Here is a 55953-nt window from a genome sequence, read left to right as displayed (position 1 = left end):
AGCTGGGCGAGCCAGGTGAACGGCCACAACGACCGCTCCGGCGCCCCCGCCCAGTGCGCGAGTGCGACGGCGGATTCGCCGAGCAGCATGAGGACGACCCCGGCGACCCCGAGCAACGCCCACCGGCCGACCGGGGCGACCGGCCGCGGCTCGGCCGGGAGCGGGACGGCGGTCCGGCGGTTGCGGACCCAGCCGCGCAGCCGGAACACCAGCAGCGCGCCGATCACCAGGACTCCGGCGATCATCGGGCCGAGCGGGTCGCCGACCGGCGGTCCCCAGCGTTGATGCCAGGAGTTGAGCACGAGTCCGGCGGTGTAGAGGGAGGCGACGACGTCGCAGGTGCCCCGCGAGTCCACCGGGTTGAGGACGCAGGTGTTGTGCATGTCGGCCGAGAGCCGGTCGTCGAGCGCGGCCCTGGCCTCCTGGCCGAGCGGGTGCCCCTTGCGTTCGGCGTAACGGAGGATGTCGTAGCCGAGGTCGTGCGCCTTGCAGGGGACCGCGTAGTCCCACTTGGTGTTGTCGTCGCCCCAGGGCGCCGAGCATCCACCGTCGGAGTGGACGGCGCGCACGGTGCCGTCCCGTGCCGTCATCACCCCGGGGGTGATCCCGCTGACCGCGGTGAAGTCGGCGGGCAGTTCGGCGATCGCGTGCTCAGCCGGACCCGGCCGGACCAGCGCGTCGACCGCGTTCTGCGCGGCGAGGATGTCACCCGTCGGTGGCCCCTGGTCCGGCGGCGAGGCGGGCCGCGACGCGATCAGCCCGAAGCCGAACACCAGCACGGTGACCAGCAGCAACCAGCCCGAAGTCGACCACGGCCGCCGGATCCGGGCAGGACGAGCGGCGGCTTCGGCTGTCGCTGGCATGGCGTCCAGGGTGCCATCCGCCGATCGGGGCCGACATCCGGATAACCCCCGGGTTCACCCCCGGATGGGTGACCAGGGGCTGAAGGACGCTTTCCCCGCATGCGACGCGGTGAAGGGCGCTTTCGGCACGTGGGATGCGGTGAAGGACGCTTTCAGCCCGCGTCGGAGGGCGGCGGGGGAGCGGGCCGGTCCACGTCCTGGGCGAAGCGCACCTGGTTCCGCCCGTTCTCCTTGGCCACGTAGACGGCGGCGTCGGAGGCGTGCAGGAGTTCCTCCAGGGATTCACCGTGACGAGGGAACAAGGCCGCCCCGATCGAGGTGGTGCGGCCCGAGATGGTGACCCGGCTGCCCCTTTTGTCGGTAGTCACTATATGCAGTTCCGCGATGGCGCTGCGCACTCGCTCGGCGGCGAGTTTGGCCGCCGTTTCGTCGATATCCGGCAGGAGTACGAGGAATTCCTCGCCGCCGAACCGGCCGATGACGTCGGCGGGCCGGGTGACCTCGTCCAATTTCCGCGCCACATCACGGAGGACGTCGTCGCCCGCCGGATGTCCATATGTGTCGTTAATCCACTTGAAGTGGTCGAGATCAATCATCAGAAGAGCAAGGCTGTCGTCCGATCGGGCGGTCCTTCCGAGTGCCCGATCGGCCGACTCCGACCATCCGCGCATGTTCAGAACACCGGTTTTCGGGTCCGTCCGCGCGTCGTTTTGCAGTTGGTCGATCTCGGCGAGGCGATTGAACACCACCGTCACCACGGCCATCACGATCACCATCGGTGGCATGATCAACAGCAGCACCGCGGTGACCGCGCCGAGGCCGATCGTGATGGCCTCCAGCAGGTTGTCCGCCGCGTTGCCGAGCACGGTGGAGATCGACGGCCGCTTCGGCGAGCCGAGCGCGAGGATGCCACCGATGTAGGCGATCTGCACCGCTTCGAAGACCATTCCCGTGACGATCAGGACGCCGAACTCGCCGAGGGTGTCCCAGCCGGAGATCCGTCCCCATTCATGCGGCCCGAAAGCGGCGAAGGTGAGCGACGCCAGTGTCACCGAAACGCCGTGGGTGACCGACGAGAACACGAAGTTGTGCGCGGGACGGCGGGCGATGAACCAATGCTGGATACGCACGATCGCGATGATGGAAAGCGTGAGCGAAAGCGGCAGGATCACCGCGGCCGGAAATGTCCATACCGCGGTGAGGTCGATGAGGACGGTGCGGCTGCGGTCGCGCCGTCTTTCTTCCTGCCGCTGGGTGAGCTGAATATGCGCCGTCGCGCCGACCGCGAGAATGGCGAAACGAACCCAGTCTATTCTTCCCGGATTCGCCGAATTCATCGTCGCGAGGACCATGATCGCGATTCCGATGGCCTCCATCGCGAAAAGGAACGCGATGAACCGCTTCGGCCGCTGCCACAGTGCCCACGCTCTCGGGTCGTAGGGATGGCGTGGCGGGGCCTGGTCACCTTCCGGACTCGCCTGCCCGCGTTCGGTCACCGGTGCACCGCTCTGGGCGGCGGGCGCCGCCGTCGCGTCGTCAAGGTCGCCGGTGCCGTCACCGTGCTGGCGGCGGCCGCCGGTCTCGGCTGGCAATTGCTACCTCTTTTCCGCGCGGACGGCACGGCTGAGTAATCTCACCGGTACCGACTGATACACCGTTCGTATTCCACGGCCGGTATCATCCCATCGCATCGGTTGTCCGACACCGGCAAGGGTGCCCGCGAACACGGACCGGAGGTGCCAATCGTGTCCCGTGATTTCTGATCTTGGCGACTGAATGTTTTTCGAGACGTGCCGCGGAAGGGGTGACGGATAGTGTCCAGTCGTGACTTCTGAGCCCGGACAAGGTAATAGTTCGCAGCAACGAGGTGGCCGGGAGGTGGATGACCGTGTCGAGCCGTGACTTCTGATCCGAAGCCGTTTCTTTTCACTGAGGTGCCGAAGCAGTGTCGTGTCGAGATTTCCCAGTACGAACCCGCCGGGCGGCCGTGCCGCCCCAGGGGTCGTCCAGAGTGGATTCGTCATGACAGCAGCGGTTCCGGACTGGATCCGTTGAGGTGTCCCCAGCTGAGTGCGACCAGGACGGCCAGCAGAAGGCCGACCACGCCCGCCAGGGCGATGGCCGAGGTCGCCGCACCGAGCCGATCGGCGGCGAGCCCGCCGAGACCCGCCCCTACTCCTTGAGCCACCCGCAATCCCGTGCGGTACACCCCACCCGCACCGCCCCTGAGTTCGTTCGGGACCCACGTGATGAACGTGGCGCTCACCGTGATCAGGTACGCCCCCGCGGCACCCGCCGCCGCCAGCAGCAGCAACGCCGGGATCAGCCCCGGCTGGAGCGCGAAGGCGATCAGGGCGATCATCGGTAGTGCCGCCAGCACGCCGAGCAGCTTCCGTCGTTGTTCCGCCGAGACGAACCGGGACAGCAGGAACGCCCCGATGACGAAGCCCAGCGGATCGGCGGCCAGCAGCCAGCCGACGGCCTGTTTCCCCACGCCCATCTCCGCGGCGAGCGGCGCGGCGAGCCCTTCGGGGACGACGGCCAGGCCGACCAGCCACGAGAACCAGACCAGCACCCGCAGGTGACGGTTGCCGAAAACCTGTTTCACCGCGCCGAACCAGCTGCCGCTGCCGTCGGACGCCGCCGCCCGCCGGGAGACCGAGAACCGGACCACGGCCGCGCTCAGCAGGAACGTCGCGGCGTCCAGCGCCAGTGCCCAGCTCACCCCGACCTGCGACACCAGCAGGCCACCGCCCGCCAGGCCGAGCAGCATGGCGGTGTTGGTCGAGATTCCCCTGATGTCCTGGCTCTTGAGATAGAGGTCGTCGTCGGTGAACACCTCGCGGGTCAGCGCGTTCTGCGCCGCGTTGCCGGGAGCGTTCACGAGCCGTGCCAGCACCACCAGCCCGCACAGCAGGGGGAGCGGGGTGCCCGGGATCGCCATGAACGCGATCAGCACGCCTTGGATCAGGGACGAGAAGACGAGGACGGTGCGCCTCGGGTAGCGGTCGGCCAGCTGGGAGAGGCCGAGTCCGCCGGCCAGGGCGGGCAGGAAGGTCAGGGAGTAGACCACCGCGGAAAGCAGCGCGGAACCGGTCCGGTCGTAGACGAGGATCGCCAGCGCGACGATGGTGAGCTGGTCCCCGATGAGGGATTGCACCTCGGCGAGCCAGAGTGCGCGGAACTCGCGGTTCGCCAGGGCGGCGGTCATCCGCGGCGCCGCGTTCGTCTTCACTGCGTGACCACCTCCCCCCGATCGGGTGAACTTACGTCCCTCGCATTCTTGCCTGCCTTGGTACGCGGTCGACGAGGGAGTCACGGTTGTCGTCCCGCCGGACAACGTTCAGTATGCCTCTGGCTACAGGGAGACGAACAGAAGACCGCCGAATCCTTCGCCTGTTGAGCTGATCGGGCTACGCCGTCTGACCGGTGGGTGACGTCGGCCTGACTCGCCCGCGGGTATCTGCGCGCCGATCGCCCCGCCCTCGCTCGGCGCAGCCGGGCCGCCGTTCGCCGCCGCCGGCGTTCCGGTTGGGCCGAATGGGCCAACACTGAGTGGAGACCGGTCTGGAGGTGGAGGCCGGCTGGGTCAAAGGGGTGAAGGCGATGAACGGTTTGCTCGACGACAAGGCCGTCGTCGTGACCGGGGCGGGGCGGGGCCTCGGCGAGGCGTTCGCGGTGCACGTCGCGAGGGCGGGCGGGGCCGTCGTGGTCAACGACATCGACGCCGAACTGGCCGAACGGACGACGGAGAACATCCGCCGGTTCGGCGGCAGGGCGGTCGCCAGCGGGCACAGCGTCGCCGATCCGAAGCAGGCACAGGAGATCGTCGACCTGTGCCTCGCCGAGTTCGGCGCGATCGACGGGCTGGTCAACAACGCGGGCCTGAACTACGAGGCGCTGCCGTGGGAGGACGACGTCGAGCAGGCACGCGAGCTGATCGAGGTGAACGTCCTCGGCGTCATGTACACCGGGCTCGCCGCGATCAAGGCGATGGTGGCGCGGGGCAAACCGGGCTCGATCGTCAACATCTCGTCGGGGGCGTCGCTCGGGCAGCGCAAGCTCGGCGTGTACGCCGCCAGCAAGGGAGCCGTCGCCTCGCTGACCTACTCGTGGGCGCTCGACCTGGAGGAGAGCGGGATCCGGGTGAACGCCGTTTGCCCGCTCGCGCACACCCGGATGGTGTGGAAGTCCGAACGGTCGCTGCGAGCCTGCCCGCCGGACCGGACGCCGTCGCGGATCGCCCCCGTCGTGCTCTTCCTGCTCGGCGCCGGATCCGACGGGATCACCGGGCAGATGATCCGCTGCAACGGGCCGCAGCTGCACGTCATGGGGCAGCCGTTCCTCAAGCAGCCGATTCTCGAGCGGCCGGTGTGGGACACCGAGACCGTGCAGCGCGCCTTCGACGAGGTCTTCAGCGCGCACTTGGAGAACTACGGCCTCGAAAAGCTTGTCCCGCCGCGGCTGCGCAAATGGACGGAGTCGACGCGGACCGCCTGACTCGCGTGATCAGACGGACGACACGCGTGCCGTCCGGATCAGCCCACGACGAAGGGCAGCTTCGCGGCCAGGTCGCCGAGTTCAGCCTTCTCGGCGTCCGTCGGCTGACGGCGTCCGGTGCCGACCAGCAGCGCGTCCGTGTCGGAGAACGACGCCGGGAACGTTTCGCCGGTCCGCTGCTCCAGGATCTGCCTGGTCCGGGCGAGGCTGTCGGCGGCGGGGCCGTCGAGGTGCGGGAGATACGCGACCAGGTCGAGGTGGTGCAGCGTCCACTCCAGGACGTACGCGGCGAGGAAGTCGCCCGCGGTCAGGACGATGTCGCGGGTGGCGACCCGCAGGGCCGGGTCGGCGAGGCCGGCGGCCCGGCCCGCGGCTGAGCCGACGTCGTCGAGGTGGAACTTGAGCAGCCGCGGCTCCTGGTAGGCGGCGGCGAGCCGGACGATCAGCGCGTCGAGGTCGTCCTCGCCGGTGGGCGGCTTCTCGGCGATCTCCCAGTAGGTGACCGCGTCGCGCGTGGGTTCCGTCCCGGCGGGGGTGGCGAGGGTGATCAGGACGTCCTGAGCGTCGATCACCAGGTGACACACCAGGTCCCGCACCAGCCAGCCGGCGCAGCCGGACGGCTTGGCGAAGTCTTCGTCGGGGGTTTCGGCGACGGCGGCGAGCAGCGCTGCCCAAGATCGGGAAAAGAGATCCACGGCGGCAAGTTAGCAGCGGTCGCCGACCGGTCGCGACTCCTTTCGCCCTGTGCTGGAACGCGCAACTCGCGTGTTTGAAGGCGTAACTCACGTGTCTGGGGGCGTAACTCGCGAGTTACGCCCCCAGACACGCGAGTTACGCCTCCAATCACGAGTGTTGCGGCTCAGGAGCCGGCGGCGGGAGCGGGTTCCGGAGCGGAGGCCGCGTACAGATCCGCGATGGTCGGCGCGTACCGGTCGTTGATGATCCGCCGCTTCAGCTTCAACGTCGGGGTCACCTCGCCGCTTTCCGGCGTCCACGCCTTGGGGATCACGTGGTACCGCTTGATCTGCTCGATCCTGGCCAGCCGCGCGTTCGCCGCCTCTACGGCCTTCTCGATCTCCGCGCGGACCTCCGCGTTGTCGGCGAGCGATTCGCCTTCCGCGAGCTGGATGCCGTTCGCGGTCGCCCAGCCCGGTGCGATCTCGTCGTCGACGACGATCAGCGCCGTGACGTACGGCCGTTTCTCGCCGATCGCGACGGCCTGCCCGATCAGCGGGTGTTCCTTGAGGAGGCCTTCGATCTTCGTCGGCGCGATGTTCTTGCCGCTCGACGTGATGATCAGTTCCTTCTTGCGGTCGGTGATCGTGACGAAGCCGCGTTCGTCGATCGTCCCGATGTCGCCGGTGGCGAGCCAGCCGTCGGCGTCGACGTCCGGTTCGATCGTGCCGTCCGCCTGCAGGTAGCCGAGGAAGACGATCGCGCCGCGGACGAGGAGTTCGCCGTCTTCGGCGACCTTCACCTCGATGCCCTCCAGCGGGCGGCCGACCGAACCGGCCTTGAACGCCGACGGCGTGTTCGACGTGACCGCGCCGGTGGTCTCGGACAGCCCCCAGACCTCCTGGATCTCGACGCCGAGCCCGGCGATGAAGTACAGGATCTCCACCGGCAGCGCGGCGGCACCGCTGGAGGCGACCTCGATCTGGTCGAGGCCCAGCATCGCCCGCACGGGCGCCAGCGCGGCCGCGTCGGTCTGCGCGATCTTCTCGGCGAGTTCGGGTGGTACTTCCTTGCCGTCGCTGCGCAGTTTGTAGCCCTGTTGCAGTAACTCGTTCGCGCCGATCAGGCCGTTGCGCTTCTCTTCCGGAAGCGAGCCGAGCAGGTTCTTGAGGCCGGCCACCATCTTTTCCCACACGCGCGGGACACCGAAGAAGCTCTTCGGGTGCACCTGGCCGAGCGCGCCGACGACACCGGTCGGGTCGGCGACGGTGTGCACGTGCCCGGCCCACACGATCGGCATGTAGATCGACAGTTCGCGTTCGGCGATATGCGCGAGCGGCAGGTACGCGATGTTCGTGGCGTGCATCGGGGAGTCGTGCAGCTTCTGGACGGCGACGGCCTGGTAGATCGCGTTGCGGTGCGACAGCACCACACCCTTGGGGTCGCCGGTGGTGCCGGAGGTGTAGATCATCGACAGCGGATCGTCCGGGGTGATCGCGGACCACGCCGTCTCGAACGCCCGCGGGTCTGCGGCGTGCGCCTCGGCTCCGGCCGCGCGCAGGTCGGCGAACGACAGGAACCGCTTGTCGTCCTCGGGGACCACGGAAGCGTCGAGCAGGACGACGTGCCGCAGCGCGGGCAGGTCGTCGAGGACCTGCGACCAGCGGCCGAGTTCTTCGGCACCGGCGAGGACGACGACGCCGGCGGCGCTGTGCCGGGCGACGAACCCGATCTGCTCCGGGCTGAGCGTCGCGTACGCGGTGCAGGGGATGGCGCCGAGATGAGCCGCGGCGAGATCGGCGATCAGGTGGTCCGGACTGCTCGGCGCCATGATCAGCATCCGGTCGCGGACGCCAAGCCCCAGCCCGGCGAGCCCTCGGGAAACCTCCGCGATGGCGGTGCGGAACTCGGCCCAGTTCAGGGTCGGCTTGCCCTCGATGTCGAGTGACGTGACCGCCGGCAGCTCACCGAACTCCTGGGCGTTGCGGTGAAGCAGGGCGGGGATGGTCTGGCCTTCGATCTGCTCGGCGACGGTCGGCTGGGTGGTCAACGCTGGCCTCCTCGATGCTGCCTGATCAGGCACACTGTAAGGGCTGTCGGCAGTGCTGGATAGAGAATCGCGGCCACGGTCGTGAGCCGCGAAATGTCCACCTTTTCCGTTTTCACCGCGTCAGTCCCGCACCAAGGAGGAGCTCCGACGATGACCGGTCCGGCACGCGAGTTGATCGACGCGGTCCAGGCGGAACTCGCGCCCCGCGACGACGAGAACAGGCTCGTCCCGCTGGTGGAGGCGGGTGACGCGCCGCGGGAGGTGTTCGCGGCGATCGCCGCGGAGGAGTACCGGATCGTCCGGAGCGACTGGCGGAGTTTCCTGCACCTCGCCTCGCGTGCCAGGGAGCGGAACGCGAGGGAGTTCTTCGCGGCCTTGGCTTCGGGAGAGGGGCTGGCGCTCGGCAAGCTGGCCGCGCTCGCCGAAGAGCCGCCCGGCTTCGAGCCGCGCGCGGGATGCCAGGCGTACCCGGCGTTCGTCGCCTGGCTCGCGCTCAACGGCGAACCGGCGGACGTCATCGTGGCGATCGTCGCCAACTTCGCCGCTTTCGGCCGGTATTGCGCCGCGATCGCCGCCGCGATGCGCGAGCGCTATGGCTTCGACGACGAGGCGTGCGCCTTCTTCGACTTCTTCGGCACGCCGTCGCCGGAGCTCGAAGACCTGGCCGTCCGGGCCGTGCAGGCCGCGCTCGACTCCGGTGATCTGTCCGAAAAGGACGCTCGGACCCACGCGCGGCTGTTCCAGGAGTACGAGCTGGACTTCTGGAACACACTCGCCGACGATGGTCGCCGTGACTGACCTCGTAGCCGAGGCCGCGGCGCTGGACGCGGCCGATCCCTTGGCGCACAAGCGAAACGAATTCGACCTCGACGCGGGCGTCGCCTATTTCGACGGCAACTCACTGGGTGCCCCGCCGAAGCACGTGGCCGAGCGTGTCGCCGCGGTCGTCCGTGAGCAGTGGGGCGGGCGGCTCATCCGGTCCTGGTCGGAGGGCTGGTGGGAGGCTCCGGTGCGGGTCGGCGAGCGGATCGCGCCGCTGGTGGGAGCGGCGCCGGGGCAGCTCGTCGTGGCGGATTCGACCAGCGTGAACCTGTTCAAGGCGCTGGTCGCCGCGACCCGCCTGCGGCCAGGCCGCGACGAGATCCTCGTCGACGCGGACACCTTCCCGACCGACGGCTACATCGCCGACGAGGCCGCCCGGCTGACCGGGCGCACGGTGCGCCGGGTCGTCGCCGAGGACATGCCCGCCCAGGTGAGCGAGCGGACGGCCGTCGCGCTGATCAACCACGTCGACTACGTCACCGGGCGCGCGCACGACATGGCCGGGCTGACCGCGGCACTGCGCAGTGCCGGGGCGCTGGCGCTCTGGGACCTCTGCCACAGCGTCGGCGCGCTGCCGGTCGAGCTGGACGCGGCAGGCGTGGACCTCGCCGTCGGCTGCACCTACAAATTCCTCAACGGTGGCCCCGGTGCGCCCGCTTTCCTTTACGTGGCAACGAAGTGGCTGGACGGCTTCGACCAGCCGCTGGCGGGCTGGGCCGGCGACCGTGACCCGTTCGCGATGCGGGGCGCGTACGAGGCGGACGCCGGGATCGCGCGAGGCCGCGCGGGCACCCCCGACATCCTGTCGCTGCTGGCACTGGACGCGGCCCTCGACGTCTGGGACGGCGTGGACCGCGGAGTGCTCAGGGCGAAGGGGCTCGCGCTGGGGGAGTTCTTCTTCCGGTGCGCGGACGAGCTCCTCGACGGCGCGACGATCCGGACCCCGCGCGGTGAAGACCGCGGCCACCAGATCTCGGTGATCGACGACGACGCGGCCAAGACGATGGCGGCCTTGATCGACCGCGGCGTGATCGGGGACTTCCGCCCGCCCAACGTGCTGCGATTCGGGCTGGCGCCGCTCTACACCACCTTCGGCGAGGTGCTTCGCGCCGTGACGACGCTCGCGGACCCCCGAAGCCTTCGATGATTTTCGAAGGTCGCTCACCTCGGCACACTAAGCGTGGAGAAAAGGATGAAACTCATTCGGGAATCCGTGGCAAATAGGTGATCACCTCGCCCCGGCGGGGGAGAACGCGCGATCTTTCGCGTATCCGCTGTTAATCTCGACCTTCGCTCGCCGCGTGTGTGACGTAGATCCTTTCCCTGTGGCGTAAGGAAAACCCGCGTCGCCCGTCTTACCGGCGAGGCGCGGGCCCTGGCGCCGGGAGTGGGAGGGAATCATGTCGTTCACCTATGTCGCCATCGCCGTGACCGGTGCCGCCTCCGGATTTCTGCTCAACGAATTCGGTGCCCGGTATCCGGTCGAGACCGCCCTCGTCGTGGTCCTGATCTGCGGGGTGGCCACCTTGTGCTGGGCGGGCGCCCGCCTCCTCCGTGACGCCTCCGGGAGGGTCGAGGCGCTCCTCGACGACGAGCTCGGCAGGTCTGACGAAGATCATTTCGCCGAATCGCCCGCAATTGGCGGCGGGAATTCTCGATTTCGTGGCGCGAGGGGCGTTACGGCGGCGTTGCTCCGCGGTGATGTCGTTCGCAAACCGAACGGTATGTGGAGCTCTGGTCCGAAAGCGTGAGCGACGTCACGGCGAGTAGTTTTCGCCGGTTTTTTCGCTGGGCCGCGGAGCCCGCGACGGGGCACTTGATCGAATCCGAAGAGTGACGATCAAGCCGCTGCCTGCGGTAAACCGGCAGGTGATCTACTGGTGGGTCACTTAGCCGGGTGTCCCGTCCCACGTGGTGGACTTTCCTGGTCCGACCGCCTCTAGTCAGCAGGTCACGGCCATACGTGACTACCCTTCGCGTCCGGACTTGACTCACCCGTTTGGGTCTCCTAGCGTCTTCGCGGGCGGAGCGGACCACGCTGTGTTGATCCGGCTATCGGATCCCGCGGGTAGGAATCCCCGGCGACCCGACACCAAAAACTGCCGGAAGGAAAACGGACCACGGTGAAGCAGATTTCCCTTCGACGAGGCCGCGGCTCTTCGATTCGTTCGCGCGTTCTGACGATCGCGCTCATTCCGAGCATCGCGCTGATGCTGGTCGGTCTGGCGATCGGCGGGTACCTGATCTTCGACGCGGTCGACGGCCGTGACTACGCGCAGCGAATCCGTGACTCGGAAGCCCCCTCTCTCCCCTTCTTCGTCCAGGTGCAGGAAGAGCGTCGCCTGACGCTGCGCGAGCTCGCCGGCGACCGGTCGCAGCACGCCACGCTCGTCGAGCAGCGCGCCAAGACCGACGCCGCCGCCCAGGGTGTCGCCGCGCATCTGCAGAAGTTCGTCGGTGACTCGCCGGAAAGCGTGCAGCGCAACATCGCCACGCTGAACGGCCTGCTCCAGAAGTCGCCGCAGATCCGGCAGTCGGCCGACTCCGGCCAGCTCCCGCTGCTGGACGCCTTCACCTTCTACAACCAGATCCTCGACCAGTTCGTCGAGGGCCTGACCGGGCTGGCCCAGGACGCGCCGAACGCCGAGAACGCCTACCAGCGGATCACCGCGGTCCCGCTGTTCACCGCCATCGACCAGATGCAGCGCGCGAACGCCCTCGCCGCCGCGGCCGTCGCGGGCGGCGGTTTCACCGACGAGACCTACCGCGCGTACGTGACCGAAGTCGGTTCCTACCGGTCGCAGCTGGAGTCTTCGGTCTCGCGGATGATCCCGGACGTCAAGGCGAAGTTCGACCAGCTCGTCGCGAGCGATCCGTGGAAGGCCGTCACCACGGTCGAGAACACCTTCCTGCAGAACAGCAAGGCCACGCTCCCCATCCCCGAGCAGACGTGGCTGCAGGCCGCGCGCGGCGTCAGCGACGCGATGATGCGCGGCTTCGTCGAGCAGAGTGGTACGGCCACGACGGAGGCGGTCGACGAGGCCGACCGGACGCTGATCACGTCGGCCATCGCCGCGGCCATCGCGCTGCTGGTGGCGATCGGCGTGTTCGTCATCGCCCTGCGGTTGTCCAACCGGCTCATCGGACGGCTGGCGCGGCTGCGCGAGGACACCCTCGACGTCGCCGAGATCCGGCTGCCCGAACTGGTGGACCGCGTGCGGGCCGGTGAACCCGTCGACCTCGACGACAAGGGTCACTTCCTCGACCACGGCGACGACGAGATCGGCCAGGTCGCCGAGGCCTTCAACAAGGCGCAGCAGACCGCCATCGCGGCCGCCGTCGAAGAGGCGAGGACCCGTGAGGGCACCAAGACGGTGTTCCTCAACATCGCGCACCGCAGCCAGGTCATCGTGCACCGCCAGCTCAAGGTGCTCGACCAGGCCGAGCGCAAGCAGGAGGACCCGGAGCAGCTGGACACGCTCTTCCAGCTGGACCACCTCTCCACCCGCGCCCGCCGCAACGCGGAGAACCTGATCATCCTCGGTGGCGGGCAGCCCGGCCGTCAGTGGCGCAAGCCGGTGACGCTGGCCGAGCTGACCCGCGGCGCCTCGGCCGAGACCGAGGACTTCGCCAGGGTGAAGACGGCGAAGATGCCCGCGATGGCGGTGCAGGGCCCGGTCGTCGGCGACCTCGTGCACCTGCTCGCCGAGCTGATCGACAACGCGACCTCCTTCTCGCCGCCGCAGTCGCGCGTGGAGCTGCGGGGCAACGTGGTCGGCAAGGGTGTCGTGATCGAGGTCGAGGACCAGGGTCTCGGTATCGAGCCCGAGCAGGCCGCCGAGCTGAACGCGATGTTGGCCGATCCGCCGGACTTCGGCATCATGGCCCTGTCAGCCGAGCCACGGCTGGGCCTGTTCGTGGTCGCGCGCCTCGCCGCACGGCACGGGATCTCCGTGCACCTGCGCGAATCCGCGTACGGCGGCACCAGGGCCATCGTGCTCGTCCGCACCGACCTGCTCGCGCCGGTCCCGTCTGATCAGCCGGAGGACGAGGTGGACCCCGAGAGCACCGAGGTGCCGGAAGCCGCGCCGCTGCTTCCGGGCCGTCGTGCCCGCCACCGCACCGAGCTCCCCGCGGAACGGCCCGAACTGCCCGTGCCGATGCCGGTCGCGCCGCAGCCCCCGCAGCAGCCCCAACAGGAGCAGCCCGGTGGCGCGTTGCCGCCGCTGCCCCCGCGCCCGCCGCGAGTGCCCCGGCCGGAGACGCCGCGCCCCGAACCGATCCGCCCCGAGCCCGTGCGTGCCGAGGGACGTCCGCAGCCGGTGCAGCCGCCGGCGTGGCCGCCCGCCGACACCCGGCCGCAGGACGGCCGCCCGCCGCAGACCCGGCGGCCCGGCCCCGAGGCGCCCGGCAGGCCACCGCTGCCGCAGCGCCGCCGTCAGGCGAACCTGGTCCCCCAGCTGATGGAGGACCGGCCCGCCGCCCAGCGCGAGGAGGTCCGCGAGGACACCCCCGAGCTGGCGAGGAACCGGCTCGCCGCGTTCCAGCAGGGCACGCGCCGCGCGCGGGACACCGAACCCACCGACGACTACACCGACCTCGACATGTACGGAGATCGTGACTAGATGGCCAACGCGGGAGTCAGTGAACTCGACTGGTTGCTGGATGACCTGGTCAAGCGTGTCGCCGGTGCCGACAGGGCGGTAGTCCTGTCCTCCGACGGCCTGCTCATCGGACGGTCCGGGAACCTGTCGGAGCAGGACGGCGAGCACCTGTCCGCGGTCGCGTCGGCGTTCCAGAGCCTCGCGCGGGGCACGGGACGGCACTTCGGCGGCGGCAACGTCCGCCAGACCATGGTCGAGATGGACCACGCCTTCCTGTTCGTCACCGCGGCGGGCCGCGGTGCGTGCCTCGCGCTGCTGGCGAAGGAGGACGCGGACATGGGCCTCGTGGCCTACGAGATGAACCTGATGGTCAAGCGGGTCGGCGCGGTACTCACTTCGGCGCCCCGCGCCGCGACTCCCACCTCGCCATGAGCGGGCGGCACGAGTCGTGGTTCGAGGAGGAGGCCGGGCCGCTGGTCCGGTCGTACGCCGTCACGGGCGGGCGCACCCGCTCGGACACGCTCGGCCTCGATCTGATCACCCTGGTGGTCGCCATGCGTTCCTCGCAGGAGGTCGCGGGCTTCGAGCCGGAGTACGGGCGGATCCTCAACCTGTGCCAGAGACCGACCTCCGTCGCGGAGGTCGCCGCGCGGATCGATCTGCCGCTGCCGGTGGTGAAGGTGCTGCTGAGCGACCTCATCGAACAGAACCTCGTGCTGTTCCGCACCGCGACCCCGGTGACCGACACCCCCAACAAACACGTACTCCAGGCGGTTCTTGATGGCATCCGGAAACTCTGAGCCCCGGCGATCCTTGACCGCGAACGCGGTCAAGGTCCTCATCGCCGGCGGGTTCGGGGTCGGTAAGACCACGATGGTCGGTTCGGTCAGCGAGGTTCCCCCGCTGCGCACCGAGGAGGTCATCACCGCGGCGTCCGAGGGCGTCGACGACCTCACCGGTGTCGAGAAGAAGACGACCACCACGGTGGCGCTGGACTTCGGCCGGATCACCATCAACCCCGAGCTGATCCTGTACCTGTTCGGCACGCCCGGTCAGGACCGGTTCTGGTTCATGTGGGACGAGCTGGCGGAAGGCGCGCTGGGCGCCGTCGTGCTGGCCGACACCCGGCGGCTCGACAGCTGTTTCGCGGCCGTGGACTTCTTCGAGCGCCGCGGGCTGCCGTTCGTCGTCGCCGTCAACTGCTTCGACAACGCCTACCGTTACGGCACCGAGGAGGTCCGGCAGGCGCTCGACGTCGGCATGGACGTCCCGCTGCTGCTGTGCGACGCGCGGGAACGCGAGTCGACGAAGCAGGTGCTGACGGTGCTGATGGAGCACGTGCTGGCGCTGTCGGACCTGGCCGCTGGGCTGCCACAGGGCCGCTGACGTTTCGCGCGTGAAGGCCCCCTTCCCTCGGCTCAGCCGAGGGAAGGGGGCCTTCACGCGCTTCAGGACTTGCGGCGCCGGCGCAGGGTGTCGAGCGCGTAGGTGCCCGGGCCCACCACCGCGAACAGCAGGAAGATCCAGGAGTACAGCGCGGCCGTCTCGCCCTTGTTCTGCAGTGGCAGCAGCGCGTCGGGCTGGTGCACGACGAAGTACGCGTACGCCATCGTGCCCGAAAGCAGCACCGCGACCGGGCGGGTGAACAGGCCCGCCAGGATCAGCAGCGAGCCGGCCGTCTCGATCACCCCGGCGTACCAGCCCGGCCAGGTACCGAACGGCACGGCGGGCTTGTCGAACAGGCCCATCTTCTGCAAACCGTGGCAGAGGAAGAGGAACGAGACCACCACGCGGACGGCGGAGAGGGCGAGCCCTTGCCATTTGGGGGCGGTCGGGCCGATCTCGGTGGTCGTGGCGGCGGCTGTCTGGGTCATGACGCATCCTTCCGGCTCAGGGTGGTCTAAACCATTGATGCGATAGAGGATGCCGGATACCCCCATCGGTAGGGAACTTTCTTTCGGGGGGTAATTCCATGGTATGCCCCCATTCATTGACAGCGAATCGACAGGTTCGCGATAAAAAGGCCCCTTTCCTGGAATGGTTCCAGGAAAGGGGCCTCGCGTTTACGTTCAGCGGCGGCGGCGCAGGGAGTCGAGGGCGAAGGTGCCCGGGCCGATCGCGGCGATCAGCAGGAAGATCCAGCAGTAGAGGGTCGACAGCTCGCCCATGTTCTGCAGCGGCAGCAGGCCTTCCGGGGCGTGCACGGTGAAGTAGGCGTACGCCATCACACCGGAGAGGAGCACCGCGACCGGCCGGGTGAACAGGCCGACCAGCACGAACGCGGCGCCGACGAGTTCGATCACGCTGCCGTACCAGCCGGGCCAGGAGCCGAGTTCGACCGAGCCGCCCGCGCCGTCGACGCCACCGAAGAATCCGAATCCCTGCAAACCGTGGCAGAGGAAGAGGAACGAGACGACGATCCGGACGGCGGACTGGATCGCGCCCTGCGCCTTGGCGGCCCGCGGGGTGGCGGCGGTCGAGGTGGCGGTGGTCTGGGCGGGGGCGGTGGTCTGCGTCATGGTTCCGGTCCTTCCGGGAGTGTCTGTCGGGCGGCTTCTGACAACGCGTCGGACGAGCAGGACGCGAATCGACATCCGGGCGGAAACTTTTTTCGCGGGCCGGTCACATCACCCGATCGGAGCAAGGCCAGACTGGACGACATGGCGGGTAAGACGAGTGCCGGGATCCTGCTCTTCCGCAGGTCGGGCGAGGTGACCGAGGTGCTGCTCGGGCATATGGGCGGGCCGTTCTGGGCGAAGAAGGACGCGGGCGGCTGGTCGGTGCCCAAGGGCGAGTACGAGCCGGACGAGGCGCCGGAGGCCGCGGCGCGGCGCGAATTCCAGGAGGAACTGGGGTTGCCGGCGCCGGAGGGGGAGTACCTCCCGCTCGGAGAGGTGAAGCAGTCCGGCGGCAAGGTCGTGACGGTCTGGGCGGTGGAGGGCGACCTCGACCCGGCTCAGGTGGTGCCGGGCACCTTCGAGATGGAGTGGCCGCCGCGCTCGGGCCGGACGCAGGAGTTCCCGGAGGTCGACCGGGTCGCCTGGTTCGGGCTGGCCGAAGCGGAGGAGAAGCTGCTCAAAGGCCAGCGCCCGTTCCTCGTCCGGCTGGGTGAACTGCTCGACGGCTGAGCAATCGCGGGCAGGGGTGGGCACCGCACTCGCGTGATCGAAGGCGTAACTCGCGTGATCGAAGACGTAACTCGCGTGATCAGCGGCGGAACACCGAGTGCGGCATCCAGTCACGCGAGTTACGTGCCTGATCACGCGAGTTACGCCTTCGATCACGCCGCGCCTGCGTTCCCGTCCGCGTGAGCCGATGGACGACACGCGTGATTGGTGGGACGACACTGCGCGGCGTCCCGCTGGACACGCGTGTCGTCAACGGCTGAGCAACTCGCCGAGTGGTTTGTCGGCCAGCGAACCCAGCACGAGGTCGGCGTGGTCGAAGTTCAGTACCGCGGTGATCGCGTTCGGCACGGCGACGCATTCGAGCCCGGCGGCCTTCGCCGCGGTGACGCCGTGTGGCGAGTCCTCGAACGCGATCGCCTCGGCCGCCGGCAGGTCCAACGCGGCGAGCGCGGCCAGGTAGAGGTCCGGGCTGGGCTTCGCCTCGTGGAGATCTCCGGTGAGGACGGCCTCGAACGCGTCCGCGAGACCCAGCCGGTTCAGGTGCGTGGTGACCCAGTCGCCGGTCGAACTGGACGCGATGGCCAGCCGCAGGCCGCGCTCCTTCGCGTCCGCGAGGTACTCCTCGACGCCGGGACGCGGGCCCACCGATTCCAGCAGCTCCGTGACCCTGGCGCGGACGCCGGTGCGGACCGCGACCCGGTCCAGGTTCTCGTCGTTCCTCTCCAGCAGCTCGAACATCGCGACGGCGGTGTTCTGCGTGCCGATCACGGTGTGCCAGACGTCCAGGGGGAGCTCGCCGCCGCGAGCGCGGAAGGTCTCCTGCCAGGCCACGAGGACGGCCGCCTCGGTGTCGACCAGCGTCCCGTCGAAGTCGAAGATCAATGCGCCGGTCATGGGACGAGTCTACGTCTTGACTCACTGAGTGGTACGGATTACCGTACGCATTCGTTAGGAAACTTACCAAACGAACGAGTGTACTCGAAGTGAACGCCGCGCACCCGTCCCTCTCAACCCGCCGCCACGGATTCCCGGGGAGATCGATGTGAAGGCCCGAACCCGACTACTGCCACTAGGCGCGGCCGCCATCCTGTTGCCGACGCTGCTCAGCGGAAACGCGCAGGCCGCTGATGTCCTTTTGTCCCAAGGTAAAGCCGTTCTGGTCTCCTCGGTGGAGTCCTCCTCCTACGGCGGTCCGCTCGCCGTCGACGGCAAGAGCACGACCCGCTGGGCGAGCACGGAAGGTGTGGACCCGCAGTTCATCCGCGTCGACCTCGGCGGCCCGTCGGCCATCAACCGGGTCAAGCTGAACTGGGAAGCGGCGTACGCCACCGCGTACCGGCTGGAGGTCTCCAACGACGGCTCGGCGTGGACCCCGATCAAGTCCGTGACCAACGGCAACGGCGGGACCGACGACCTCACCGGGCTGGCCGCGCGCGGCCGGTACCTGCGTCTCGTCGGCACCAAACGCGCCACCAGCTACGGCTACTCCCTCTGGGAGATGCAGGTTTACGGGACGTCGGACTCCTCCGGCGACACCCAGGCGCCCACCGCGCCGTCGAACCTCAAGGCGGGTTCGATCACCGCGTCCACAGTGGACCTGACGTGGACCGGCTCGACGGACAACGTCGGCGTCAGCGGCTACGAAGTGCTGCGGAACGGCCAGGTCGTCGGCTCTACGGAAAGCGCTTCCTATACCGACAGCGGGCTGAGCGCGTCGACCGCGTACACCTACACCGTCCGTGCGAAGGACGCCGCCGGCAACACCTCGGCGGCCAGCAACCAGGTCCAGGCGACCACGCAGGCGGGCGGTTCTTCGTTCGTCCTCGCCGCCTCCGGTGACATCGCCGAACAGTGCACCGCTTCGTCGTCTTCCTGCGTCCACCCGAAGACGGCCGCGCTGGTCGGCCAGATGAACCCGGCCGCGGTCATCACCATGGGCGACAACCAGTACGACGACGCCCACATCGAGGACTTCACGAAGTACTTCGACAAGACCTGGGGCAAGTACAAGAACATCATGCACCCGGTCCCCGGCAACCACGAGACCTACGACCACACCCCGCTGGGCGCCTACAAGCAGTACTTCGGCAAGATCGCGACGCCGAACGGGAAGACCTACTACAGCTGGGAAATGGGCAACTGGCACTTCGTCGCCATCGACAGCACGGAGTTCTCGCCCGGCCTCGCCGCGAACGCGATCAGCGACGAGCAGCTGAACTGGATCAAGCAGGACCTGAAGAACAACACCAAGCCCTGCGTCGCCGCGTACTACCATCACCCGCGCTACACCTCGGGCGACCACGGCGACAACAGCAAGATGGCCACGCTCTGGGAGACCCTGGTCCAGAACAAGGTCGATCTGGTGCTCAACGGGCACGACCACCACTACGAGCGGTTCTACCCGCAGAACGCCGACGGCGAAAAGGATCCCGCGGGTCCGGTGCAGATCATCGGCGGCGGTGGCGGGGCGAGCCTGTACCCGGTCAAGACCGAGCATCCGGCCACGGCGAAGGCGATCTCGACCTACGGCGTGCTCAAGCTGAACATGTCGGACAACGCCTTCTCGACCCAGCTGATCGGGCTCGACGGCAAGACCATCGACTCCTCTCCCACCTACACCTGCCACTGATCCCCGTGAGGAGGTGCCGCGGCCCGGCACCTCCTCACGGCGTTGGAGGTCTCCCATGTACATAGCCACCAGCAGGGGAGCGGACGCCGCGGCGGACGTCCCGAAGAGCGGAGTGAAACGGGCCGTCACCGGGAACGTCGTCGCGCTCGGCCTGGTCAGCCTGGTCACCGACATCTCGTCGGAGATGGTGACCGCGGTACTCCCGCTCTATCTCGTTCTCGGTCTCGGCCTCAGCCCGCTGCAGTTCGGTGTGCTCGACGGCCTCTACTCCGGTGTCACCGCCGTCGTCCGGCTCGTCGGCGGCCATCTCGCGGACCGCTGGCAGAAGCTCAAGGCGGTCGCCTGCTTCGGTTACGGTCTCTCCGCCCTGGGCAAGATCGGCCTGATGATGGCGGGTTCGTCGACCGTCGCGATCGGTGCCGTGCTCGCGGCCGACCGCACCGGCAAAGGCGTCCGGACCGCACCACGGGACGCGCTGATCACCTTGAGCAGCGAGCCGGAACACCTCGGCCGCGCGTTCGGTGTGCACCGCGCGATGGACACCTTCGGCGCTTTCCTCGGCCCGCTGGTCGCGATGGCCGTGCTGTGGCTCAGCCTCGGCAGCTACGACTCGGTGTTCTTCACGAGCTTCTGCATCGCCGCGATCGGCGTGATCATCCTGGTGGTGCTGGTCAAGGACCATCAGCCCAAGCCGCGGGCCGAACGGCCGAAGGTCTCCTTGCGGGAGACCGCGGGCCTGGTCCGGCAGGCGTCGTTCCGGCGGATCTGCGTCTGGGCCGCGCTGCTGGGCCTGGTCACGCTCAGCGACTCGTTCCTCTACCTCGTGCTGCAGCGCCGCTGGGAACTCGGCGCGGTCTTCTTTCCCTTGCTGCCGCTGGGAACCGCCGGCGTGTACCTGCTGCTGGCGGTCCCGTTCGGCAGGCTTTCCGACCGGATCGGCCGGTGGAAGGTGTTCCTCGGCGGGCACGTCGCGCTGGTCGTGGCGCTGCTGGCGCTGCTCGGGCCGGTGGACGGCGGCATCCTCGCGGTGCTGGCGCTCGTGCTGCACGGCGTCTTCTACGCGGCCACCGACGGCGTCCTGATGGCCGCCGCCGGGCCGTTGCTGCCCGAGCACCAGCGGGCGAGCGGGCTGGCGCTGGTGCAGACCGGGCAGGCGACCACGCGGATGCTCGCGTCCGTCCTTTTCGGACTCGCCTGGACCACCTGGGATCTGCACGCCGCGGTTCTGGTCGCCGCGGGCGCGCTGGCAGTGGTGGTCGTCGCCGCGGCCGTGCTCCGTCCTTTGCGGACCTACGCATGAGGACACGGATCCTGGGCGTGGTGGCGGCGGTCGTCGTCCTGATCGCGGCGGCCGTCGGCTACGGTGTCGTCTCCCGCGACCGCGGGCCGGACGTCAACTCCGTCGCGGTCGTGTCCGGGCAGCCGGTTTCGGTGCGGGCCAAGGGACAACTGCTGTTCCGCAACACCGCCGAAGGCCCGGACTTCGGCCATCTGGCGACCGTCCCGGCCGACCGGCCCGGCGAGCCAAGGAAGGTGTCCGGCCTCAGCTGCGACCGGTTCGCCGCCTCGGCGGGGACCGCGCTGTGCCTGGCCGCCCAGCCCGGCGTGCTGCCCCCGATGACCGACGTCATCGTGCTGGACAAGGACCTCAACGAGATCCGCCGGATAGAACTGCCCGGCACCCCCAGCCGTGGCCGGGTCTCGCCGGACGGGAAGCTCGCCTACTGGACGCTGTTCGTCAACGGGGATTCCTATGCGGAGACCGGGTTTTCGACCAGGGCGGGGATCTTCGACCTGAAGACCGGGAAGCTGATGAAGAGCATCGAGGAGATGGGGCTTCTCCTCGACGGCAAGCCGTACTACTCGTCCGACGTGAACTACTGGGGGATCACCTTCACCCCCGACGGCAAGCGGTTCTACGCGACGGTGGGGACGAAGGGGAAGACGTATCTGGTCGAGGCGGACTACGAAAAGCTCGTCGCGAGGATGATCCGGGAGAACGTCGAATGCCCGTCGCTTTCACCGGACGGGAAGCGGATCGCCTTCAAGAAGAAGGTTTCCGCCGATCTCGCGGCGCCGTGGCGGCTCGCGGTCCTCGATCTGGCTTCCGGCAAGGAGACGATGCTGGCCGAGACGCGCAGCGTGGACGACCAGGCGGCCTGGCTCGACGACCGGACCGTGGCGTACGGCGTGGACTCGGCGATCTGGGCGGTTCCGGCGGACGGGAGCGGGGCGGCCAGGGAGCTGGTCGAGCAGGGCAGTTCGCCGGCGGGCGTGTAGCCGGCTCGTGAGTGGTAAGGACGGTGAGCCGTAGGGGCAAAGGTGTCCTGTCGGGGTGCTCGGCGAGGTGAAGGGAGCTTTCCCCTCATCGCACGCGCGGAAAGTCCCCTTCGCACAGGTGGTGCGGTCCTTATGGGCGACGGAAGGCTCGGACACGTCGCGAAAGCCACTTTCGGGACGTCACGTGTCCCGAAAGTGGCTTTTCGCGACACGAAGCCCGCATCGAGCAAGCGCCCGAACACGCCATACGTGCCTTACGGGTCAATAACCGTCCTGACCGATCACGAGACCCATCGCGTCGGCTTGCTCCCGGAACACGTCGTAGGCGGCCTTCCCGAACAGCACGAACCTCACCAGCTCCACGGAGCACGACCCGGCCGAGAGCGTGTTCGCCACCGCTTCGAGGGCGATCTCCGCCGCGGATTCGACCGGCCACCGATAGATCCCGGTCGAGATCGCGGGGAACGCCACGGTGTGCGCGCCGAGATCGGCGGCCACGTGCAGCGAGGTGCGGTGGCAGGAGGCCAGCAGCGCGGAGCGGTCTTCGGAAGCCGACCACACCGGCCCGACGGTGTGCACCACCCAGCGCGCCGGGAGGCGGCCCGCCGTGGTGGCGACCGCCTCTCCGGTCTTCAGTCCCTTGCCGTAGTGCCCCGCGCGCAGGGCCCGGCATTCGGCGAGGATCTCCGGCCCGCCGCGCCGGTGGATCGCGCCGTCCACCCCGCCGCCACCGAGCAGCGAGGAGTTCGCGGCGTTGACCACGACGTCGACCCGCTGTTCGGTGATGTCGCCTTCGACCAGTTCGATCATCGGGATCGCTCCGTCAGTCGGTGAAGTACTCGATCAGTACCGGGGCCACGGCCTTCGGCTTCAGCATATGCGTCTGGCCTTCGATCGTGCGGTGCTCGGCGCCGGGGACCGCCTTCGCCAGCGCGGCGACACCGTTGCGGATCCACGCGGGGCTCTTGCCGCCGTCCATGACCAGCGTCGGCACGGAAACGCCCGCCCAGCGGCCCTCGGGCAGCGGGGTGCCGTCGTGCAGACCGTCGAACAGGGCGGCGTCGTAGCGCAGGGTCGGCGCGACCTTCTTCAGCTTCGGCCAGGCGGGCATGAACCGCATCATGAAGACGACCGGAGCCGGAACGCGGACGCCTTCGCGCATGAAGGTCTTGATCGCGGTACCGGGTTCGCCGGTGGCGATGGCCTTCTCCAGCCGTTCCGCGTAGTCGGCCGGGACCGGCGGGCGGGTGTCGTCGACGACCAGCGGGAATTCGTAGACGGCCAGTTTCGTGATCGGGAGCCCGGCCTTCGCGGCTTCGAGGGCGAGCGCGGCGCCGGACGAGATCCCGTAGACGTGGGCGGTACCGCCCGCTTCCTTGATCAGCGCGGCGATGTCCTCGACTTCGCGGGCTACGGCGAACGGTGCGGTGTCGCCGCTTTCGCCGCGGCCTCGGCGGTCGTAGGTGTAGACGGTGAAGTGCGCGGCCAGCTCGGCGGCCAGCGGCGTGGCCGGGCCGAATTCGCGGTGGCACATCGCGCCGTCGACCAGGATGACGGCGGGGCCGGAGCCGGTGCGGGTGTAGGCGATGGTGGTGCCGTCTTGTGAGGTCACGGTGCTCATGGCGGGAATTCTCCTGGTCGTGTTCAGCGGTTGGTACGGAGGATGACGGCGGTGACCCAGCCCCAGGCCAGCATCACCGTGGCCCAGAAGGCGAGCATCACGACGGCATTCGCGTTGCCGGAGCTCATCGTGGCGAAGGCGGCGAAGAACGCGATGCCGGTGGCGCGGGAGTAGAGGGCCCAGCCGCGGTGACCCTCACGGGAGAAGCGGCTCGCGAACACGAAGGTCGCGACGATCAGCGACAGGAAACCGATCGAGCCGGCGGCCATGTGCAGGACGCCCGCGGTGCTGATGGTGGCCTGGCCGGAACCCACCGGGAAGCCGTTGCCGGGGTCGGCTTTGAAGACCGCGGCGAACAGCAGGCTGACGCCGAAGACGCCCAAGAGCCGTGGCCCCCACGTGCTGCCTCTGCCCGGTTCGAGCGTGCGGCTCAGGCCGATCGCTCCCGCGATCATGAGGACACCGGTGACCAGGAAGTTCGTCACCTGGATCCAGCCGGCGTCGCCGTTGCTCAGCATGCTCGCCGGGTGCTTCGTCAGGTCGAAGCCGTCGCGGACGGCGGCCTGGGTGAGCGTGGTCAGGAAGTACAGCGGACCGGAGACGGCGCCGCAGGCGAGCAAGGCTCGCGCCGGGAGCGCGATGTGGGTCCGGGTGGCGGTGATGGTCATCGATTCGGCCTTTCGGGCGGCGGGTGCGTTGGCACAACACTCGCCCCGAACTCTCAAGTTGTCAAGACAAAAAAATTTGTCGGTGATGGATGTCGCGGCGCCCGAAGCATCGCAACTAGAGGACTACTTGCTGTTTCGCAAGGTCAGGAGGGTGATCTCGCTCGGTGCGAAGACACGCAGCGGCGGCCCCCAGAAGCCGGTGCCGCGGCTCGTGTAGAGCTGCGTGCGCTCGCCGTGGCGCGAAAGACCGGCCAGGACGGGCTGGTCGAGCCGGACCAGGAGATGGAACGGCCAGATCTGGCCGCCGTGGGTGTGCCCGGAGATCTGGAGGTCGATCCCGGCCTCGGCGGCCTGCTTGACCTGCTTCGGCTGGTGGGCGAGCAGGACGACCGGAGTGCTCGCGGCGACACCGTCGAGCGCGGCGGGGAGATCGGGTCCGTGGCCGGGCAGGCCGGACGCGGCGCCGGTCGGGTCGTCGATGCCGGCGAAGACGAGCGTGTCCCCGCCGCGGCTGACGGGCAGGTGCCGGTTGTGCAGCGGCTCCCAGCCGAGGTCGCGCATGTGGTCGAGCCAGGCCTGCGCCTCGCCGAAGTACTCGTGGTTGCCGGTGATGTAGAACTTGCCGAGCTTCGCCCGCACCTTCCCGAGCGGCGCGACCTGCTGTGCGCGTTTGGCGACGGAACCGTCGGCGAGGTCGCCCGCGTGGGCCACGACGTCCGCGTCGAGCTCGTTCACCACTTCGACGACCTTCTCCGACCACGTCGTCCGGTTCAGCGGGCCGAAATGGGTGTCGGTGACGATCGCGAAGCGGAGGCCGTCGAGTCCCGCGCCGAGGCGGGGGAGCACGACGTCGAGTTCCTTGAGCCTCGGCACGCGCCGGGCCTCGAACATCCCGTACGCCGCCAGCGCCGCGAAGGCGGCCAAGACGACGCCGGACACGATGCCCGCCGCACTGTCCACTCCGGACACGGCGAGGACGAGCCGCAGCACGTTTCCGAGAACGGACAACGAGAACAGCAGCCAGATCAGCCCCAGGGAGAGATCGCCGATCTTGGCCGCGAGGTCCCGCTGCCAAGGGCCGTGGCCGAGGACCATGCACGCGGGCACGGCGAGTGCCGCGACGGCGAACACGATCGTGCCGAGGACTTCGAGCGCGGCCGGGAGTTCGGGGGAACCGACGATCGTCCACCACGGCACACCGAACAGGAGGGCGAGGACGGCGATCAGCGCGGCGACGCGGACAAGGATGCGGGGCATGATGTCGGCCAGAGTAACAGCCCATTGGTCTCTACCGCCGTCTTCGCTGAGGGACGTCTCAGGTACGTAGGTGGGCGTACGCGCGGTGTCGCCTCACGGCTGACGCTTTTCCTCCGGCCGCGGAAGACACTCTTCGGCATGAAGTCACGGACCATCGAACGCGTCGCCTACGCGACCGGGGCACTCCTGTTCCTCAGCGGTCTCGCGCACGCGGTCGTGCTGGTCGTGTCCGGCGGCTCGTGGACCGGGCCGGTGTCGATGCGGAAGGCGGTCACGTTCGGCCTGTCATTCGGGCTGACGCTGGTCACCGTCGCCTGGGCGACGTCGTACATCGCGGTTCGGGCGCGCGTGCGGAACGTGTTGCTCGGCGTCTTCGCGGCGGCGAGCGTCGTCGAGACGGTGCTCGTGAGCATGCAGGCTTGGCGCGGGGTGCCGTCGCACTTCAACTTCGAGACCGGCTTCGACAACGCCGTGTCGACGACACTCGCGGCGGGTGGCGGCGTCATCATCCTGACGGCGGTCTCGTTCACCGCGGCGGCCCTGCGCGGTGACGGGGAGACATCGGCGAGCATGCGGCTCGCGGTGCGGTTCGGGCTCGTCGCGCTGCTGGTGGCGCTGGGCGCGGGCGCGGCGATGATCGCCGGCGGTGTCGTGGAGGCGCGGGGCGGGAACCCGCAGGCCGCGTACACCACCGCCGGTGCGCTGAAGCCGCTGCACGCGGTGGCGATGCACGCGATCCTGATCGTGCCGGGGCTCGCCTGGCTGCTGAAGTTCGCGGACTGGACGGAACGGCGGCGCGTGCGGCTGGTGTGGGTGGCGATCGGTGCCTACTCGGTGCTGACCGCGGTGGTGGGGCTGGAATCGGTGACCGGGGTTTCGCCGCTGGGGGCCTCGCCGGTGGAGATGGTGACTTCGGGGCTGGCTCTGGTGGTGCTGGGGCTCATCGGTGCGGTGGCCGGTCGTGAAGCGGTTCGGCGGCGGTCCCGGATGTCATGAAAGGGTCGTTCAGGACATCTTTTGTCCTGAACGACCCTTTCATGACACTCGCGGGTGGAGGGATGCGCTAGCGGCCCACGTAGGTGCGAAGGTGCCGCGCCGTGAGCGTGTCACCGGAGGCGACCAGGTCGGCCGGAGTCCCCGTGAACACCACCTGGCCACCTTCCGAGCCGGCGCCCGGCCCGAGATCCACGATCCAGTCCGCGTGCGCCATCACCGCCTGGTGATGCTCGATCACCACCACCGTGTTCCCGTCGTCGACGAGCCGGTCCAGCAGACCGAGCAGCTGGTCGACGTCGGCGAGGTGCAGACCGGTGGTCGGTTCGTCGAGGACGTACGTCGCCGACTTCTCCGCCATCCGGATGGCGAGTTTGATCCGCTGGCGCTCCCCGCCGGACAGCGTCGTGAGCGGCTGTCCGAGCCCGAGGTAACCGAGGCCGACGTCGGCGAGCCGGTCCAGGATCGTCCGCGCCTGCCCCGAGGGGAAGAACTCGCGTGCCTCGGCGACCGGCATGGCGAGGACCTCGCTGATGTCCTTGCCTCGCAGCTTGTACGTCAGGACTTCGGCGGTGAACCGCTTGCCTTCGCATTCCTCGCAGACCGTCGCCACCCCGGCCATCATCGCCAGGTCGGTGTAGATCAGCCCGATGCCCTTGCACTTCGGGCACGCGCCTTCGGAGTTCGCGCTGAACAGGGCCGCCTTGACGCCGTTGGCCTTGGCGAACGCGGTGCGGATCGGGTCGAGCAGGCCGGTGTAGGTCGCGGGGTTGCTGCGCCGCGAGCCGCGGATGGCCGACTGGTCGAGCACCACCACGTCGTCCCTTGTGGACAGTGAGCCGTGGATGAGCGAGCTCTTGCCGGAACCGGCGACGCCGGTGACCACGGTCAGCACGCCCAGCGGGATGTCGACGTCGACACCGCGCAGGTTGTGCCGGGTCGCGTTCCGGATCTCGATCCGCCCGCGGGCCTCGCGGACGTCCGTGCGCAGCCGCGCCCGGTGATCGAGGTGCCGCCCGGTCAGCGTGCCGGACGCGCGCAATCCGGCGACGTCACCGGTGTAACAGATCTGCCCGCCGTTCGGCCCCGCGCCCGGCCCGAGGTCGACGACGTGGTCGGCGATCTCGATCGTCTCCGGTTTGTGCTCGACGACGAGCACGGTGTTCCCCTTGTCCTTCAAGAGAAGCAGGAGACCGTTCATCCGCTGGATGTCGTGCGGGTGCAGCCCGACGGTCGGCTCGTCGAAGACGTAGGTGACGTCGGTGAGGCTGGAACCCAGGTGCCGCACCATTTTCACGCGCTGCGCCTCGCCGCCGGACAGCGTCCCGGATTCGCGGTCGAGGCTCAGGTAGCCGAGGCCGATCTCCACGAGCGAGTCGAGGGTTCCGCGCAGGGTCTGCATCAGCGGCCCGACCGACGGATCGTCGATCTTGCGGAGGAAGTCGGCCAGGTCGCTGATCTGCATCGACGAGCAGTCGGCGATGTTCAGCCCCTCGATCTTCGAGGACAGCGCCGCCTGGTTGAGCCGCGCGCCTTCGCACGCCGGGCACTGCCGGAAGGTGATCGCCCGGTCGACGAAGGCGCGGATGTGCGGCTGCGTCGCTTCCTTGTCCTTCGACAGGAACAGCCGCTGCACCTTCACCAGCAGGCCCTCGTAGGTGGTGTTCATCCCGCCGAGCTTCATCTTGGTGGCGGGTTTGTGCATGAAGTCTTCCCACTGCCGCGGGGTGTAGTCCTTCAGCTTGACCGCGGGGTCGACGAAACCGGACTCCGCCAGCCCCTTCCAGTACCAGCTGCCCGGCGTGAAGTTCGGGACGGTGATCGCCCCCTCGTCGAGCGAAAGCTCTTTGTCGACGAGCTGGTCGATGTCGATGCTGGAGACCTTGCCCAGCCCCTCGCATTCGGGGCACATCCCCTCGGGAAGGTTGAAGCTGAAGGCTCCCGACGTCCCCACGTGCGGTGTGCCCAGCCTGCTGAAGACGATCCGCAGCATCGTGTGCGCGTCGGTCGCGGTGCCGACCGTGGACCGGGAATTGGCGCCCATCCGTTCCTGGTCGACGACGATCGCGGCGCTCAGGTTCCGCAGCGCGTCCACGTCCGGCCGTCCGACCGGGGCCATGAAGGACTGGATGAACGCGGTGTAGGTCTCGTTGATCAGCCGCTGTGACTCCGCGGCGATGGTGCCGAACACCAAGGACGACTTCCCCGAGCCCGAGACACCGGTGAAGACGGTGAGGCGGCGTTTGGGGATGTCGACCGAGACGTCGGCGAGGTTGTTCTCTCTGGCTCCGCGCACCTGGATCAGGTCGTGGCTGTCGGCGGCCGAAGGCATGGCTCTCCCCTGGTTGAAACTCTTTAGCCTGTAAAGTGAGGGTAGCAGAGGTTAGTTTATGCTGTAAGGAGTTGGCAAGTGGTCGTCTACGCGGCGCAAGGGGACCCACGGCGGTCGATGGCACTGCTGTGGCGGACCGAGCCGGCGGACGCCGAGCGGCCCGGCCCCAAACCGGGGCTTTCCGTGGAGCTGATCGTCGAAACCGCCATCGCCATCGCGGACGCCGAAGGTATGACGGGGCTCTCGATGCGGGCCGTCGGCGACCGGCTCGGCCGGACGGCCATGGCGCTCTACACCTATGTCCCGAGCAAGAGCGAACTCGTCGATCTCATGTACGACACCGCGCTCGCCGAGCTTCCGGCCACATATGACGGGGACGGCTGGCGGACCGACGCCGCGCGGTGGGCTGAGGATCTCTGGGACTTCTATCTCCGGCATCCCTGGGTCCTGCAGGTCTCGCAGGCGCGGCCGGTGCTCGGGCCGAACGAGTACGTCGTCCTGGAGGCGCTGGTGAAGATCCTGCGCCGGACCGGACTGCGCCCGAAGGCGCTGCGGCGGCTGGTCAGCGCGCTGTACTCGTGTGTGCGCGAGCCTGCCAGGACGGCGTCGGAGGCGCGGCTGGCCGAAAAGGCGACGGGGCAGTCCGACGACGAGTGGTGGTACGCGCGCTCCGCGCATCTGCAGGAGGTCTCGCCGGACTTCGCCGAGCGTTTCCCGACGCTGACCTGGATGGAGAGCGAGCACGCGTTCCGGATGGAGGACGAGACGGTGTCCTATCTGGAGCAGGAGGCGCGGGAGGCGTTCGAGTTCTCGCTGAGAGTCATCCTGGACGGAATCGAAGTCGCGACGAAAGCGGAGTAGTCTTCTCCGCATGCCCTCCGATTTCGCCTTGAAGACCATGAACGCCGTCCACCGCGTCATCCAGAAGGTCAGCGGCGGCCGTGCCGGCTGGCAGGTCGCCGGGATGACCGTCCTGGAGCTGACCACCATCGGCCGCAAATCCGGTCAGCCGCGCACCGTCCTGCTGACCTCGCCGCTGCGCGAGGGCGACGCGTACGTCATCGTCGCCTCCCGCGGTGGCGACGACCAGCATCCGGCGTGGTTCCTCAACCTTCGCGACAACCCCGAGGTCCAGGTCACCCTGAAGGGCGAGAGCGCGAAGCCGATGGTCGCGACCGTGGCCGACGCCGAGCAGCGCGCCCGCCTGTGGCCCAAGATCACCGCGGACTACAAGAACTACGCGCAGTACCAGACCAAGACCGACCGGGAGATCCCCGTGGTGCTGCTGAGCCCGAAGGCGTAGGGGCGCTCAAGTTTCGGTGGTCGTGTCGCGAAAGCCACTTTCGGGACATCTGACGTCCCGAAAGTGGCTTTCGCGACACGGGTGCCCGGTCGGCCACCGCGGCCCGGCTCGGCTGTGCGGCCAACCTGACAAAACGCGTTGCGAAAGCCACTTTCACAACCTTCAACGTTGCGAAAGTGGCTTTCGCAACCTCGCCGCATCCCCCGCACGGGCCGGGTCCATCGGCCCTACCGGCGAGTCGGTAAGCCGGGGACCGTGGTTCTCGACGAAGTACACGACGAGAACGCGGGGATGCCGATGTCCGACTCCTTGGGTCTCGAGACGCTCGGCCGCGAGCAGTGCCTGGCGCTGCTCGCGGGCGCCGGGCTCGGCCGGGTGGTGTTCACTTCCCGGGCCATGCCGGCGATCCAGCCCGCGCGGTTCGCGCTCCACCACGGCGCCGTCGTGGTGCGGACCCCGGCGCAGAGCGCGCTGTTCGCCGGGATACTCGACAGCGTGGTGGCGTTCGCCGTCGACGAGTTCGCCAAGGATCTGGGGACGGGCTGGTTCGTCACCGTCGTCGGCCGCGCCTCCGAGGTACGTGATCCGATCGTGATCGCCGAGCTCGAGACCCTGCCGCTGGGCTGCTGGACTGGTCAAGCGGATTCCCGCTACCTCCGGATCCCGATCGAGTCGGTGACCGGACGGAGGATCCTCGGGGTGAGCGGTAACGAAGCACTGTCCGTGATCGACGCACCAGATGAGCGATCCGGGCGCGTCTGTCACTCCTGACCCCACTGCCCGGGGAGTTACTCCGGGACGGTGACGCCAGTGCGGCGGGTGAGTGCGGCGAGCGACGCCAAAACGCCCAGGATTCTGGACGCGGTGGCCGGGATCGCCCACGATCTCAGCCTCTCCGACGTCCTTCGGCGAATGGTCGAATCCGCCTGCGAGCTGACCGGTGCGCCGTTCGGTGCGCTGAGCGTGCTCGATTCCGGCGAGTTCATCCGCTTCGGTGACGCTTGGGAACGGCCGCCGTCCGAGGACGAGTCCCGGGTGATGCCCATCCGGATGCGCGGCCGCATCTTCGGGATGCTGTACCTCGCCCGCAAACCGGGCGGTGAGGAGTTCACCGAAGCCGAGGACGACCTGCTCGTCGCGCTCACCGCGGCGGCCGGTGTGGTGATCGAGAACGCCGCGCTGTTCGAGCAGGTGCAGCGGCGTGAGCGCTGGCTCGAAGCCTCCTACCACGTCACCGGTGCGCTCCTGGCCGACCAGGATCTGACCGCGACCCTCCGCCTCATCGCCGAACGCGCCCGAGTCGTGGCCGGTGGTTCGGCGGGCGCGGTCGCCCGTCCGCGCGGTGACGGGATGCTGGTCTTCGAGATCGTCGAGCCGCCGGGGCCGGACGCGGACCGGATCGCCGGGGTCACCGTGCCGACCGAGGGCACCGCGACCGGGCTGGCGTACACGAGCGGCAAACCCGTCGTCGTCCGGGAGTACGGCGACAAGGTGATCGAGCACCAGGGCGGCCGCGGCGTCACGATGCCCGCGATGATCAAGGATCTCGATTCCACGGTCGCCGTCCCGTTGATCGTCGGCGAGGAGAAGCTCGGCGTCCTGCTGGTGGCGAAGTTCCGCGACAAGACCCCGTTCTCCGCCTACGACGTCCAGCTCGCCGAGACCTTCGCCGCGCACGCCGCGCTCGCGGTCGAGTTCGCCCGCGCGCAACAGGACAGGCAGCGCCTCGCCGTCTTCGAAGACCGCGACCGGATCGCCCGCGACCTGCACGACCTGGTGATCCAGCGGCTGTTCGCGATCGGGCTGGGCCTGGAGGGGCTGAGCAGGCTCGCGGGCGAACCCGCCGTCGCCGACCGCGTGACCGGTTTCGCGCACGAGATCGACCGCACGATCCGCGAGATCCGCAACAGCATCTTTTCGCTGCAGGAACCGGCGGAGGCGCAGGGCAGCCTCAGATCGGAGCTGCTGCGGGTCGCGCTCGACGCGGGCTGCGCGTCCGAACCCCGGGTCGGATTCGACGGGCCGCTCGACTCGACCGTGCCGGACACGGTCCGCTCCGATCTCCTCGCGACCCTGCGCGAAGCACTGTCCAATGTGGTCAGACACGCGGCGGCGACGTCGGTCTCGGTCGACGTCTCCGTCGACCGGGACGGCCGATGGCTGAAGCTGTCGGTGGTGGACGACGGCGTCGGCATGCCCGCCGAACCCGGCCACCGCAGCGGCGTGGCGAACCTGGCCGAACGCGCGGCCCGCTGGAACGGGACGTTCAGCGTCGAAGCGGCGCCGGAAGGCGGGACGAAGCTCGACTGGTCGGTGGAGCTGCCGGCCCGACAGGAGAGTGTGCGATGACGATTTCGGTGTTCCTGCTGGACGATCACGAACTCGTCCGCACCGGGTTGAAGACGGTGTTCGAGGCCGAAGACGATCTCACCGTGGTCGGCGAAGCGTCCACGGCCGCCGAGGCCTACGTGCGGATCCCCGCGGTCAAACCGCAGGTCGCGGTGCTCGACGTCCGGCTGCCGGACGGCGAAGGGGTCAGCGTCTGCCGGGAGATCCGGGCGTCGATCGACCCGCCGCCCGCCTGCCTGATGCTGACGTCCTATTCGGACGACGACGCGTTGTTCGGCGCGATCATGGCCGGTGCGGCCGGGTACATGCTCAAGCAGGTCTCCGGTGGCGCGCTCGTCAAGGCTGTCCGCACGGTCGCCGCCGGTGGATCGCTCCTGGACAGCACGCTGACGGCCTCGGTGATGAACCGGCTGCGCGGCGAGACCGACCTCCCGGACCCGCGATACGAACAGCTGAGCCCGCAGGAGCGGCGGGTGCTCGACCACATCGCCGACGGGCTGACCAATCGCCAGATCGCGGAAAAGCTGTACCTGGCGGAGAAGACGGTCAAGAACTACGTGTCGTCCCTGCTGCACAAGCTCGGTTTCGAGCGCCGCACCGCCGCCGCCGTCTACGCCGCCCAGCGCCGTAAGTCCACGTCCTAGAAGAACGTGAACCCGCCGGCGAAATCGGGGTTCTCGCGCAGCACACGGCGCAGTTCGTTGAGGGCCCGGTGCTGGGTGACGCGGACCGCGCCCGCGCTCGCCATGCCCAGCGCGCCCGCGGTCTCCTCGGCGCTGTATCCGTGGATCACGCGCAGCACCAGCACGTCGCGCTGCTTCTCCGAAAGGACCTCGAACAGCCGAGACAACCGGCGGCGGCGATCGGCCCTCTCGACCTCCTCGAACGTCGGATTCCACGGTCCTTCCTGTTCGGGCTCCGGATCGGGCACCGGCGCGGACGGGTCGCGGGCGAGGTTGCGGCGGACGTCGGCGACCTTGTGCGACGCGATTCCGAAGACGTACGGCAGGAAGCTGTTGTCCTGGTAGCTGTAGCGCGGCAAGGCCACGAGGACGGCCACCAGGACCTCTTGGGCGCAGTCCTCGGCGCTGGAGACGCCGCGTACCGTCCCGCCCAGCCTGCCCGCGCAGTACCGGAACACGATGGGCCGGAGGAGCGCCAGCAGGCTTCCGACGGCCCGCCGGTCACCGCCGATGGCCGCGCGGATCAGTTCACCGTCCGGCTCTCCCGGGCGGGGCTGATATGTCGGGCGCACGGCTTCTGACACGGCGGTCACGCCGGTTCTGCCGTTCTCGGTCCCATCGTCCCCACCTCCCGAAAGCCCCCAGCCCTGTTTGGCCCCTCCGACGTTACGGAGCGCGCCCCCGCGTCACACCGGTCCAGCAGCCCGGAGTAGTCGGGTCTTTGGACCCTGGTGGCGCCGGGGGTATGGACTTTCCGCAGATTGGTCTAGACAATTAGTCCAGCGCGGCGGCAGGCCGCCCTTCCACGGAGGAATCGCGATGAGGCGTTCCAGATCGTTGTCATTTCTGGCCGTTTTGGTGCTCACCTTCACCGGTCTGCTCACCGGCGGTGGCACCGCGAGCGCGGCCAACCTGCTCCTCAACCCCGGGTTCGAGGCGGGTTCGACATCCGGCTGGACCTGCGCGGCGGGCGCGACCGTGACCACACCGGTCCGTTCGGGCGGTTACGCCGTTTCGGTCACGCCCGGCTCGACGATCGGGAAATGCGCACAGACGGTATCCGTCCGGCCCAACACCACCTACGCGGTTTCGGCCTGGGTGAACGGCAACCCGGTGTACCTCGGCGTCACGGGCGGGCCGTCGACCTGGACCGCGGCGACCGCCTACACGCAGCTTTCGCTTTCCTTCACGACCTCGGCCACACAGACGACGGCCGAGGTGTACGTCCACGGCTGGTACGGCTCGGGCACCTACTACGCGGACGACATCAGCCTCGACGGACCCGGCGGTGAAACCCCCGGCGCGCCGCCGTCACCGGGGAATCCGGCCGTGGGCACGGTGACGAACTCGTCGATCGCGCTCTCGTGGGGCGCGTCGGCGGGGACGGTGACCGGCTATCGCGTGTACGAGGCGGGCAAGGTGGTCGCGACGGTGACCGGGACTTCGGCGACGATCTCGGGACTGACGGCCTGTTCGTCGCACAGCTACTCGGTGGCCGCTTACAACAGCGCGGGTGAGTCGCCCAAGACCACCGAGGTGGGCGCCACGACCGCCGGCTGCGTCGACTCCGGCCTGCCGAAGCACGCGCTGATCGGCTACCTGCACGCGAGCTTCGCCAACGGATCCGGCTACACCCGGATGGCCGACGTCCCGGCGGCGTGGGACATCGTCAACCTGGCCTTCGGTGAGCCGACTTCGGTGACCTCCGGTGACATCCGCTTCACGCGGTGCCCGGTCGCGGAATGCCCGACGGTGGAAAGCGACGCGGACTTCATCGCCGCGATCCGCGCGAAGCAGGCGCAGGGCAAGAAGGTCCTGATCTCCATCGGTGGCCAGAACGGCCAGGTGCAGCTGACCACGACCGCGGCGCGCGACGCTTTCGTCAGTTCGGTGTCCGCGATCATCGACCGGTACGGGCTGAACGGGCTCGACATCGACTTCGAGGGGCACTCGCTGTACCTCAACTCCGGCGACAACGACTTCCGCAATCCGACCACGCCGGTGATCGTCAACCTCATCTCGGCGCTGAAGACGTTGAAGGCTCGCTATGGTGCGGGATTCGTGCTGACGATGGCGCCGGAGACGTTCTTCGTGCAGACCGGATACCAGTACTACGGCGGCCTCGGCGGCGCCGACAACCGGACGGGTTCGTACCTCCCGGTGATCCACGCGATGCGGGACGCGCTGACCGTGCTGCACGTCCAGGACTACAACTCCGGGCCGGTGATGGGGCTGGACAACCAGTACCACTTCATGGGCGGCGCCGACTTCCACATCGCGATGACCGACATGATCAAGGCGGGTTTCACCGTGTCCTCGACCGGATTCCGGTTCCCCGGGCTGCGTGAGGACCAGATCGCGTTCGGCCTGCCGGCCGCGGTGAGCGCGGGCAACGGGCACACCGCGCCGGCGGCGGTGCATTCGGCGCTGAACTGCCTGGTGAAGAACTCCGGCTGTGGGTCGTATTCCTTGCGTGGCGGGGCTTCGCCGGCACTGCGCGGGCTGATGACGTGGTCGATCAACTGGGACCGGTACTACGGATGGGAGTTCCAGAACGCTCACGAGCCGTTCCTGAACGCTCTGCCCTGATCGCATTCAGAGGACTAAACGCGTCGGTCTTGAGTACGTGAAGGCCCCCTTCATTGCGCTAGAAGCAGTGAAGGGGGCCTTCACGTACTTCAGGGCCTGCGGGCTCGCGGGCGTCGGTCACGGGTCTGGGCGGTGTTGCGAAAGCCACTTTCGCAACACCCTCGCGCGGCCTCGGCACCGGCTCGCCCCGTGCGCCCGGCAGCCGTGTCGCGAAAGCCACTTTCGGGACATCAGACGTCGCGAAAGTGGCTTTCGCGACACGCCAGACCCAGGAAGCCAGCGCAGGCCCCAGTGAAGGACGCCCGCATTTAGTCCTCTGAATGCGGTGCCCGCGGCCTCATCGCGACCTTCACCCACATCGACAACGCGCTGCGGGACAGCGCACCGGCCGAGCCGACGGTGCTGGACACCGACCGGCGAATCGAGAACCTGCTCCGCGCGCAGGCCGCAAGCCCGCACGTCGGCCGGCCAACTACTGCTGGTTCCGCGGCGACCCGTCCAATGCGCTCTGCCTGCGACTGGGCCGGGACCACGGAGGCGACACGGCCGCTGATCGGACTGTGCGACTCGGCCCGCTGCCCGCAGGCCACCCACCACGCCTGCCGCCGACCGATCTGGGCCGAGCAGGCGGCCACCTTCCAAGCCTTCCTCGGCAACCCCCGAGTCCCCTCTGGGGAGAAGACCCGGCTTCGGCGCGAGCACGACCGTGTCCAACGAGTGCTCGACAGCATCGACGAGGCCACCAGCACCGCTGGGAGCGCACGCGCATGTCCTCTGGTTCCGACTGGCGAGCCCGACATATGCAGAAGTCAGGACTTACTGCGTGCGAAAAGAATCGCTTGCTGAGCTTTCGCGTCCGGGTCGAGCAGCATCTGAGCCTCGACCACGAATCCGGCATCGCGCAGCCAGGATGCCACCTGGTCAGGCTGACGGCGGTGGACATGGACCTTCATCGGGTGACCGCCATAGCCCTCCGTCATCAACCGCGACTCGTCGCCGACGTGAAACAGGAGCTGCAGCGGTCCGCCGAGACGCAATGCTCGGTGGAAGTGCCCGAACACAGTCGGCACATCGTCGTCAGGGATGTGGATCAACGACTGCCAGGCGAGCAGGCCGGCCACCGAAGCGACGGGGAGGTCCAGGTCCGTCATCGAGCCCACCTCGAACCGCAGGCCGGGGTGGTCGCGCCGGGCCACGTCGATCATCCCGGGGGAGAGGTCGACACCGAAGGCGTCGACACCGAGCTCATTCAGGTGGGCGGTGACTTCACCGGGGCCGCAGCCCACGTCCGCGACCGGCCCGCCGCCAGCGATCCGCACGCTGTCGGCGAACAACGCCAGAGCCGCGCGCAGGTACTGGTGTCCGGCGAGTGCGCCGCGCACTTGCTCGGCATAGCTGACCGCGACCGTGTCATAAGAGGTTCGGGTGTCGGCCAACCAGTCATCCGTGGTCATGACCGGCACGATATTCCATGATCACGACCTCGTGGACGGCCGACGCGGAGAGACCGATCAAATGCAGGAGAGCACATCATGCAGTCGCAAGCGGGACACGGCCACTGCCGCGACAACCGATGAGGACCGCATTCAGAGGACGAAACGCGGGCGAAAAGGAGCGGGCCCGCACCGTGCAGCATCGGTGCGGGCCCGCGGTTCGGAAGGGACGTCAGAAAGCCGCGGTGATCCGCGTGAAGTCCCAGTCGTTCTGTGCGATACCACTGCAGTTCTCGGCGACCCCGCCGTTCGGGCAGCCGCGGTCACGGTTGGTCGACCAGAACGCGAGCCTGGCGATCTTGTTGGTCTTGGACCAGTCGGTGATCCGCGTCCAGGTGTCGAGACTCGTCAGTTCGCGCTGGTCCGAAAGACCGTTCATCCCGCTGATGCCGAGGTGGCCGTACGCCGTGGCGTCGTTCCACCCGAAGGTCGACTTCAGCTTGTCCCGCAGGCCGTTCGCCGCCCGGATGGTGTTGCCGTACATGTCCGCGCCACCACCGAAATCGAACGGCATGATCGTGTAGACGTCGATCCCGGCGTTCAGTGCCTTCGACTGGTCGATGAGCCGGTTGCCCCAGGAGTTCGGGCCGCTGGTCGTCGTGCCGAAGGTGAGGATGGTCTGGATACCGGGGTTGTTCGCCTTCACGATCTTGAGCGCGTTCAGCACGCGATCCTGTACGACCGCGTTCTCGAACTCGTCGGTGTTCTCGATGTCGATGTCGATCGCCTTGAGACCGTAGGCGTCGATCACCTTCTGGTAGGCCCCGGCGAGCGCTTCCGGCGTCGAGCAGTTCGGGCCGAGCTTGTTGCCGCTCCACCCGCCGAAGGACGGCACGATCTGCCCGCCCGCGGCCTTGATCTGCGCGATCGCGTTCGCGTCGACGCCGCCCTGCAGCGGACGGCTGCCGTCCCAGGCGGGGTTGCAGCCACCGGACGACAGGATGAACGCCATCGTGAACCATTTGATCCCGGTCGCGTTCATGACCGTCTGCGGGTTCGGCGGGCTGCCCCAGCCCATGTACAGATACGGCGCACCACGGCCGCCGGGGAGCGGCGGGTTGCTGGTGGTCGTCGTCGGAGAGGTCGTGGTGGTGGACGTGGTCGGCGTCGTGGTCGGGCCGCCGCCGCCCGGGTCGCATGAACCACCGTTGATCTTGCAGTTCGCCGGGGCGACGTAGCCCCCGGAGTACTTGACGTTGAAGCCGAAGCTGGTGGAACCGCCGTTGGAAAGGTTGCCGTTCCAGGTGTTCTTCACCGTCACGTGCTGCCCGGAGACCGAGTAGCTGCCGTCCCACAGTGAAGCGATCGAGTGCCCCGCGGGGAGGTCGAATTCGACCGTCCAAGAGGGGAGGCTCGACCCCGAGTTGTTGCTGATCGTGTATTTGCCTTCCCAGCCGGAGCCCCAATCGGAGCCCTTGCTGAAGGCGGCGCCGACGCCGCCGGCCGCGGAGGCCGGCGCGATCACGAGGACCGCGCCGGCCGTTGCGGCAGCGGCGGACAGGCCGATGGCCTGGATCCAAGTCCGCTTGCCCACTGTCAGACTCCTCAGTTCAGGCCGTTGCGCATGGCCGTGACGAGTTCACCGTTGGAGGTGTCACCACTGAGTTCCCAGAAGAACGCGCCGCCGAGACCCTGGTTCTTGGTCCAGCCCATCTTTCCGTTGATGGTCGCGGGAGTGTCGTAGCTCCACCAGTTGTTGCCGCACTTCGCGTACGCGGTGCCCGCGATCGTGCCGGTCGACGGGCAGCTGTTCTTGAGGATCTTGTAGTCCTCGATACCCGCCTCGTAGGTGCCCGGTGCCGCGCCGGTCGCGGTGCCGCCCGGGGCGTCCTGGGTGACGCCGGTCCAGCCTCGGCCGTAGAAACCGATACCCAGCAACAGTTTGCTCGCCGGGACACCCTTGGCCTTGAGCTTCTGGATGGCGTCGTCGGAGGTGAAGCCCTGCTGCGGGATGCCGGGGTACGACGTCAGCGGCGAGTGCGGGGCCGTCGGTCCCTGCGCCGCCCAGGCGCCGAAGAAGTCGTACGTCATGACGTTGTACCAGTCGAAGTACGCCGACGCGGGGCCGTAGTCGGCGGAGTCGATCTTGCCGCCGCTGCTGGCGTCCGCGGTGATCGCGGCGGTGACCAGGAACGAGGAGCCGAACTTGGTGCGCAGCGCCTGTGCCACGTTCTTGATCGCGGCGGGACCGCTGGTGTCACAGGTGAGACCGCAGGCGTTCGGGTACTCCCAGTCGATGTCGATACCGTCGAAGACGTCGGCCCAGCGCGGGTCCTTGATCAGCTTGTAGCAGGATTCCGCGAACGCGGCCGGGTTCTTCGACGCCTGGCCGAAGCCACCGGACCAGGTCCAGCCGCCGAACGACCACAGCACCTTGAGGCCCGGGTACATCTTCTTCAGCTTGCGCAGCTGGTTGAAGTTACCGCGCAGCGAACCGGCGTCCCACGAGTCCGCGACACCGTCCACACTGGACCCGGCGTCGTAGAACTTGTCGTAGTCGGCGTAGGTGTCGTCGTTGGCGGTGCAGGAACCGTTGGTGACGTTGCCGAACGCGTAGTTGATATGCGTCAGCTTGGCCGCGGAACCGGAGGTGTGGATGTTCTTCACGTGGTAGTTGCGACCGTAGACGCCCCACTGCACGAAGTAGCCGAGGTTCTTCTTCGCGCCCGGGTTCGGGTTCGAAGTCGTGGTGGTCGGCGGGTTGCTCGTGCTGGTCGACGTCGGGGGATTGGACGTCGTGGTGGTCGGGGTGGTCGGCGTCGTCGTCGGGTTACCGCCGCCCGGATCGCAGGAGCCGCCGTTGATCTTGCAGTTGGCGGGGGCGGTGTAGGCGCCGGAGTACTTGACGTTGAAGCCGAAGCTGGTCGAGCCACCGTTGGAAAGGTTGCCGTTCCAGGTGTTCTTGACGGTCACGTGCTGGCCGGAGACGGTGTAGCTGCCGTCCCACAGCGAAGCGATCGAGTGTCCCGCCGCGAGGTCGAACTCGAGAGTCCAGGAACTCAGGCTGGCTCCCGAGTTGTTGGTGATCGTGTACTTGCCTTCCCAGCCGGAGCCCCAGTCCGACCCCTTGGTCAGGGTGGCTCCGACCCCGCCCGCCGCGTTCGCGGGCACGGTCACCAGACCGACCGCCAGCGCCGCGACGGCCGTGAACAGGCCGACCAGATGCCATCTTTTTCTCGACATTTCACTCCTTACAACCCGGTGCCGGGAAATGATCTTGGAGATGATTTCGTCAAAGGGAAATCGGCGACATCGCGTTGCCTCGGCCGAAACCGGGCAGGCGGGGATGAGTCTTCATCGACCACCTCCATGCGGAACGCTTTGTTGCGGGAGACGGTACGTGGTCTGGACCAATATGGGAAGCATCACTACGTAGAGTGGTGATTTTCCTGCGAACGGCCTAATACGTTCGACAGCGTTAATCGTTCACTGGTTCACTGCCGTTCAGCGGCGGAATTCGTCCATTTCGCCGAGCCGGGCGATATTCGCCGATTCGTCGGGGTCGGGCAGGACACCGGAAAGGAACACGTCGGTGATTTCGACGGCCACGTCGGGGGCCAGCCGTTTGAGGCTCAGCGCCAGCACATTGGCGTCGTTCCATTTGCGTGCGCCGGCGGCGATCCAGGTGTCCCAGGCCAGCGCCGCGCGGACTCCGGGCACCTTGTTGGCGGCGATGGCCGTCCCCGTCCCGGTCCAGCACATCACCACGCCGAACTCGGCCTCGCCTTCCGCGACCGCCCTGCCCACCGCCGCGCCGAGTTCCGGCCAGACGTCCGACGCCGCGGGGCGGAGCACCTCGTGGCCCGCCTCGGCGAGATACGCCTGCACGGCGTCCGTGGTGGCGTTCCGGTCGTCGGCGGCGAAGGCGATCCTCATGTCCGGATCGTAACGCCGCGTCGACGGGTGACGAACGGGAAGTCATGGGAGGATCGCGCCGTGGACTCGTCTGCGGAGGAGCACCAGGTCCAGCGTGACCAGGAGATCGCACGGACCCGGATCCTCGACACCGCCGCCCGCCTGCTCGGCGAGGCGGGTTTCGCCCGGCTCAAGATCGGCATGATCTGCGCCAGGACCGGTTATCCCAGCGGCGTCGTCTACCAGTTGTTCGGCTCGAAGGAGACGCTGGTGCGGCGGCTCGTCGAGTTCGCCGCGGAGAAGTTCGCCGACGTCTTCAGCGCCGCCGTCGCCACCCGGACCGGCGGGCTGACCCCGAGCCCGATGGACATGCTGCGCGCCCTGCTGGACATCTTCTTCGAGCTGCTCACCGACATGCCGCCGCTGAACCGGGCGTTCGTGGTGCTCTGGACGGACGCGACCGTCGGCGATCCGGCGGTCCGGACGGCGATGACCGAGGCCGATCGCCGGTACCGGTTCGCCATCGCGCAGACCGTCGCCGCCGGGCTCGCGGACGGCTCCATCACCGGCGTCCGCGACCCCGACGCGTACGCGGCGGCGCTGGTGGGGCAGCTGCGGGGGATCGCCGTGGCCTCGATCATCGATCCCGGCGGCATCGATCTGCGTGCCGTCCGCGCGGAGATGGAATACGCCGTGGACCGGCTCGCCTGACCCGGACCCCGCCCCGCCGCCACGCTCCACGGACAGGCTTCGCCTGGCTGTCAGACCTTGGCCAGCTCGGCCGCCCCGAAGGACACGTTGAACCGATCGCACCAGATCGTCACGCTCGAATAGCGCGCCAGATCGGTGCCCGCGGGCAGTGTGTAGTTCTGGCTTCCCTTGTTGCCCTTGAGTTTCCCGGCGCTCACGTACGCGCCGTCGTCGAACACGGACCAGCCGTCCTTGCCGGGGATGACCGGCGCGTCGGTGAGCCAGACACGGAGGTCCGGGCCGTTGCTCGTGTCGAGGTTCTCCAGGCGCAGCACCAAAGATCCGTCGGCCGCGCGCAGGATCCGGACCTCGCCGCTGGTCGCGTGCTCGTGGCTGATCAGCGCGCCGGTCGCCACGACCATGGGCTCTTTCGGGGCGGGCGCGGGCGCGGCGCTAGGGGACGCCGGAGCGACGACAGGCAGTGCTTCCTGGACCGTCTCGTTCACCCAGAGCTTCCAAGGCTGGAACCAGTAGAGGCCTGCGGCCACCGCCACCACCAGTCCGGCCGCCACCACGGCGAGCACCCGCTTGCGTTTCATGGGGACATTCAACCGCGCGAACCGTCCGGATCGCCCGGTTCGGGCGGTTACCGAACTCTTACGACGCCGTCCGGGCGGGGTCACGGCTGGGTTTCGGCACCTTGACCCCGTTCACGCCGCTTGACACGATTGCCGATCTGAAAAGGGCATATCGGACGGAGGCCCCTCGATGGGTTCGGCGATGTTTTCCATCCTCCTGCCGGTAGCGCTGGCACTCGTCATGTTCGGGCTGGGCCTGACCTTGACCGTCGGCGACTTCACGCGGGTGCTGAAGTACCCGAAGGCCGCCGTCATCGCGCTGGTGTGCCAGATGATCGTGCTACCCGTGATCTGCGTCGGCCTCATCGTCCTCTTCGGTCTCGAAGGCGTGCTCGCGGTCGGCATGATGCTGCTCGTCGCCTCACCCGGCGGCACGTCGGCGAACCTGTTCAGTCACCTCGCCGGCGGCGACGTCGCCCTCAACGTCACGCTCACGGCGATCAACTCGGTACTGGCCGTGTTCACCCTGCCGCTCGTGGTCGGCCTGTCGATGGCCGGATTCCTCGACGGCGGCGCCTCGGTCGGGCTCCAGCCGGCGAAGTTCGTGCAGGTGTTCGCGATCGTGCTGATCCCCGTCGTGATCGGGATGGCGGTGCGGGCCCGGTTCACCGGCTGGGCCGAGCGGATGCGCAAACCGGTCAAGATCGGCTCGGCCGTGGTGCTCGTGCTGGTGATCGCGGCGGCGATCGCGCAGGAGTTCCGGACCTTGGCGGACAACATCTGGACGCTCGGGCCGGTGGCGCTCGCGCTTTCCGTGCTCAGCCTGGCAATCGGGTTCTACGTGCCTCGGTTGTTCCGGGTGGACCGCGGGCAGTCGATCGCGTCCGCCATGGAGATCGGCGTCCACAACGCCACGCTCGCGATCGCGGTGGCGTATTCGGTGCTCGGCGACAAGGCGATGGCCGTACCCGCCGGGGTCTACGGCGTGCTCATGTTCTTCCCCGCCGGGATCGCGGCCTTCCTGTTGTCCCGCAGCAGGGAGAGCGCGCAGGTCTGAGTAGGTTCGGAGAGTGCCTCGCTCTCCCATCGGTGAATTCCTCGACGTGGACGGTGTCGCCGTCCACGTCCGGCAGGACGGCGCCGGTCCGCCGGTGTTGTTGCTGCACGGGTATTGCGGGTCGGTCCACTGGTTCGACCGGCTCACCCTCGGCCTCGCCGCGACGCGGCACGTGATCCGGGTGGATCTGCTGGGACATGGGTGTACTGGTGGTTCTTCGGGTTTCGACGCGGCGTCGCAGGCGCGCATGGTGGCCGGTGTCCTCGATGCGCTGGGTGTCGAGGACGTCCTGGTCGCCGGTCACTCCTTCGGTGCGGACGTCGCCGTGGCGCTGGCCGAGATCTCTCCGCGAGCCGGTTCCCTGGTGCTGATCGGGCAGGCGCCGGACTACAGCTACGCGTCCTTTCCGCCGGGGAGTTCGGTGCTGCTGCCGATGGTCAGCGCGCTCGTGCGGCTCGTGGCGCACCGGCCGTGGGTGCGGTTCGCCTCCCGGTTCCGCCGAGGCGGCTGGTTCGAGGATCCCTTGCAGGACTTGGCCGATCACGCCGTCACCGCGCCCGCGATGGCTCGGGTGGTGCTCGTGGAACGGGCGCGGCTGCTCGCGTTTCGTCCTCTCGATGCGCAAGTGGCGGCGCTGTCGTTGCCGTGTCTGGTGATTCTCGGGCGACGGGACCGATTTTACGACTGTGACAAGACTTTCGCGCGGTACTCGGCGGCCGGGGCGCGGGTGGAGATCGTCGAGGGCGTCGGGCATTCGCCGTTCTTGGAGCGGCCGGGCGAGGTCGCTCGGTTGCTTCGCGAGTTCGCGGCCTCGTGAGTGGTGAGGACGGTTCTAACCGTCCTCACCACTCACGAGACTTGCCTCACGACCAGCGCGCGCTGACGTCCCCGATCGCCTTGTCCAGGGTGCCCAGCCCTTCCGCCAGTTCGTCCTCGGTCGCGGTCAGCGGGGGAGCGATCCGGAAGACCCCGCCCATTCCCGGCAACTGCACGATGTTCATGTGCAGCCCCAATTCGAGGCACCGCTGGGTGACCAGCGCGCCCAGTTCGTCGGAGCTGCGTTTCGTGGCCCGGTCGACGACGAGTTCCACGCCGACCAGCAGGCCACGCCCGCGGATGTCGCCGACGACGGGATGACGCGCGGCGAGGTCGTCGAGGCCGCGGCGGAGGAAGGCGCCGAGTTCGGTGGCGCGTTCGTCGAGCCGGTCGCGGGTGAGGACGTCGAGCACGGTGTTCCCGACCGCCGCCACCAGCGGGTCCGCGACGTGCGTGGTGAAGAACAGATAGCCGCGGTCGTGCGCCTCCTGCTCGATCTCCGCGCTCGTGATCACCGCCGCCAGCGGGAGTCCGGCGCCCAGCGTCTTGGACAGCGTGAGGATGTCGGGGACGACGCCGTCGCGTTCGAACGCGTACCAGTTGCCCGTGCGGCACAGGCCGGTCTGTGCCTCGTCGAGGATCAGCAGCATCCCGCGTTCGCGGCACTTCTCCCGAAGCGCGGCGAAGTACCCCACCGGCGGTTCGATGATCCCGCCCGAGCTGAGGATCGGTTCGACGATGCACGCCGCGAGGCTGCCGACGGACTGCGCGTCGATCATCTCGAACCCGAAGTCCAGCTGTCGCTTCCAGTCCAGCTCCCCGTCGGGGGTGAGGAAGTCCGGCCGGTAGGAATTCGGCGCGGGAATGGCGAAGTTGCCGGGCGCGGTCGGCCCGTAGCCCTTGCGGCCCGCGCTGTAGGTCGCGTTCGCCGCCGCCTGCGTCATCCCGTGCCACGACCTGGCGAACGACACGATCTCGTGCTTCCCGGTGACGAGTTTCGCCATCCGGATCGCGGCTTCGTTCGACTCCGCCCCGGTGGTCAGCAGCAGCGCCTTTTCCAGCGGGGACGGCAAAGTCTCGGCCAGCCTGCGCGCGAGATCGACGACGGGGCGGCTCAGCATCCCGCTGAACAGGTGGTCCAGCGAGCCGATCTGCCGTCGCACGGTCTCGACGATCTCGGGATGTGAATGGCCGAGGATCGCGCTCATCTGCCCGGACGTGAAGTCGAGGATCCGTCGCCCGGACTCGGTGTACAGGTAGCTCCCGGCGGCGTGGTCGATGATCTCGCGGGTGAAATCGCCGGCCCCGGCGTAGCGCACGAGGTGCCGGTCAGCGTCGGCCCAGAAACGGTCGGCGGTGGACAGGTCGGTGATCGGAGCAGCCATGTCCCGACGGTAAAACCCCGCCGAGCGACACGTCCAGCTCACGATTCCGGCTGTGCTGTTCGGCCGATCCGTACAACAATGGCGCCATGCTCAACCCGTGGAGGCTCAGCCTGCTGAGCAGGCTCGACACGCTCGGTACCGTCCGCGCGGTCGCGAAAGCGGCCAACCTGAGCGCGTCGAGCGTGTCCCAGCAGCTCGCGGTCCTGGAGGCCGAGACGCGGACGCGGCTGCTGGAGCGCACCGGCCGCCGCGTCCGGCTGACCCCGGCCGGGCGGATGCTGGCCCGCCGCGCGAGAGAGATCCTCGACCACATGGACACCGTCGAGGCCGAGTTGCGCGGTCTCGGCGAGGGCCCGGCGGGCCTGGTCCGCCTCGGCGCCTTCCAGAGCGCGATCCACACCATCGCCGTCCCGGCGGTGAACCGGCTGGCGCGCACGCATCCGCGCCTGCAGATCGAACTTCTCGAACTCGAACCGCACGTGAGCATGCCCGCGCTCCGGGTCGGCGACGCCGACGTCATCGTCACGACCACGGACTTCGTCGAGCAGCCGCTGGGCCCCGACATCGACCTGGTGCCGCTCGCGACCGACCCGATCGTGCTCGTCGTGCCGCCCGGTCATCCGGCCGCGGGCCGCGGCCCCGCCGACCTCGCCGCCTACGCGAGCGAGCCCTGGGCGTTCGACGTCCCCCACTCGTACATGGCCACTCTCGCCACCCGGCTCTGCCGCGAAGCCGGTTTCGAGCCGCGCGTGATCGCCCGGTTCAGCAACTACATGATGACCTTGCAGCACGTCGAGGCCGGGCTTTCGATCGCGCTCCTGCCCGGCCTCGCCGTCGACCGGCGTTACCGCGTCACCACCCGTGAGCTCGCGACGCCGGTGGACCGCTCCATCACCGCGGCGATCAGGCGCGGGTCCGCGCCTCGCGCCGCGGTCGACCTGGTTCTCGAGGCGATCCGGAGTCATCCGGAACTGCCGCTGTGAACCCGTGCCGCCGCGCCACCAGCACCACGGCCAGCGTCGGCACGAGCAGCACCAGGACACTCCAGGGGAACGACTGCGGGCCGAAGCCGTCGAGGAGGACGCCGCCGGCGATCCCGCCGCCCGCCATCGCCGCGTTCCACAGGGTGACCAGCATGGCCTGCGCGATGTCCGCCGCGCCGCCCATGTCGCCGGCCTGCGCGGCGGCGGTCTGCAGCAGCGTCGGGATCCCGCCCCAGCCGAGCCCCCACAGGGTCACCGCGACATAGACGAGCGCCGGATTTTCGCCCAGCAGCGCCAGAATCGTCGCTCCGAGCGCCACGAGAAGGGTGCCGGCCACGGTCAGCGCCCGCAGCCGCCGGTCGATGTGGACGCCGACGAACCAGATGCTGACCATCGACGCCAGGCCGAACACCAGCAGGATCCGGTCGACCGAGCCGCCCATCGCCACGTGTTCGAGGAAGGTGGCGACGTAGGTGTAGAGGATGTTGTGCGCCAGCACGAACGTCAGCGTCACGAACAGGACCGCGGCCACGCCGCGCACGGCGAGGGTCCGGCGCACCGGCAGCCTGCCGCCCTTGTCCTGGCCGGGGAAGTCGGGGACGGCCAGCGCGATCCAGCCGAGCAGACCGAGCGCGAGCGCCGACATGAGCGAGAACGTCACCTGCCAGCCGAGGAGGCCGCCGAGGAAGGTGCCGGCGGGGATGCCGAGCGAGAGCGCGAGCGGGATACCGGTCATCACGATGGCGATCGCCTTGCCCCGCACCGGTTCCGGCGCCAGCCGCCGGGCGTAGCCGGCCAGCAGCGCCCACACCACGCCCGCCGCGATCCCGGCGACGAATCGCGCGCCGAGCGTCAGGGGGTAGTTCGTGGACAGCGCCGTGACCGTGTTGGCGATGGCGAAACCGGCGACCCCGGTCAGGAGCAAGCGTTTGCGGCGCCAGCCCGCGGTCGCGGCGGACAGCGGGATCGCGGTCAGCGCGGTGCCGATCGCGTACACCGTCACCAGCTGTCCGGTCGCCGCTTCGCCGACGCCGAGGCCGGCGCTCATCGCGGGCAGCACCCCCGCGGGCAGGGCTTCGGTGAGGACGGTGACGAACGCCGCCGTGGTCAGCGCGAGCAGCGCGCCGAGTGGGAGTTTCGCAGTCATGCTCCGTATGCTCGAACCATCACATAGATGTGAAGGTCAAGTCGGCCGGGGTGAGGTGGCGCACATGCGGATCGGGGAGCTGGCGGAGCGGACGGGAACGTCGCGCCGCCTGCTGCGGTACTACGAAGAGCAGGGTCTCATCATCTCGGAGCGGCTGGCCAACGGCTACCGCGACTACGCCGAGCCTTCGGTCGACCGGGTCATCCAGGTCCGCGGCCTGCTCGACGCCGGGCTGCCGACCAGGATCATCAAGCAGATCCTGCCGTGCCTGGACAAGCCCCGGCAGATCCACTTCTCGGACGCGACCGCGGAGATGCTCGCGACCCTGGAGGCCGAGCGTGACCGGATGACCCGGCGGGCCGAATGCCTGCTCCGCAACCGGGACGCCATCACCGAGTATCTCGACGCCGTCCGCGCCCTGGGCTGAAGGGGACTTTCCCCGCGTCCGATGGGGGTAAAGCGCCCTTCGCCGCGTCTCATGTGGGGAAAGTCCCCTTCGGCTCCTCCCGGTCTTGACACAGTGAGAAAGCGCTTTCAGGATGTGGGCAGGAAAGCGCTTTCAAAGGAGAACGGATGACCACGCGGAAACTCGGCGTCGTGATGAACGGCGTCACCGGGCGGATGGGCTATCGGCAGCACCTGGTGCGCTCGGTCCTGGCGATCAGGGAGGCCGGCGGGGTCGAGCTGGCCGACGGTTCGCGGGTCCAGCTGGAGCCGGTCCTGGTGGGGCGCAACGCGGACAAACTCGAAGAGATCGCCACCCGGCACGGCCTGACCCGCTGGACCACCGACCTCGACGCCGCGCTCGGCGACGACGACCTCCCGCTCTACTTCGACGCGCAGCTCACCGCGGTCCGCGAGAAGTCGATCGTCCGGGCCATCGACGCCGGAAAGCACATCTACACCGAGAAGCCGGTGGCGGAGTCGGTCGAAGGCGCGCTCGCGCTGGCGCGGCACGCCGAAGCGGCCGGGGTCAAGAACGGCGTCGTCCACGACAAGCTGTACCTTCCCGGCCTGCTCAAGCTGAAGCGCCTGATGGACAGCGGCTTCTTCGGCCAGGTGCTGTCGGTCCGCGGCGAGTTCGGTTACTGGGTCTTCGAGGGCGACTGGCAGACCGCGCAGCGGCCCAGCTGGAACTACCGTGCCGAAGACGGCGGCGGCATCGTCGTCGACATGTTCTGCCACTGGAACTACGTGCTGGAGAACCTCTTCGGCGCCGTCAACGCCGTGACGGCGAAGGCCGTCACGCACATCCCGGAGCGTGTCGACGAGAAGGGCGAGCGGTACGCCGCCACCGCCGACGACTCCGCGTACGCGATCTTCGAGCTCGAAGGCGGCATCATCGCCCAGCTCAACTCGTCCTGGTGCGTGCGGGTCCACCGCGACGAACTGGTCGAGTTCCAGGTCGACGGCACCCAGGGCAGCGCGGTCGCGGGGCTGCACAAATGCGTCATCCAGCCGAGGGAGGCCACCCCGAAGCCGGTGTGGAACCCGGACCTCGCCGAGACGCGGTCCTACCGTTCGCAGTGGCAGGAAGTGCCGGACAACGAGGACTTCGGCAACGGTTTCCGCGCTCAGTGGGAGCAGTTCGTCCGCCACGTCGTGGAGGACACGCCGCATCCCTACGACTTCATGGCGGGGGTGCGTGGCATCCGGCTCGCGGAAGCCGGGTTGGAGTCCTCGCGCGAGAACCGCCGGGTCTCGCTGGCCTAGCGGCCGAAAACCGCCCGGGGGTCTTCCGCGATCAGCACCGAGATCTCCCGGATCTTGCGGTTGGTGTGCTGTGACGCCTCGGTGAGCCAGCGGAAGGCTTCCTCGGCGTTCAGTTCCAGACGTGCCATCACGATTCCCTTCGCGGTGGCGATGGCGTCCCTGGTCTCCAGCGCGGCGACCAGGGTCGCCGCCTGTCGTTCGGCGGCGGCCCAGCGGGATGCGGTCAGGATGATCGCCGAGATCGCCGAGGTGAACATCGCGACCAGGGCGGCCTCGACGGGGTCGAAGGCGTTCTCCTGGAAGCTCCAGACGTTGAGCGCGCCGGCCAGCGGCTCGGTCTCCCGGCGCTTGAAGTGCGACTCGTCGGGTACGAACAACGGGCAGGCCAGCCCGGTCCGCACGCCGAGCAGATCGGCGGTGGTGGCGAAGTCCGGCCAGCGCGCGGCGGCGTCGGCGTCCAGCAGGGTCCGGACGATCGTCCCGCTTTCCGCGGCCTTCAGACAGGGACCCTCGTCCGCGCTGTACTGCGCCTTGTCCAGCGGAAGCACCGATTGGTCGGTGGCGGCGACGGTGCTCGGTTCCCCGTCGGAGTACAGCGTCACCGTGGCCGCGTCCGCTCCGGGCAACAGGCCGACCACCTTCTTCGCCACCCGTTCCAGCAACTCGTCGCGGGGCTCGTCGAGCCGCATCGACTCGGTGAGCTCCCGCAACGCCGAAGCGGTGTCGCGAAACTGATCCATCGTGGCCCTTTCCCTCGGACGGCGGATTTCGCCGACCACCAAGAACGTACTCGTTCCGGCTGGCCGGGCATTGGCCGATTCGGGCTAACCGGAAAGCGCCTGGTCACGCGATCCGGAACCGGGCGTTGACTTGAGGCGCTCCGTGGGCTGTAATTCTTGAACATTTCAGCGCAAGAACATGACAAGAGTCAGGAAGATTCCGCTCAGTCCCCTCCCGGAACAGAGGAATGTCATGAGAACGAAGCGCCCACTGACGCGCGCGGTGACGTTTGTCGCCCTGTCCCTGCTGGTGGCCCCACCCGCCATAGCCGCGAGCGAACCCTCGACGCCTCTCGCGGCTTCCGCCGCCGCCGAAGCCGCCGACGCGACGTACACCGCCAGCAGCCAGCTGGCCGGCTACGCCGTTTCGAACGTCGGGGACGGCAACCAGGCCACCTACTGGGAAAGCACGAACAACCAGTTCCCGCAGTGGATCCAGGCCGACCTCGGCGCGGCCACGAACATCGCCCTGCTCGTACTCAAACTGCCCTCGGGCTGGGAAGCCCGCACGCAGACCTTCTCGGTGCAGGGCAGCGCGAACGGCACGAGCTTCAGCGATCTCGTGCCGTCGGCGGGCCACCGGTTCGACCCGGCGACCGGCAACACGGTCACCCTCGACGTCACCGGGAACACCCGGTTCGTGCGGCTGAACATCACCGCCAACACCGGGTGGCCCGCCGCCCAGCTCTCGGAATTCGAGGTGCGCGGGCCCGCGGGCGGGGACACGCAGCCGCCGTCCGCGCCGGGAAACCTCGCCTACACCGAGCCGTCGAGCGGCAAGATCCGGCTCACGTGGTCGGCTTCGACCGACAACACAGGCGTCACGGGCTACGACGTGTACGCCAACGGACAACCACGCGGCAGCGTCGCCGGTGACGTCCTGACCTACACCGACGACCAGCCGGAGAGCGCGACGGTCGCCTACTCCGTGCGTGCCCGCGACGCGGCGGGCAACCAGTCGCCGAGCAGCGGCACGGTGACCAGGACCGGCACGCGGGCGGGGACGAATCTCGCGCTGGGCAAGCCGATCACGGCGTCTTCGGTGCAGCACTCCTATGTCGCGGCCAACGCCAACGACGACTCCGTGACCACCTATTGGGAGGGCGCGGCATACCCGAACCTGCTCACCGTCGCGCTCGGGTCCAACGCCGACCTCGACCGCGTCGTGGTCAAACTCAATCCGGATCCCGCTTGGGCACAGCGCACGCAGACGATCACCGTCGAAGGGCGTGACCAAGGGGCGGCGGCGTTCACCACCTTGGTGCCCGCGCAGACGTACACCTTCACCCCGGCGAGCGGCAACACCGTCACGATTCCGGCCGGTGGCCGCGCCGCGGACGTCCGCCTGCGGATCACCGCGAACTCCGGTGCCCCTGGCGGTCAGGCCGCGGAATTCCAAGTCTTCGGCGTTCCCGCCCCGAACCCCGATCTGACGGTGTCGGGCGTTTCCTGGTCGCCCCGGAATCCGGTGGAGACCGACGCGATCACCGTGTCGGCGACCGTCCGCAACGCCGGGACCGCGGCGTCGGGCGCGACGAACGTGAACCTCTACCTGGGCACGGCGAAGGCCGGCACGGCACAGGTCGGCCCGCTCGCGGCCGGAGCGTCGGCGACGGTTTCGGCGGACATCGGCCCCAGGGAGACGGGAAGCCACCAGCTCACCGCGAAGGTCGACGAGGCCAACGCCGTCGTCGAGCAGGACGAGGCCAACAACTCCTACACGGGCGCGACGGCCCTCGTCGTCAGCCCGGTGGCCAGCTCCGACCTCGTCGCGGCCACGGCCTGGTCGCCGAACAACCCGACGGCGGGTGACAGCGTCACCTTCACCGCCACGGTGCGCAACCAGGGAACGGTCGCTTCCGCCGGCGGCGCGCACGGCGTCACGGTGACGATCACCGACCAGAACGGCGCCGTCGTCAAGACCCTCACCGGCTCGTACACCGGCGCGATCGCCGCCGGGGCCACCGCGCCGCCGGTGAACGTCGGCACCTGGACGGCCGGGAACGGCCGGTACTCGGTCAAGACCGTCGTCGCGAACGACGCCAACGAGCTGCCCGTGAAGCAGGGCAACAACACGAGCACACAAGCGTTGTTCGTCGGCCGGGGCGCGAACATGCCCTACGACATGTACGAAGCCGAAGACGGCGTGGTCGCCGGCGGCGCGTCCGTGATCGGCCCGAACCGGAAGATCGGCGATCTCGCGGGGGAGGCGTCGGGCCGCAAGGCGGTGACGCTGAATTCGCCCGGCTCCTCGGTCGAATTCACCACCCGCGCGGCCACGAACACCCTGGTGACCCGGTTCTCGATGCCGGACGCCGCGGGTGGTGGCGGCCAGAACTCGACGCTGAACGTCTACGTCGACGGCACTTTCCTGAAGGCCATCGACCTGACGTCGCGCCACGCTTGGCTTTACGGTCCCGAAGCCTCTCCGCAGAACTCTCCGGGAGCCGGCCCCGCTCGGCACATCTACGACGAGGCCAGCATGCTGCTCGGCACGACCGTGCCCGCCGGGCACAAGATCAAGCTGCAGAAGGACGCCGGCAACGGCTTGAACTACGCGATCGACTTCGTGAACTTCGAGCTGGCCACCGCGGCCGCGAACCCCGACCCGGCGCGCTACGCCGTCCCGGCCGGGTTCACCCAGCAGGATGTGCAGGCCGCGCTCGACAAGGTCCGCCAGGACCCGAACCTCACCGGTGTCTTCCTGCCGCCGGGGCAGTACCCGATGACGAGCAAGGTCACCGTGTACGGCAAACCGGTCAAGGTGCTCGGCGCCGGGCCGTGGTTCACGAGGTTCACCGCGCCGGCCGGGCAGGAGAACACCGACATCGGGTTCGACGCGCAGGCGAGCGCGAGCGGTTCGACGTTCGGCGGGTTCGCCGTGTTCGGGAACTACACGTCCCGGATCGACGGTCCCGGCAAGGTCTTCAACTTCACGAACGTCACGAACATGACGATCGACGACATCTGGGTGGAGCACCAGATGTGCCTGCTGTGGGCGACCAATGTGGACAACACGACGGTGAAGAACTCGCGGATCCGGGACATGTTCGCCGACGGGCTCAACTTCACCAACGGCAGCACGGGAAACCGGGTCACCAACAACGAGGCGCGATCCACCGGTGACGACAGTTTCGCGTTGTTCGCCGCCACGGACCTCAACGCGGGCAACCAGTACGACAACGTGTTCGAGAACCTGACCGTGCTGCTTCCTTGGCGCGCGGCCGGATTGGCGGTGTACGGCGGGTACGGCAACACCTTCCGGAACCTCTACATCGCGGACACGCTGACGTACTCCGGGATCACGATCAGCTCGCTCGACTTCGGCTACCCGTTCCTCGGGTTCGGTCCGCAGCCGACGACCGTCCAGAACGTGTCACTGGTCCGCACCGGTGGCCATTTCTGGGGGCAGCAGACGTTCCCCGCGATCTGGATGTTCTCCGCGTCCAAGGAGTTCCGGGGTATCCGTGTGTCCGATGTGGACATTCAGAGTCCGACCTACAGCGGCATCATGTTCCAGACCAAGTACACCGGAAACCGTCCGGAGAACCCGGTCGAGGACACGGTGCTGACGAACGTGTCGATCACCGGCGCGCACCGCAGCGGTGACGAGTTCGACGCGAAGTCGGGGATCGGGATCTGGGTCAACGAGCTGCCGGAACCGGGCCAGGGCCCGGCCGTCGGGTCGGCGACGTTCACCGGGCTCACCCTGAGCGACAACGCCGAGGACATCCGGAACACGACGAGCACGTTCACCGTCAACCGCACCTGAGTGCCCTGGCGCGTGAAGGCCCCCTTCCCTCGGCTCAGCCGAGGGAAGGGGGCCTTCACGCGCCACCGGCGGGATCGCCCGTTGCTGAAGTGCGGAATCCGTGCTTCACTCCTTGACATGCCGTACCGCCGGACCCCGAAGACGCAGGCCAGGCTGGACTCGCAGCGAGACGAGATCCTGGCCGCGGCCGTCGCGCTGCTGGCCGAGACCGGTTACGCGGGCTGCTCCATGGCCGCGGTCGCCACGCGGGCGGGCGTGGGCACCGGCAGCGTGTACCGGCAGTTCCCGTCCAAGGCCGACCTCGTCGTCGAGGTCTTCCGCGAGGTGGTCTCCCGGGAGGTCGACGCCGTCGAGGCCGCCGCGTCCCAAGGCGACGTCCGCGAGCGCGTGGTCGCCGTGATCGAGACCTTCGCCGGGCGGGCGTTGAAGGCACCGAGACTGGCGTACGCGTTGCTGGCCGAACCCGTCGACGCAGTCGTGGAGGCCGAGCGCCTGGTGTTCCGCCGCGCCTTCCGCGAGGTCATCGCCAGGAACATCGCCGACGGCGTGACGCGGGGGCTGCTGCCTCCGCAGGACGCGGAAGCGACCGCCGCGGCGCTGGTCGGCGCGGGCGCGGAAATGCTGGTCGGCCCGTTGGCGGGCGAAAGCGGACCGGACACGATCCCGCAGCTGGTCACGTTCACCCTTCGCGCGCTGGGCGGTTCCGATGGCGTTTGAGACGCTCACGTACCGCGTCGAAGACCGGAAGGCCTACCTGACCTTGAACCGCCCCGAGCGGCTCAACGCGATCAACGACGTCATGCCGCGTGAGATCCGGCAAGCCGTGGAGCTGGCGAACGAGGACGACGCGGTCCGGGTGATCGTGGTGCGCGGTGAAGGCCGGTCGTTCTGCGCCGGATACGACCTCAAACAGTTCGCCGAGGACGACGCCGAAGGCCGTTGGAACCAGGGCCCGGTCTGGGATCCGGTCAAGGACTACCGGGTGATGAAGCGCAACACCGACGACTTCTTCAGCCTGTGGCGGTCGCTGAAACCCACCGTCTGCCAGGTGCGGGGCCACGCGATCGCCGGCGGCAGCGACATCGCGCTGTCGTGTGACGTGCTGATCATGGCGACCGACGCGCGTATCGGTTATCCGCCCGCACGGGTGTGGGGCTGCCCGACCACCGCGATGTGGGTCTACCGCGTCGGCGCTCAACGGGCGAAGCGGATGCTGCTCACCGGCGACACGATCGACGGCGCCACCGCGGCGGAATGGGGACTCGCGCTCGAGGCCGTGGAACCCGGACGGCTCGAAGCGGCCACCGAGGAACTGGCGGACCGGATGGCGGGTGTGCCGACGAACCAGCTGGTGATGCAGAAACTGATGATCAACCAGGCCTACGACAACATGGGTCTTTCCGGCACCCAGACACTCGCGACGCTGTTCGACGGCATCACCCGGCACAGCCCGGAAGGCCGCTGGTTCCGCGAGTTCGCCGAACGCGATGGTTTCCACGAGGCGGTGGCCTACCGCGATTCCGGACAGGTCATCCCGGACGGCGGCGGACCGCTGCCCGAGCACAAGGATCCGAGGAGGTCGTCATGACCGCGAACACCGAGAGCGAACGCGTCGCCGAGCGCTTGCAGCGCTCCTCCGCACGGTTGTCCTACGACCCGGACGTCGACGTCGACTGGCTGGCACCGCTGGTCGACGGGGCGTACGGCAAGGCGCCGGAGCGATGTTCCTTGTACGGCACCGGATTATGGGAGCGGCTCGACGACGGGCAACGCGCCGAGCTGAGCCGTCAGGAGGCCGCGGCCGCCGCCGCGTCGGGGATCTGGTTCGAGCTGATCCTCATGCAAGGCCTCGTGCGCCACGTCTACAACAGCGACCCGACTACGCAGAACGCGCAATACGCGCTCACCGAGATCGCCGACGAATGCCGTCACAGCACCATGTTCGCCCGCTCGATCGAGAAGAGCGGCGGTGTCGTCCGGCGCCCGAGCCGCACCGCGCACCGCGCGGGCAAGGTGTTCGGCGCGATCTGCGGCCCGGCGCTGCTGTTCGCCGGCGCCATCTACGTCGAAGAACTCGCCGACGGCATGCAACGCGAGATGATGCGTGACGACAGCCTGCAGCCGATGATCCGGATGATCTCGCGCATCCACGTGATCGAAGAGGCACGGCACATCAGCTTCGCCAAGGACGAACTGAGCCGGGCCTGGGCCCGCCACGGCCGCGTCGGCCGCGAACTGATCCGCTGGGCGATCGCCGGGATGGCCTACGTCGCGACGTCGGAATTGTTGCATCCCAAGGCATACACCGCGGTCGGCCTCGACCCGCGCGAGGCCCGCCA

The 55953-nt window shown here is 68.6% G+C and carries 51 protein-coding genes (2 of these 51 only partly in view); 29 read left to right on the top strand and 22 right to left on the bottom strand.

What is annotated here, in order from left to right; genetic code table 11:
* The 3 genes from ACOCEP_RS03245 to ACOCEP_RS03235 form a co-directional block, all read right to left on the bottom strand.
* A protein-coding gene (locus ACOCEP_RS03245; RefSeq protein WP_482335685.1) for a phospholipase A2 crosses the window boundary here: on the bottom strand, positions 1-863 show its start. Its footprint begins 1300 nt before the window's first position; only the first 863 of its 2163 coding nucleotides appear in the window; it begins with the start codon at positions 861-863; its stop codon lies beyond the left edge, outside the window.
* 152 nt (positions 864-1015) lie between these two features.
* Positions 1016-2455, bottom strand: a complete 1440-nt coding sequence (locus ACOCEP_RS03240; protein ID WP_482335684.1) for a GGDEF domain-containing protein — start codon at positions 2453-2455, stop codon at positions 1016-1018.
* 428 nt (positions 2456-2883) lie between these two features.
* A complete protein-coding gene (locus ACOCEP_RS03235) occupies positions 2884-4098 on the bottom strand; it encodes an MFS transporter (RefSeq protein ID WP_482335682.1) in 1215 nt (404 codons plus the stop codon).
* A 371-nt stretch (positions 4099-4469) separates the two neighbouring features.
* Between ACOCEP_RS03235 and ACOCEP_RS03230 the strand changes: the two genes are divergently transcribed.
* Positions 4470-5363, top strand: a complete 894-nt coding sequence (locus tag ACOCEP_RS03230) for an SDR family NAD(P)-dependent oxidoreductase (RefSeq protein ID WP_482335681.1) — start codon at positions 4470-4472, stop codon at positions 5361-5363.
* A gap of 38 nt (positions 5364-5401) precedes the next feature.
* Here the strand turns inward: ACOCEP_RS03230 and ACOCEP_RS03225 are convergent, their stop codons facing one another.
* Positions 5402-6058, bottom strand: coding sequence for a maleylpyruvate isomerase N-terminal domain-containing protein (locus tag ACOCEP_RS03225; protein WP_482335680.1), 657 nt, complete (start codon positions 6056-6058; stop codon positions 5402-5404).
* 164 nt (positions 6059-6222) lie between these two features.
* On the bottom strand, positions 6223-8088 hold the full coding sequence (locus ACOCEP_RS03220; RefSeq protein ID WP_482335679.1) for an AMP-dependent synthetase/ligase: 1866 nt from the start codon (positions 8086-8088) through the stop codon (positions 6223-6225).
* A gap of 150 nt (positions 8089-8238) precedes the next feature.
* Here ACOCEP_RS03220 and ACOCEP_RS03215 point away from each other — a divergent pair, with 150 nt between their 5' ends.
* The 7 genes from ACOCEP_RS03215 (at position 8239) to ACOCEP_RS03185 (ending at position 14900) form a co-directional block, all read left to right on the top strand.
* Complete coding sequence (locus tag ACOCEP_RS03215; protein ID WP_482335678.1) at positions 8239-8886, top strand: transcriptional regulator; 648 nt, start codon at positions 8239-8241, stop codon at positions 8884-8886.
* Positions 8870-10057, top strand: coding sequence for a kynureninase (locus tag ACOCEP_RS03210; protein WP_482335677.1), 1188 nt, complete (start codon positions 8870-8872; stop codon positions 10055-10057). The genes ACOCEP_RS03215 and ACOCEP_RS03210 overlap by 17 nt, the downstream gene beginning before the upstream one ends.
* 253 nt (positions 10058-10310) lie before the next feature.
* Positions 10311-10661 (top strand): hypothetical protein, encoded by a 351-nt coding sequence (locus ACOCEP_RS03205; RefSeq protein ID WP_482335676.1) that lies wholly within the window; start codon positions 10311-10313, stop codon positions 10659-10661.
* Between the two features lie 372 nt (positions 10662-11033).
* The gene (locus ACOCEP_RS03200; protein WP_482335674.1) at positions 11034-13535 is read left to right on the top strand and encodes a sensor histidine kinase; all 2502 of its coding nucleotides are present in this window, start codon (positions 11034-11036) and stop codon (positions 13533-13535) included.
* Positions 13536-13946, top strand: coding sequence for a roadblock/LC7 domain-containing protein (locus ACOCEP_RS03195; protein WP_016336740.1), 411 nt, complete (start codon positions 13536-13538; stop codon positions 13944-13946).
* Positions 13943-14314: a DUF742 domain-containing protein gene (locus ACOCEP_RS03190; protein WP_378370172.1), complete on the top strand. Its 372-nt coding sequence runs from the start codon at positions 13943-13945 to the stop codon at positions 14312-14314. The genes ACOCEP_RS03195 and ACOCEP_RS03190 overlap by 4 nt, the downstream gene beginning before the upstream one ends.
* On the top strand, positions 14295-14900 hold the full coding sequence (locus tag ACOCEP_RS03185) for a GTP-binding protein (RefSeq protein WP_026466899.1): 606 nt from the start codon (positions 14295-14297) through the stop codon (positions 14898-14900). Before ACOCEP_RS03190 ends, ACOCEP_RS03185 begins: the two co-directional genes overlap by 20 nt.
* Positions 14901-14962: 62 nt before the next feature.
* On the opposite strand, the gene ACOCEP_RS03180 is transcribed toward ACOCEP_RS03185, so the two are convergent.
* Both ACOCEP_RS03180 and ACOCEP_RS03175 read right to left on the bottom strand, forming a co-directional pair.
* Positions 14963-15388 (bottom strand): DoxX family protein, encoded by a 426-nt coding sequence (locus tag ACOCEP_RS03180; RefSeq protein ID WP_482335672.1) that lies wholly within the window; start codon positions 15386-15388, stop codon positions 14963-14965.
* 195 nt (positions 15389-15583) lie between these two features.
* Positions 15584-16033 carry a DoxX family protein gene (locus ACOCEP_RS03175; protein WP_482335671.1) on the bottom strand — a complete coding sequence of 150 codons (450 nt, stop codon included), beginning with the start codon at positions 16031-16033 and terminating at the stop codon, positions 15584-15586.
* 141 nt (positions 16034-16174) lie between these two features.
* Here ACOCEP_RS03175 and ACOCEP_RS03170 point away from each other — a divergent pair, with 141 nt between their 5' ends.
* Positions 16175-16642 carry an NUDIX hydrolase gene (locus tag ACOCEP_RS03170; protein ID WP_482335669.1) on the top strand — a complete coding sequence of 156 codons (468 nt, stop codon included), beginning with the start codon at positions 16175-16177 and terminating at the stop codon, positions 16640-16642.
* Between the two features lie 249 nt (positions 16643-16891).
* Here the strand turns inward: ACOCEP_RS03170 and ACOCEP_RS03165 are convergent, their stop codons facing one another.
* Complete coding sequence (locus ACOCEP_RS03165) at positions 16892-17536, bottom strand: HAD family hydrolase (protein WP_482335668.1); 645 nt, start codon at positions 17534-17536, stop codon at positions 16892-16894.
* 148 nt (positions 17537-17684) lie between these two features.
* Here ACOCEP_RS03165 and ACOCEP_RS03160 point away from each other — a divergent pair, with 148 nt between their 5' ends.
* The 3 genes from ACOCEP_RS03160 to ACOCEP_RS03150 are packed head-to-tail and all read left to right on the top strand — an operon-like array spanning position 17685 to position 21551.
* A complete protein-coding gene (locus ACOCEP_RS03160) occupies positions 17685-19271 on the top strand; it encodes a discoidin domain-containing protein (RefSeq protein WP_482335667.1) in 1587 nt (528 codons plus the stop codon).
* A 55-nt stretch (positions 19272-19326) separates the two neighbouring features.
* Complete coding sequence (locus ACOCEP_RS03155; protein ID WP_482335666.1) at positions 19327-20571, top strand: MFS transporter; 1245 nt, start codon at positions 19327-19329, stop codon at positions 20569-20571.
* Positions 20568-21551, top strand: coding sequence for a hypothetical protein (locus ACOCEP_RS03150; RefSeq protein WP_482335665.1), 984 nt, complete (start codon positions 20568-20570; stop codon positions 21549-21551). Before ACOCEP_RS03155 ends, ACOCEP_RS03150 begins: the two co-directional genes overlap by 4 nt.
* Positions 21552-21812: 261 nt before the next feature.
* On the opposite strand, the gene ACOCEP_RS03145 is transcribed toward ACOCEP_RS03150, so the two are convergent.
* The 4 genes from ACOCEP_RS03145 to ACOCEP_RS03130 form a co-directional block, all read right to left on the bottom strand.
* Positions 21813-22361: an O-acetyl-ADP-ribose deacetylase gene (locus ACOCEP_RS03145; RefSeq protein ID WP_482335664.1), complete on the bottom strand. Its 549-nt coding sequence runs from the start codon at positions 22359-22361 to the stop codon at positions 21813-21815.
* 13 nt (positions 22362-22374) lie between these two features.
* Positions 22375-23172: an alpha/beta fold hydrolase gene (locus ACOCEP_RS03140; protein WP_482335663.1), complete on the bottom strand. Its 798-nt coding sequence runs from the start codon at positions 23170-23172 to the stop codon at positions 22375-22377.
* 23 nt (positions 23173-23195) lie between these two features.
* Positions 23196-23840 (bottom strand): DUF998 domain-containing protein, encoded by a 645-nt coding sequence (locus ACOCEP_RS03135; RefSeq protein WP_482335662.1) that lies wholly within the window; start codon positions 23838-23840, stop codon positions 23196-23198.
* 123 nt (positions 23841-23963) lie between these two features.
* A complete protein-coding gene (locus ACOCEP_RS03130) occupies positions 23964-25097 on the bottom strand; it encodes a metallophosphoesterase (RefSeq protein ID WP_482335661.1) in 1134 nt (377 codons plus the stop codon).
* Positions 25098-25235: 138 nt separating this feature from the next.
* On the opposite strand from ACOCEP_RS03130, the gene ACOCEP_RS03125 reads away from it, so the two are divergent.
* Positions 25236-26093: a hypothetical protein gene (locus ACOCEP_RS03125; protein ID WP_482335660.1), complete on the top strand. Its 858-nt coding sequence runs from the start codon at positions 25236-25238 to the stop codon at positions 26091-26093.
* A gap of 67 nt (positions 26094-26160) precedes the next feature.
* On the opposite strand, the gene ACOCEP_RS03120 is transcribed toward ACOCEP_RS03125, so the two are convergent.
* Complete coding sequence (locus ACOCEP_RS03120) at positions 26161-28422, bottom strand: ATP-binding cassette domain-containing protein (protein ID WP_482335659.1); 2262 nt, start codon at positions 28420-28422, stop codon at positions 26161-26163.
* 78 nt (positions 28423-28500) lie between these two features.
* Here ACOCEP_RS03120 and ACOCEP_RS03115 point away from each other — a divergent pair, with 78 nt between their 5' ends.
* The 5 genes from ACOCEP_RS03115 to ACOCEP_RS03095 all read left to right on the top strand — a co-directional run bounded on the left by ACOCEP_RS03115 (position 28501) and on the right by ACOCEP_RS03095 (position 32718).
* A complete protein-coding gene (locus tag ACOCEP_RS03115; protein ID WP_482335657.1) occupies positions 28501-29283 on the top strand; it encodes a TetR/AcrR family transcriptional regulator C-terminal domain-containing protein in 783 nt (260 codons plus the stop codon).
* Positions 29284-29293: 10 nt separating this feature from the next.
* Positions 29294-29725 carry a nitroreductase family deazaflavin-dependent oxidoreductase gene (locus ACOCEP_RS03110; protein WP_482335656.1) on the top strand — a complete coding sequence of 144 codons (432 nt, stop codon included), beginning with the start codon at positions 29294-29296 and terminating at the stop codon, positions 29723-29725.
* 291 nt (positions 29726-30016) lie between these two features.
* Entirely contained in the window at positions 30017-30496 is a 480-nt protein-coding gene (locus tag ACOCEP_RS03105) for a pyridoxamine 5'-phosphate oxidase family protein (protein WP_482339552.1), read from the top strand.
* 30 nt (positions 30497-30526) lie between these two features.
* Complete coding sequence (locus tag ACOCEP_RS03100) at positions 30527-32074, top strand: sensor histidine kinase (RefSeq protein ID WP_482335654.1); 1548 nt, start codon at positions 30527-30529, stop codon at positions 32072-32074.
* Entirely contained in the window at positions 32071-32718 is a 648-nt protein-coding gene (locus tag ACOCEP_RS03095) for a response regulator (protein WP_482335653.1), read from the top strand. Before ACOCEP_RS03100 ends, ACOCEP_RS03095 begins: the two co-directional genes overlap by 4 nt.
* On the opposite strand, the gene ACOCEP_RS03090 is transcribed toward ACOCEP_RS03095, so the two are convergent.
* Complete coding sequence (locus ACOCEP_RS03090) at positions 32715-33350, bottom strand: sigma-70 family RNA polymerase sigma factor (protein WP_482335651.1); 636 nt, start codon at positions 33348-33350, stop codon at positions 32715-32717. The genes ACOCEP_RS03095 and ACOCEP_RS03090 overlap by 4 nt on opposite strands.
* Before the next feature lie 226 nt (positions 33351-33576).
* Between ACOCEP_RS03090 and ACOCEP_RS03085 the strand changes: the two genes are divergently transcribed.
* Positions 33577-35346: a chitinase gene (locus ACOCEP_RS03085; RefSeq protein WP_482335650.1), complete on the top strand. Its 1770-nt coding sequence runs from the start codon at positions 33577-33579 to the stop codon at positions 35344-35346.
* Positions 35347-36155: 809 nt separating this feature from the next.
* Here the strand turns inward: ACOCEP_RS03085 and ACOCEP_RS03080 are convergent.
* The 4 genes from ACOCEP_RS03080 to ACOCEP_RS03065 all read right to left on the bottom strand — a co-directional run bounded on the left by ACOCEP_RS03080 (position 36156) and on the right by ACOCEP_RS03065 (position 40715).
* Positions 36156-36800, bottom strand: a complete 645-nt coding sequence (locus tag ACOCEP_RS03080) for a class I SAM-dependent DNA methyltransferase (protein ID WP_482335648.1) — start codon at positions 36798-36800, stop codon at positions 36156-36158.
* Positions 36801-37011: 211 nt separating this feature from the next.
* Positions 37012-38346 (bottom strand): cellulose binding domain-containing protein, encoded by a 1335-nt coding sequence (locus ACOCEP_RS03075; RefSeq protein ID WP_482339551.1) that lies wholly within the window; start codon positions 38344-38346, stop codon positions 37012-37014.
* 38 nt (positions 38347-38384) lie between these two features.
* Positions 38385-40022 (bottom strand): glycosyl hydrolase family 18 protein, encoded by a 1638-nt coding sequence (locus tag ACOCEP_RS03070; protein ID WP_482335647.1) that lies wholly within the window; start codon positions 40020-40022, stop codon positions 38385-38387.
* Positions 40023-40283: 261 nt separating this feature from the next.
* Complete coding sequence (locus ACOCEP_RS03065) at positions 40284-40715, bottom strand: RpiB/LacA/LacB family sugar-phosphate isomerase (protein ID WP_482335646.1); 432 nt, start codon at positions 40713-40715, stop codon at positions 40284-40286.
* A 60-nt stretch (positions 40716-40775) separates the two neighbouring features.
* Between ACOCEP_RS03065 and ACOCEP_RS03060 the strand changes: the two genes are divergently transcribed.
* Positions 40776-41405, top strand: coding sequence for a TetR/AcrR family transcriptional regulator (locus ACOCEP_RS03060; RefSeq protein ID WP_482335645.1), 630 nt, complete (start codon positions 40776-40778; stop codon positions 41403-41405).
* Positions 41406-41455: 50 nt separating this feature from the next.
* Here ACOCEP_RS03060 and ACOCEP_RS03055 read toward each other — a convergent pair whose 3' ends face one another.
* Positions 41456-41983, bottom strand: coding sequence for a DM13 domain-containing protein (locus tag ACOCEP_RS03055; RefSeq protein WP_482335644.1), 528 nt, complete (start codon positions 41981-41983; stop codon positions 41456-41458).
* Positions 41984-42164: 181 nt separating this feature from the next.
* Here ACOCEP_RS03055 and ACOCEP_RS03050 point away from each other — a divergent pair, with 181 nt between their 5' ends.
* Together ACOCEP_RS03050 and ACOCEP_RS03045 are read left to right on the top strand one after the other, a co-directional pair.
* Complete coding sequence (locus ACOCEP_RS03050) at positions 42165-43019, top strand: bile acid:sodium symporter family protein (protein ID WP_482335643.1); 855 nt, start codon at positions 42165-42167, stop codon at positions 43017-43019.
* A gap of 13 nt (positions 43020-43032) precedes the next feature.
* Entirely contained in the window at positions 43033-43836 is an 804-nt protein-coding gene (locus ACOCEP_RS03045; RefSeq protein ID WP_482335642.1) for an alpha/beta fold hydrolase, read from the top strand.
* A 46-nt stretch (positions 43837-43882) separates the two neighbouring features.
* Here the strand turns inward: ACOCEP_RS03045 and ACOCEP_RS03040 are convergent, their stop codons facing one another.
* Positions 43883-45220, bottom strand: coding sequence for an aspartate aminotransferase family protein (locus tag ACOCEP_RS03040; protein WP_482335641.1), 1338 nt, complete (start codon positions 45218-45220; stop codon positions 43883-43885).
* Between the two features lie 86 nt (positions 45221-45306).
* Here ACOCEP_RS03040 and ACOCEP_RS03035 point away from each other — a divergent pair, with 86 nt between their 5' ends.
* Positions 45307-46203 (top strand): LysR family transcriptional regulator, encoded by an 897-nt coding sequence (locus tag ACOCEP_RS03035; protein WP_482335640.1) that lies wholly within the window; start codon positions 45307-45309, stop codon positions 46201-46203.
* Here the strand turns inward: ACOCEP_RS03035 and ACOCEP_RS03030 are convergent.
* The gene (locus tag ACOCEP_RS03030; protein WP_482335639.1) at positions 46124-47350 is read right to left on the bottom strand and encodes an MFS transporter; all 1227 of its coding nucleotides are present in this window, start codon (positions 47348-47350) and stop codon (positions 46124-46126) included. The two genes, ACOCEP_RS03035 and ACOCEP_RS03030, sit on opposite strands and share 80 nt — an antisense overlap.
* 64 nt (positions 47351-47414) lie before the next feature.
* On the opposite strand from ACOCEP_RS03030, the gene ACOCEP_RS03025 reads away from it, so the two are divergent.
* On the top strand, positions 47415-47777 hold the full coding sequence (locus ACOCEP_RS03025; RefSeq protein ID WP_482335638.1) for a MerR family transcriptional regulator: 363 nt from the start codon (positions 47415-47417) through the stop codon (positions 47775-47777).
* Positions 47778-47923: 146 nt separating this feature from the next.
* Positions 47924-49063: a Gfo/Idh/MocA family protein gene (locus ACOCEP_RS03020; protein WP_482335637.1), complete on the top strand. Its 1140-nt coding sequence runs from the start codon at positions 47924-47926 to the stop codon at positions 49061-49063.
* Here the strand turns inward: ACOCEP_RS03020 and ACOCEP_RS03015 are convergent.
* Complete coding sequence (locus tag ACOCEP_RS03015) at positions 49060-49803, bottom strand: GAF and ANTAR domain-containing protein (RefSeq protein ID WP_482335636.1); 744 nt, start codon at positions 49801-49803, stop codon at positions 49060-49062. The genes ACOCEP_RS03020 and ACOCEP_RS03015 overlap by 4 nt on opposite strands.
* A gap of 232 nt (positions 49804-50035) precedes the next feature.
* Between ACOCEP_RS03015 and ACOCEP_RS03010 the strand changes: the two genes are divergently transcribed.
* The 4 genes from ACOCEP_RS03010 to ACOCEP_RS02995 form a co-directional block, all read left to right on the top strand.
* The gene (locus ACOCEP_RS03010) at positions 50036-53614 is read left to right on the top strand and encodes a discoidin domain-containing protein (protein ID WP_482335635.1); all 3579 of its coding nucleotides are present in this window, start codon (positions 50036-50038) and stop codon (positions 53612-53614) included.
* 117 nt (positions 53615-53731) lie between these two features.
* Positions 53732-54331, top strand: a complete 600-nt coding sequence (locus tag ACOCEP_RS03005; RefSeq protein ID WP_482335634.1) for a TetR/AcrR family transcriptional regulator — start codon at positions 53732-53734, stop codon at positions 54329-54331.
* The gene (locus ACOCEP_RS03000; protein ID WP_482335633.1) at positions 54321-55202 is read left to right on the top strand and encodes a crotonase/enoyl-CoA hydratase family protein; all 882 of its coding nucleotides are present in this window, start codon (positions 54321-54323) and stop codon (positions 55200-55202) included. The genes ACOCEP_RS03005 and ACOCEP_RS03000 overlap by 11 nt, the downstream gene beginning before the upstream one ends.
* A protein-coding gene (locus ACOCEP_RS02995) for an AurF N-oxygenase family protein (RefSeq protein WP_482335632.1) crosses the window boundary here: on the top strand, positions 55199-55953 show its 5' portion. Its footprint extends 136 nt past the window's final position; the window shows 755 of its 891 coding nt (coding positions 1-755); its start codon is at positions 55199-55201; its stop codon lies off the right edge, out of view. The genes ACOCEP_RS03000 and ACOCEP_RS02995 overlap by 4 nt, the downstream gene beginning before the upstream one ends.

This window comes from Amycolatopsis sp. CA-211722 (genome assembly GCF_056828465.1).
Note: the sequence above shows the minus strand (reverse complement) of the source record. Positions and strands in the feature narration are given on the sequence as shown.

What these genes read in the sequence shown, in the direction of transcription:
- ACOCEP_RS03035 (WP_482335640.1), top strand. Translation starts at nt 45,307, where the DNA reads ATGCTCAACCCGTGGAGGCTCAGCCTGCTGAGCAGGCTCGACACGCTC.
- ACOCEP_RS03110 (WP_482335656.1), top strand. Translation starts at nt 29,294, where the DNA reads ATGCCCTCCGATTTCGCCTTGAAGACCATGAACGCCGTCCACCGCGTC.
- ACOCEP_RS03205 (WP_482335676.1), top strand. Translation starts at nt 10,311, where the DNA reads ATGTCGTTCACCTATGTCGCCATCGCCGTGACCGGTGCCGCCTCCGGA.
- ACOCEP_RS03130 (WP_482335661.1), bottom strand. Translation starts at nt 25,097, where the DNA reads ATGCCCCGCATCCTTGTCCGCGTCGCCGCGCTGATCGCCGTCCTCGCC.
- ACOCEP_RS03120 (WP_482335659.1), bottom strand. Translation starts at nt 28,422, where the DNA reads ATGCCTTCGGCCGCCGACAGCCACGACCTGATCCAGGTGCGCGGAGCC.
- ACOCEP_RS03095 (WP_482335653.1), top strand. Translation starts at nt 32,071, where the DNA reads ATGACGATTTCGGTGTTCCTGCTGGACGATCACGAACTCGTCCGCACC.
- ACOCEP_RS03195 (WP_016336740.1), top strand. Translation starts at nt 13,536, where the DNA reads ATGGCCAACGCGGGAGTCAGTGAACTCGACTGGTTGCTGGATGACCTG.
- ACOCEP_RS03070 (WP_482335647.1), bottom strand. Translation starts at nt 40,022, where the DNA reads ATGTCGAGAAAAAGATGGCATCTGGTCGGCCTGTTCACGGCCGTCGCG.
- ACOCEP_RS03165 (WP_482335668.1), bottom strand. Translation starts at nt 17,536, where the DNA reads ATGACCGGCGCATTGATCTTCGACTTCGACGGGACGCTGGTCGACACC.
- ACOCEP_RS03030 (WP_482335639.1), bottom strand. Translation starts at nt 47,350, where the DNA reads ATGACTGCGAAACTCCCACTCGGCGCGCTGCTCGCGCTGACCACGGCG.
- ACOCEP_RS03080 (WP_482335648.1), bottom strand. Translation starts at nt 36,800, where the DNA reads ATGACCACGGATGACTGGTTGGCCGACACCCGAACCTCTTATGACACG.
- ACOCEP_RS03125 (WP_482335660.1), top strand. Translation starts at nt 25,236, where the DNA reads ATGAAGTCACGGACCATCGAACGCGTCGCCTACGCGACCGGGGCACTC.
- ACOCEP_RS03000 (WP_482335633.1), top strand. Translation starts at nt 54,321, where the DNA reads ATGGCGTTTGAGACGCTCACGTACCGCGTCGAAGACCGGAAGGCCTAC.
- ACOCEP_RS03180 (WP_482335672.1), bottom strand. Translation starts at nt 15,388, where the DNA reads ATGACCCAGACAGCCGCCGCCACGACCACCGAGATCGGCCCGACCGCC.
- ACOCEP_RS03140 (WP_482335663.1), bottom strand. Translation starts at nt 23,172, where the DNA reads ATGAGCACCGTGACCTCACAAGACGGCACCACCATCGCCTACACCCGC.
- ACOCEP_RS03015 (WP_482335636.1), bottom strand. Translation starts at nt 49,803, where the DNA reads ATGGATCAGTTTCGCGACACCGCTTCGGCGTTGCGGGAGCTCACCGAG.
- ACOCEP_RS03190 (WP_378370172.1), top strand. Translation starts at nt 13,943, where the DNA reads ATGAGCGGGCGGCACGAGTCGTGGTTCGAGGAGGAGGCCGGGCCGCTG.
- ACOCEP_RS03215 (WP_482335678.1), top strand. Translation starts at nt 8,239, where the DNA reads ATGACCGGTCCGGCACGCGAGTTGATCGACGCGGTCCAGGCGGAACTC.
- ACOCEP_RS03150 (WP_482335665.1), top strand. Translation starts at nt 20,568, where the DNA reads ATGAGGACACGGATCCTGGGCGTGGTGGCGGCGGTCGTCGTCCTGATC.
- ACOCEP_RS03040 (WP_482335641.1), bottom strand. Translation starts at nt 45,220, where the DNA reads ATGGCTGCTCCGATCACCGACCTGTCCACCGCCGACCGTTTCTGGGCC.
- ACOCEP_RS03065 (WP_482335646.1), bottom strand. Translation starts at nt 40,715, where the DNA reads ATGAGGATCGCCTTCGCCGCCGACGACCGGAACGCCACCACGGACGCC.
- ACOCEP_RS03210 (WP_482335677.1), top strand. Translation starts at nt 8,870, where the DNA reads ATGGTCGCCGTGACTGACCTCGTAGCCGAGGCCGCGGCGCTGGACGCG.
- ACOCEP_RS03170 (WP_482335669.1), top strand. Translation starts at nt 16,175, where the DNA reads ATGGCGGGTAAGACGAGTGCCGGGATCCTGCTCTTCCGCAGGTCGGGC.
- ACOCEP_RS03085 (WP_482335650.1), top strand. Translation starts at nt 33,577, where the DNA reads ATGAGGCGTTCCAGATCGTTGTCATTTCTGGCCGTTTTGGTGCTCACC.
- ACOCEP_RS03155 (WP_482335666.1), top strand. Translation starts at nt 19,327, where the DNA reads ATGTACATAGCCACCAGCAGGGGAGCGGACGCCGCGGCGGACGTCCCG.
- ACOCEP_RS03010 (WP_482335635.1), top strand. Translation starts at nt 50,036, where the DNA reads ATGAGAACGAAGCGCCCACTGACGCGCGCGGTGACGTTTGTCGCCCTG.
- ACOCEP_RS03020 (WP_482335637.1), top strand. Translation starts at nt 47,924, where the DNA reads ATGACCACGCGGAAACTCGGCGTCGTGATGAACGGCGTCACCGGGCGG.
- ACOCEP_RS03025 (WP_482335638.1), top strand. Translation starts at nt 47,415, where the DNA reads ATGCGGATCGGGGAGCTGGCGGAGCGGACGGGAACGTCGCGCCGCCTG.
- ACOCEP_RS03055 (WP_482335644.1), bottom strand. Translation starts at nt 41,983, where the DNA reads ATGAAACGCAAGCGGGTGCTCGCCGTGGTGGCGGCCGGACTGGTGGTG.
- ACOCEP_RS03135 (WP_482335662.1), bottom strand. Translation starts at nt 23,840, where the DNA reads ATGACCATCACCGCCACCCGGACCCACATCGCGCTCCCGGCGCGAGCC.
- ACOCEP_RS03175 (WP_482335671.1), bottom strand. Translation starts at nt 16,033, where the DNA reads ATGACGCAGACCACCGCCCCCGCCCAGACCACCGCCACCTCGACCGCC.
- ACOCEP_RS03230 (WP_482335681.1), top strand. Translation starts at nt 4,470, where the DNA reads ATGAACGGTTTGCTCGACGACAAGGCCGTCGTCGTGACCGGGGCGGGG.
- ACOCEP_RS03145 (WP_482335664.1), bottom strand. Translation starts at nt 22,361, where the DNA reads ATGATCGAACTGGTCGAAGGCGACATCACCGAACAGCGGGTCGACGTC.
- ACOCEP_RS03050 (WP_482335643.1), top strand. Translation starts at nt 42,165, where the DNA reads ATGTTTTCCATCCTCCTGCCGGTAGCGCTGGCACTCGTCATGTTCGGG.
- ACOCEP_RS03105 (WP_482339552.1), top strand. Translation starts at nt 30,017, where the DNA reads ATGCCGATGTCCGACTCCTTGGGTCTCGAGACGCTCGGCCGCGAGCAG.
- ACOCEP_RS03185 (WP_026466899.1), top strand. Translation starts at nt 14,295, where the DNA reads ATGGCATCCGGAAACTCTGAGCCCCGGCGATCCTTGACCGCGAACGCG.
- ACOCEP_RS03005 (WP_482335634.1), top strand. Translation starts at nt 53,732, where the DNA reads ATGCCGTACCGCCGGACCCCGAAGACGCAGGCCAGGCTGGACTCGCAG.